The organism is Pseudonocardia terrae (assembly GCF_021343995.1).
In the GTDB taxonomy this organism is placed as follows: Bacteria; Actinomycetota; Actinomycetes; order Mycobacteriales; family Pseudonocardiaceae; genus Pseudonocardia; species Pseudonocardia terrae.
In genome coordinates, this window is the sequence record NZ_JAJTTE010000023.1 from 56,502 (window position 1) to 108,261 (window position 51,760).

Consider the following 51,760-nt stretch of genomic DNA (forward strand, 5'->3'; position numbering starts at 1 on the left):
TCCATCTCCCAGCACCCCCGCCGTGATGCCCGACCCGGGCGTAGCCGGCGACGTCGGCGAGATAGTCGATGCTCGCCCGCGCCCCGGCCAGCACCGCATCCTCCACTGCCCGCCGGTGCGCGCCCCAGGCCTGCGCCGCCTGGAAGTTGCCCGCCCTGCGGGCGTCGTTCTCGGCGCGCTCGAACGCCACCCCCAACACGGTGACCGACTTCGGGGCGGAGAAGGTGACGTCGTAGAACGCGACCGCCTGCCGCGCCGACCGCTCCGCCCGAGCGCGCAGCTGGGCCTGCTCCTCCGGCCCGGCCTCCGGATGTACGGCGAGCAGGTCCGCGTAGATCTGCTCCGCGGTGCGGTACCTGCGGTGCCCCGCCGCCAACGGGCTTGCCTCACCCCACGTGGATCGGGCGTGTGTAGCCGGGTCTCGAGGATCGAGGAGATGGCTGTAGACGGCCTCCATCAGCTCGGCATCCACCTGGCCCTGTAGGCCGAGGAGCTCGGCGCCCGCGCCGTACCAGAGCCCGGGCGGTTCACCGGTGGCTTCGGCGCCGGTGTAGTAGCCCTCGCGGCCGCCGGCGACGGCCTTGGTCAGGTAGCCGGGGTCGTGGCCGGTGGCGATGCTCAGCACAGCGGCTCCTGCCCGCCGCGGCCGGAGGCCACGGACACCTCGGGATCGTGATGCATCGGTGTGCGTCTGTTCGTGATCTTGAGTAGTTGATGTTGAAAGGAGGGCTGTGGAGGCGGCTGGTAGGTCATGGCTGGTGGCTCCGCAGGTGGAGTTGGTGTTCGTGGCGGGCTTGGGTGAGGAGGTCGTCGGTGACGGGCGGGGGTGAGCCGGTGCTGGCCCAGGAAGCGCCGATCGCGCGGAGTTGAGAGGCCAGTGGGGCAGCGTCTTGGCGCTGCGGCAGGTACTGGCCGGGGGCGTGGCGGGACAGCTCGCAGGAGCCCGCCGTGGTCTTGATCCGACGCACGACGCCGGGCCGGAGGCGGTCGTGCCAGTCCCCGACCTTCTGCCAGGAGGGCCCCGAACGCGCCACTGCGCCGGCGCCGGGCGGGGTGAGGCCGTGGGCGTCGTTGTAGGCGCCGCGCAGCCAGTGCAGTTCCTCGACGATGTCGGCGTGCCAGGCCCAGCAGGACGGCAGGAGCGCGTCAGAGTAGCGCAGGTACACCGCGGCGAGCCAGTCGGCGAGGCCCTCCAGATCGGCCACCGCAGTGTCGACATCGGGCGTTCTGAGCCAGGGCCGGACCGGGCTTGCTGGCTGCTGCGGCTGCCCGCCGGCGGGGCCGGCGGCGAGCTCGGCGAGGGTGCCTGCCAGCTCGCGCACCAGGGCGTCGAGTTCGCCGAGGCGGCGGGTGGTGCGCTCCAGCTCGCGGGAGAGTGCGACCACCCGCCGCTCGGCATCAGCCGACACCACGCACCTCCCACACCCGCCCGTTGCGCACCCGGTTCGCGGCCTCGGCAGATCGAGCCGCTGGCTCCTCGGCGGCTGCATGTGCCGGCGTGGGAGGGCCGATGGGAGGCGGCGTGGGCGACGGGAGAACCGGGTGGGAGACCTCCCGCCCGGCGGGAGACGGCACAGTCTCGGCCTCCCATTCCTCCCACGCCGCTGCCCGGCCGGCGCGGCTGTGGCTGCGGACATCACGGCGCTTCCACGCCATGCGCACCCGCCCGATCACCGGTGGCATCCCACGGCGGATGAGCAGCACCCGCCCGAACGGGAGGTTCGCCAGCTGCGCGGGGGCGATCACTGGGACCCGCCGCACGGTCCGCGACAACACCGCGCCGTGCTCGTCGGTGGTGACCACAGACTCGTCGCGCTCGCCGGCCAACGCCGACCAGTAGCCCAGGTCGTCGCGGTCGCGGGTCCCCCCGAAGACCATGACCGAGGCGGTGTTGTTCAGGATGATCGCCGCGCCTGTATCGCCCCATCGGGAGATGAGCTGGGCCCGGGACTGGAACGCGGCCACGATTGCGACTCCACGTCCACCCATGTCCGCGGTCCAGGAGTCCAGCGGTACCGGGGAGATCAGCGCCGCCTCGTCGAGCGCGAGCAGCAGCGGCGGATCCAACCGGCCCCCGGGTTTGCGGGCGGCGAGGCGCCGGGCCTCGCGGGCGATGTGCCCGGTGAGCGCGCACACCAGCGGAGCGGCCTGGGTCTCCTCGGCTCCGAGCAGATAAATGGTCGCTCGGGTGCGCAGCAGTTCCGCGACGTCGAGGGCGGACAGCCCACCGTGTCGCGACGCCACCGCCGAGGCGGCGGGGGAGGTGAGCCAGCCCAGGGCGGGCATGACGGTGGAGGTGATCGAGGAGCGGGTGCGCTCGTTGGTGGTGAGGAACTGCGTGGCGTCCTGCACGAACGAGGGCACTGGCGAGGTCCGGAGCAGCGAGGTCACCTCGTGTTCGTGTTCGTCCGGGTCGGCCACCCACGCCAGCACCGCCTGCATGGTCCGCCCGCCGAGCGCGGCGGCGTGCAGGAACGCGGCCAGGACCCGGCGGGCTTGGGCCTCCCAGTACTCCCGATCGCCACCTCGGGCGACTAAGCCGGCCGCGAGGAGGTCGGTGGCGCGCTCGGCTGCGGTGACCGGGTCCTTGCAGCCTCGGACCGGGTCGAAGCAGACGGTCGAGGCGATGCCGCCCAGCCCGACGGCGTTGAACACGTGCACCGGGCCCCGCTGGGCGCGCAGCCCGCGGGTGAGCTCGTAGAGGTCGGTGCGGTTCGAGGTCACCACCGCGGCCCCGGGCGCGTCGAGAACGCGACCGGCCAGCCAGCCGGTCTTGCCCGTGCGCGGGCCGCCGAACACACACACGACGTCCTCGAGCAGCGACCACACCCGCAGCAGCCCGACCCGGCACAGCGGCAACGCGACTTCGGTCGTGGCAGTGCTGGCCTGCTCGAGCCTGGAGCGGACCTGCAGCGACGGGCGCACCACCGTGCCTCGACGGCGGACGGCCAGCGCACTGGCGGTGCGGAGGACATCGAGGGTCGAGGCGACGCCGGCCTTTCGGCGTGCCCGCTCTCCCCAGCGGCTCACCGTCGAGGCGGACCGGGCCCGACGCTGCAGCAGCGCCGCGGCACCAAGCACAGCTACCCCGGCGATCACCGTGAGCGCAGCGAGACCGCTCTGTGGCAGCGCGGCCAGCGCCTCGAGAACGAGAAGGCCCGACAGCACCGCCAGCACCGATGCGACCATCCGACGGCGTCGTCGCCAGGCGCCCACCCCGACCCGGGCGGACAGCGCCGCTCCGGCGAGGCACAGAAGGACGCTCATGAGGTCCTCCGCTCGTGGGCGGCCGAGCCGCGGTGAGCGCGGATGAGCTGTTTGGCCACGTGCTCGGTGACTCCCAGCTCGCGCTCCAGCCGCACCCGGCCAGCGCCGCTGGCGATCAGCTCGATCGCCCGTCGCTCGGTCTCGGTGTCACGCCCGGACTGCTCCATTCCGGCGGACTCGTCGGCACCGGCATCGGGTGCGGTGCCCCACCACCCATTCGGGTCAACGACGTGCAGCGGCTCAGTCGAGTCCGTCTCGGGCTCGAAAGCTGCGTTGAGTTGCGGCGCGACCCCGATGGACGCCTCCGTCGCCTCGCTCTGGCGAGTCACCAGGATCAGCAGCTCGAACGACAGGGCGAGCGCCAGCGGAGGCCAGCCCGACACGATCCACGACAGCGGAGTCGGTGCCGCCGCGGCGACATTGGCGCCGAGCGATGCGGCCAGTCCCAGTACGAGCCCGGTCCACGGCAGCAGGCCTGCACGCAGCCCCGCTCGCCGGCGCACGAGCATCACCATTGAAGCTGCGACCAGCAGGCCGTCGACCGACAGCGGGATCAGGTGCGCGCGCCAACCTTCCCCCGCCTCGGTCGCGAGCTCGTGCATGTGAACGTAGGAGGCGACCGCAGCGACTGCGGCCACGACCGAGACCGCGGAGACGGTGACCACGCGAACCCAGCGCGGCGACGGCTTGCTCATCGCCGATCACCGCCAACGCCGGCTCGCCCTCGCTCCGCTCGACCGATTGGGGGAGCGACATGCCGCGCGTGCTCGGCAATTCGCTCCTCGGTGGCGAACACGGCTCGCGGCGGACACATCGTGCAAAGCGTCACGCAGCTGACGCCACGAGGTGTGTGAATGGTGTCGACGGAGAGCCGGCCGCTTCGGCCGCAGCTCTCGCATCGGGCTGCTCGGGGGCAGAAGACAGTTTCGTCGGCGTCTGCCGGATACGGCCTACACGATTGGCGATGCGGGTCAAGATTGCGCTCGGCGCGAGCGTCGGCGTCGGACAGGATGTGCACGGGTCAGCTCCTGGGGCTGATCAAGCTCCCGGCCGGTGTCACCAGCATCGCGCCGGGGGCGTCCTACATGGACGGTGTAGGTCCGCGTGTAGTCCGCAGAGTCCCTGAAAAGTCCGCCCCTGTACCGCCCACCGCCACCAACTGCCATCGGCTGCCGCTTAGCAAGTTCCCTGGTCGGCCGCCTACCCACCGTTTTCGCTGCAGGTAAGGACTGGGTGGTGTCGTCTACAAGTTCGAGAGCTGAGGAGGGGTTCTGACGGGCTATTCACGCAGCTCGGAGCGCTACGTCACTCGTGGCCGAGACGCTCTGCCACGGCGACGACGGATTCGCCGCCGGCCGACAGGACGCTCGCGTGGTGATGTCGAAGATCGTGAGTGGTGGTCGACGGCGGGAAGGTGGAGCCTTCTTCTCATGTCCTGGACCATCGCGAATTTCGGGGAGTCCCACTGACCCCCGAACCCGGCGCCCGGACCGAGCTGCGGCTCGTGGTGCTGACCGCGGTCTCCGCGTGCCTCGACGCGATCTGCTATCTCGGGCTGGGCCACGTCTTCCCCGCGAACATGACCGGCAACACGGTCCTGCTCGGGGTCGGCGCCACCACCGGCGATCTCGCCGCAGCGTCGCGGTCGGCCACCGCGCTCGCGACGTTCCTGCTCGCTGCCGCCGTCGTCGGCCTCGCGGTGCCGCTCCAGGCGTCGACCGCGGCGTTCCGCTCCGTGCTCGTCGTCGAGACCGTTCTGGTCGCCGCCTGGTGCGGGTGGTGGCTGGCGCTCGGCGGCGCGACACCCGGCGGGGCGGCGCGCTACGGGCTCGTCGCCCTCGCCGGCGCGGCGATGGGGGCGCAGAGCGCGCTCGTGCGCACCCTCGGCGTGCCCGTCACCACGACCTACATCACCGGGACCTGGACCTCACTGAGCGCGGGGAGCGGCGCCCGCCTGCGCGACCCGGGGGCGGCGCCGCGCGGCCGGTCGAGGCGGTTGCAGGCGCTCGTGGTCGCCGTCTACGTGGGCACGGCGTGCGCGGCCGGGTTCGCCCACTCCCGGATCGGCGCGGCGGCCGCCGCGATCCCCCTGGGCCTGCTCGTCCTCGTCACGGCGAGCCGGCCCGAAGCGCCCCCGCGGCGCAACGGCTGAGCGCCGGCGCTCCGATCACCCCGCGGGAACGGGTAACCGGGAACCGCCTGGGTATCTCCCGGGTATCGGCTGCGGTACGGCCGGTGCGGGGCCGCACGGCGGACCGCGCCGCGCGTGAAACGGCGGAGGCACACATGACTGGTACGACGTGGCGGGTGCCGCGCAGCAGGGGCGCGCTCGCGGGGCTGCTGCTCGTGCTGCTCGGCGCGTGGGGGGCCCTGATCCCCGTCGTCGGCCCGATCTTCGGGTACGGCTACACACCCGACCTGGCCTGGACCATGACACCCGGCCGGTGGTTCCTGCAGGTCCTTCCCGGGGCGGCGGTCTTCGTCGGCGGGCTGATCCTGCTGGGCGCCGGGGACCGGGTCAGTGGCACCGTCGGCGGCTGGCTCGCCGCGGCCGGCGGCGCGTGGTTCGTCGTCGGGCCGATCCTGAGCGGGCTGTGGGACCCGACCGGAGGGTTCGTGGGCCAACCGCTCGGCTCGGTTCCCGGCATGATCACCGCCAAGGCGGTGGCCGAAGAGATCGGGGTCTTCTCCGGGCTCGGGGTGGTGATCGTGTTCCTCGCCGCGGCCGCGGGCGCGCGGTTCTCGGTGCAGGGCGTGCGCGATGTGCGGGCCGCGGAGGCCGCGCGGGAACGCCGGGCCGCTCGCGCGCAGGGAGCCGTGCCGACGGGCACCGGCCCCACGCAGCAGGTGGGCGGGGAGACCGAGCGCCTCCGCCCGGCCGAGCGCCCGGACGACGATCGCCGGACCGACCGCTGAGCCGCGCTCGCCGGCCGGCCGGCGTCAGGGTCCTGCCGGGAGTGCGGCTGCGAGGGCGGCGGCCAGGCGCAGCTCACCGACCGCGGTGGGATGGAACGGGAACGGGTCGGACAGGCCCTGTAGATCCGAGCCCATGCCGTCCCGGTCCGGCGTGCAGAGTGGGGTGAGCGCAGGCTGGGCGACGGTGAAGCCGTACTTCTCGGCGCCCGTGCTGAGCACCCGGTTGAGCTGGGCGTTGTCGTCGACGAGCAGGTCCACCTTGTGCGCGTCCAGGCCGGGGACACCGGCGGGGCCGCGCATGTCCGGGCATGCCGGGTCCGGATGGGTGGGGAACGGGTCGTAGGAGGTCATGACGACGACCTGCGGCGAGCCGGGCAGGGCCGCGAGGTCCGCGAGCAGGGCGCCGTAGTCGTGGTCGAAGGCCGCCAGGCGCAGGGCTAACTCGCCGGCGCTGAGGCGGTCGTCGCAGGTGCTCATGCCGTAGCAGTAGCGCAGGAAGTCGGACCAGGCGAGGTCGTTCGGCCCGATCGCGACGACGACCCAGTCGAGGCCGCTGACCTGCTCGAGCCGGCCGACCTGCGGCGGCACCGTGACGTCGCCGTGCTTCTGGGGGCCGATCAGGCCGTCCGCGATGCTCGCCCCCGAGCAGGCGAGGTTCAGCACCCTGGTGTTCCGCAGGAGGCCCAGCTCGGCGGCGGCCGAATCCGCGCTTCGTCCGCACGCCGTGTCGACGGCGCTCGGGTTCGGTGCGGGGGGGCCGCCGACCCGGGCGACCCGGGAGTCGCCGATGACCGCACCGGTGTAGCCGACGACGGGTGGGCCGATCGGTGCCGGCGTCACGTGTGCGACCCCCACGAGATCGTTCAGGGAGTGGACGTGGGCGAGGCCGCGGGTCGTACCGCGATAGGCGGCGGCCCCGCTCGCGCCCCAGGCCCCCAGCGCCACGACGACGGCGACCACGGTCATCCGGCCGATCGTCCCCGCGTAGCGACGGGCCAGCTCGTTGATGCGGACCGGCTCCTCCCGGGCGTCCCGGCGCAGCGCCAGCAGGATCCGCAGGCAACCGGCGATGCCGCTGCCGGCGAGGGCGACGAGAACCATGCCGAGTAGGCCCCACAAGTACCAGGTCACGAAGCCGCGAACGAGGGTGTCCACGATCGAGGACCTGGTCGGCTGAGGGGAGTCCGGGCTCAGCGCCGCAGCTGCGGCCGGCCCCCGCTGGATGGGACCGAGCGCCAGACGAGGCCGCAAGGGCCCGTGCACCTGGATGTCCCGCAGGTCGAAGCGCGTGTTGCCGAGCTGGACGAGCTGGGCGGGCCCGGACAGCGACGGGTCCGGTGGCCGCGCGCTGAGCGCGATGTCCTGGCCGAACACCCGGACGTGCTGCGGCGGTGTCAGGACGACCACGAGCGGGAGCCCGACGATCAGGATCCCGGCGGCGAGCAGCAGGGTCGGGACGGAGCGGGCCTCCCGGAGCAGCGCACGGAGCCAGCCGGCCCGCGGGGTGGAGGTCGGTCGCCGGACCGCCAAGGTGCCTCCTTCGTGCTCCGACTCGTATGCAGGGGTGGACGTCTGTGCATCCCGTCGGGTCGACGCCCTTGCCCGCGGCACCGCTGGGTGATGCCCCGCCGCCGGACCCGCCCTGCACGCGCGGACGGGATCGTCAGGGGATCGTCAGACGGTCCGGACCCTCCGGCGCCCCGCCCTGGCGCGGGTATCCGGTGGACCCATGCGCACCCCGGATCTCCGCGGCTCGCTGTCCCAGCGGTCACCAGCCGGGTCGCCGAACACCTCGGCGGGCACAGTCGTCACACAATCGTCAGCCCTTTCGTGCGCCGCGACAACAATTGCGGGTACGCACACGATGAGGGGCAGCTCAGGCATACCGGCTTCCGCAGCGAGGCCGGACGGGAGGAGGAAGGACATGCTCAGCCACCGGGACAAGCAGACATGGGCGGAGATCGAGCGTCACCTCCTGGCCGACCCTGACATCGCCCGTCTGGTCCGGCAGACGAAGGCGGGCCCCGTCCCGGCGCCGGTCCGCTGGTTGCGGGACGGGAGGGGCATCCCCGTCACGCTCGTCGTGGCGCTCCTGATCATGGTGCTGTGCGCCGTGGTGGGTCTGATCCTGCCGGCACTGCTGTGTGCCGGGTTGGCGGCGCTGACCCTGGTCGTGCACGCCGCGACACATCCGACCGGGCGCCCCGGCGACCGGCCCGGCCAATGACGGCGCACGCCGGGGCGCTGGCGATCGGGACGCCGCGCCCGGACACCTACGTCATCGGGGTGACGGGCACCCTGGACCGCATCCTCGGCGCCCGGCTGCGGCGGCTCGTCGACGCCCGCCTCCTGTTCGTCACCACCGCCGGCGGCCCGACACGGCACATCCTGGTCGACCTCGCCGGAGTGGAGGAGGTGACCAGTGGTGCCGAGGCGCTGGAGCAGGCCCGGCGGGCGGCCGAGGAACATGGCGTGCACCTGCAGATCATCGGAGCTGACCCGGCCCCCGCGGGTTCGGCCCCTGCGGTGCTGTTTCCCTTCGGGCAGCCCGCGCCGGGGTGAGCCGCCGGGCCCGCCCGCGCCGGCAGCGGCGAGCCGGTGCCGAATGCGCCCCGCCGGCGAGTAAGGAAGCTTCACCTCGGTGCTGCCCTCGGCCATCGCCGGCGACGGCGAGCCCGACATACAGTGCGCCGAGGCCGGCTCGTCCCCAGGGACGGAACGAGCCGGCCAGCGCGATCCGGAGAAGGCGCCTACCGCGCTGTCGGGGTGAACCTGCGCAGCCGCAGGCTGTTGGCCACCACGAACACCGAGCTGAACGTCATTGCGGCGCCGGCGAGCATCGGGTTGAGCAGCCCGAGGGCGGCCAGGGGCAGGGCCGCGACGTTGTAGGCGAAGGCCCAGAACAGGTTGGTCTTGATCGTGCCCAGGGTGCGCCGGGACAGCCGGAGCGCGTCGGCCGTGGTGCGCAGGTCTCCACGGACCAGGGTGATGTCGGCGGCCTCGATGGCGACGTCGGTGCCGGTGCTCATGGCCAGGCCGAGGTCGGCCTGGGCGAGGGCGGCGGCGTCGTTGACCCCGTCGCCGATCATGGCGACGACCCGGCCGCGGGCCTGCAGGTCCTCGATCACGGCGAGCTTGTCGGCCGGGAGCACCTCGGCGATCACGGTGTCCGGGCCGGGGTCGATGCCGACCTCGCGGGCGACGGTGCGGACGGCGGCGCGGTTGTCGCCGGTGAGCAGGATCGGGGTGAGCCCGAGCCCGCGCAGCCGGGCGATCGCCTCGGCCGAGGTGTCCTTGACCGCGTCGGCGACCACCAGCACCGCCCGTGGCTCGCCGTCCCAGGCGACCGCGATGGCGGTGCGGCCCTGCCCCTCGGCCGCCGCCTTCACGCTCGCGAGTTCGGCGGTGAGCGGTTGGCTCCACTGCTCCAGCAGCGCCGCCCGGCCGACGAGAACCGCATGCCCGTCGACGACGCCCTGCACCCCGAGGCCTTCGACGTTGATGAGGCCGTCAATGCCAGGCAGCGCGCCGACCCGCTCCCGCGCGGCCTGGGCGACGGCCTTGGCGATCGGGTGCTCGGAGGCGTTCTCCAGCGCCCCGGCCAGCCGCAGCGCCTCCGCCTCGTCGACCCCGTCACCGGGGTGGAACTCGACCAGCCGCATCGAGCCGGTGGTGACGGTGCCGGTCTTGTCCAGTACCACGGTGTCGATCCGGCGGGTGGACTCCAGCACCTGCGGGCCCTTGATCAGGATTCCGAGCTGGGCGCCTCGGCCGGTGCCGACCAGCAGCGCGGTCGGGGTGGCCAGCCCGAGCGCGCACGGGCAGGCGATGATCAGCACGGCGACCGCGGCGGTGAACGCCGCCGCCGCACCGGATCCGGTGCCCAGCCAGAACCCGAGGGTGAGCGCGGCGAGCGCGACCAACGCCACGCGGCTGATCGTGCTGGTCGCGACCCCGTTCGCCGTCTGTGCCTCGGTCGACGCCGCCGGCGGGCAACGTCGTGAGACCGAGCACTGGGTGCTGCTGCTCGGGGCACTCGGGTCCGTCCTGATGGCCGGCGCGACCGACCTGCTGCTGTTCGCGGCGTTCCTGCTGGCCAGCAGCCCTCTCTACGCCCTCGTCGGCTGGTCGGCGACGTCGACCGGAACCGGGTCGGCACCCCGCCCACCGCGGTGTTCCTCGGCGAGCTCGCCGTCTTCACCGCCCTCGTCGACGGCGGGATGGCCTGGCTGACCGTCCTCGCCATCGTCAACACCGTGGCCAGCCTGTTCTACTACCTGCGCTGGATCGCGCCGCTGTTCACAACCCCGGCGCCCACTGCCGGTCCATCCGAGAACCATGGCCTCAGCTCAGGCGCCGCTGGGCCACCGGCGCCGCGGTGGTCGCCGCTCTCACCACATCGGAGTGGGCGCTCAAGCACTGTGGCGGCTGCTCACCAGCGTGTGCCTTGAGGAAGTTCTCTGGTCGGCCGTCTACCCGCCGATATCGCTGCAGGTGAGATCTGGGTGGTGTCGGCGACAAGTTCGAGAGCTGAGGGCCCGGGGCCGCAGGATCTGCGGACCGCCCCCGGACGGTGCACACTGCGCGCCGTGGGATGGGGCCGGTGGGTGGTTCCCTGGGCGGCCGCGCTCGGCGTCGCGGCGCACGACCTGGTCCAACGCCGGCACGCTCTGCTGCGGAACTTCCCGGTCGTCGGCCACGGCCGGTACCTGATCGAGGCGATCGGGCCGGAGCTGCGCCAGTACGTCGTGGCGGGCAACGACGAGGAGCGCCCCTTCAGCCGGGACCAGCGCCGGTGGGTCTACGCCTCCGCCAAGCGCGAGAACAACTACTTCGGGTTCGGCACCGACAACGACGTCGAGCACACCCCCGGCTACGTGATCATCAAGCACCGCACCTTCGGCCGGACCACGCCCACGCACCCGCACCCCCAGGGGGAGGAGTCGGTGTGGCTGCCGTGCGCGAAGGTCCTCGGCGCCCCCCGCGGCCGGCGCGCGGCCTTCCGGCCCGACTCGGTCGTGAACATCTCCGGGATGAGCTACGGGTCGTTGTCCGGCCACGCGATCGAGGCGCTCAACCGGGGAGCGGCGGCCGCGGGGTGCCTGCAGAACACGGGCGAGGGCGGGATCGCGGCGCAGCACCGGTGCGGCGGCGAGCTGATCTGGCAGCTCGGCACCGCCTACTTCGGCTGCCGGGACGAGCAGGGCCGGTTCGACCTGCAGCGGCTCAAGGACGGCGTCGCCGGGGCGCCGGTGCGCGCGCTGGAGATCAAGCTGAGCCAGGGTGCGAAGCCGGGTCTGGGCGGCCTGCTCCCCGGGGTGAAGGTCACGGCGGAGATCGCCGCGGTCCGCGGGATACCGGTCGGGCAGGACTGTGTGAGCCCGTCGCGGCACACGGCGTTCCGGGACGCGGACGAGCTGCTGGACTGGGTCGAGATGCTGGCCGACGAGACCGGGCTGCCGGTGGGGATCAAGTCCGCCGTCGGCGACCTGGGGTTCTGGACGGAGCTCACCGACCTGATGGCGCGGACCGGGCGCGGGGTCGACTTCGTGACTGTGGACGGGGGCGAGGGCGGGACCGGCGCGTCGCCGCTGGTGTTCACCGACTCCGTCGCGCTGCCGTTCCGGCTCGGGTTCGGCCGGGTGTACCGGGAGTTCGCGCTGCGCGGCCTGCACGAGCAGGTCGTCTTCGTCGGATCGGGGAAGCTCGGGCTGCCGGACAACGCCGTCGTCGCGTTCGCGCTCGGGGCGGACATGGTCAACGTGGCGCGCGAGGCCATGCTCGCCATCGGCTGCATCCAGGCCCAGAAGTGCCACACGGACACCTGCCCTACGGGGGTCGCCACCCAGAACCGCTGGCTCGCGCATGGCCTCGACCCGACGCTGAAGTCCGCCCGGCTGGCCAACTACGTCCTGACCCTGCGGCGAGACCTGGGCAAGGTCGCCGAGGCGGCGGGCGTCGAGCATCCCGGGCTGATCCGCACGGACGACGTCGAGATCCTCGACGGCCAGACCGTGGCCAGGCTCCTGCACGAGGTGTACGACTACCGTCCGGAGTGGGGGCTGCCGTCGCGCCGGGACCAGGAGGAGGTCGTCGCCCTGCTGCGGGAGGGCCGGCCGCACCCGGCGCGCGCCTGAGCGCGCCCTCTCGGGGTGCTCGTTCGGCCCGACGGCGAACTGCTCTCCGACCGCCGGGTCCGGCGCTACACGCGCAGCCAGGTGGAGCGGCCCTGGCGGTGAGGGACGGCGCCGAGGCGTCCATCGCGACCGCCCGCCCGCCGATCAGCCCTGACGTGTCCGCCTGAACGGACGTCCTCCCGAGGCGACCGGACCCATTTCCCTGCGATCGCGGGGACCGGGGTTGACGTCGGCGAGCTGTGGGGGATCCGGCGCCCCGACAGCACCCACCGAGGAGGAGGCGACGATGTCGTCAGCACAACCGGCCGCCGGATCCGGACCGGACCCGGCCGACTCGTCCGATCGCCTGCAGGACGCGATGATCGCGTTCAACGACGAGGTCTTCGAGACCCTGCAGAAGCTGCTCAAGGCCCAGCAGGAGCTGGTGCGCGCCGTCATCGGGGCGGCCTCGATGCCGGGTTCGGCCGAGGCGGACGAGGGTGGGCAGGACGCGGCGGGCGCGCAGGACGCCGGCACGGGCGAGACCGGCGACGGGGAACCGGAGGTCATCTTCCCGCTCGACACCGCCGCGGAGAGCCCCGAGGGCGCGGAGGTCGACTCCGGCCGGCGCGCGGACGCCGAGAACGAGGCCGACGAGGGCGCGAGCGCCGAGGTGCCCCCCGACGCGGACTGGCTGCTCGACGCCGAGGCTGCCGAAGGCGCTGAAGCAGACGAGGAGGACGACCGGGGCGCCCGCGCCGAGAGCGACGAGGCGCACGACGCGGCGGCCGCCGAGGGCGACGACACGGACACGGAGACCGGGGAGAGCGACGAGGGCGAAGTCGACGCGAGCGACGGCGCAGAGGACGAGGCACCGCCCGACGCGGACTGGGTGCTCGACGCGGGGGCCGCTGGAGCAGACGACGAGAGCGACGAGTCTGGGAGCGACGACACTGCCGAGGCTGAGTCCGGCGAAGGCGTGGAGGACGAGGTCGAGGCTGAGGTCGACGACGGCCCAGAGGACGAGGGCGATGAGGGAGCCGATGCCGAGGCCGGCGAGGAGGGGGCCGCGGAGGGTGACGACGGTGCCGAGGACGAGGTGTGCGTCGACGACGGGTCCGAAGAGGACGATGCCGGCGACGAGGACCCCGACGCCCTCTCCGACGACGATATCCGCATGGCGGCCGACGCGATGGTCGAGGCGGTGAACGCGGCTGCGGCGGAGGAGGGCTCGGGCGGCCTCGACGCCCGGGACGGCGACGAGGACGAGGAGACCGCATCCGCCGGATCCGACGACCTGACCGACGACGGAACAGGGGAGACCGCGGAGGACGACGCAGACGACGTCGAGGACGAGGCCGGGAGCTCCGCCGACAGCGGCGCCGAGGACGCAGGCTCCGCGGAGGAGCCCGCCAACGGGGGCGCTGGCTCGACCGGCGACTCCACCGGCTCGAAGAAGCGGCGGGCGGCACGCCGTAGCGGATCCCCGCACGGGAAGGTGCGCGCGGCGTCCGACGGCTGAACGCTGCGGCCGCGGGGACGGGAGCGCCGCCCCGCCCCGCGGCCCGCGCCGTCGGAGGGGCAGCAGGCCGCCCCGTCGGGACGAGCACTCGACCTGGCTGAGCCTCCCAGCTCCGCCGCACCACCATCGGCCCTCCCCGGCCCATCCGATCGGCGGGCCTGGTCACGGTGCGGGTACGGGGGAGGCACGGACCGGTAACCTGATCGCGTGCGACTGGGTGTGCTCGACGTCGGCTCCAACACCGTCCACCTGCTCGTGGTGGACGCCCGGCGGGGCGGTCACCCGACCCCCGCGACCTCGCAGAAGGCGGAGCTGCGCCTGGCCGAGCACCTGCAGCCCGACGGTTCGCTGAGCAGGTTCGGCGTCGACTCGCTGATCGCCGCCGTGCACACCGCGCGGGACTCCGCCGGCGAACTGGGCTGCGACGACCTGCTGGCCTTCGCCACCTCCGCGCTGCGCGACGCCACCAACTCGGCCGCGGTCCTGGCGAAGGTGCGCGCCGACACCGGCGTCGCGCTCGAGGTGCTGCCCGGCGAGGACGAGGCGCGCTACACCTTCCTCGCCGTCCGCCGCTGGTACGGCTGGTCGGCCGGGCGGCTGCTGTGCCTGGACATCGGCGGGGGTTCGCTGGAGCTCGCGGCGGGCCGGGACGAGCACCCCGCCGCGGCCGCGTCGTTGCCGCTGGGGGCGGGCCGGCTGACGCGCGAGTGGTTCACCGGCGACCCGCCGTCGCGCCGGGAGATCGAGGCGCTCCGGGAGAAGGTCGACGCCGACCTCGCACCGATCGCCCGCGAGCTGCGCAAGCTGGGGGAGCCCGACCTCGCCGTCGGCACGTCGAAGACCTTCCGCTCGCTGGCCCGGCTGACGGGCGCGGCGCCGTCCGGCGCGGGCATGCGGGCCCGGCGGGTACTGACCCACGCGGGGCTGCGGCAGCTCGGGTCGTTCATCAGCCGCATGTCGTCCGGGGACCTCGCGGAGCTGGAGGGCGTGAGCCCGAGCCGGGCGCACCAGCTCGTCGCGGGCGCGGTCGTCGCGGAGGGCGCGATGCGGGCGCTGAAGGTCACGGAACTCGACATCTGTCCGTGGGCGTTGCGCGAGGGAGTGATCCTCCGACGGCTCGACACCCTCGACGGGTCGACCAGGGACGACCGCTCGGCGCAGGACGCGCCCGGATCACTTGGACGCTTGACGTCGTGAGGGGCACGGTGTAGCGGATGAGTTCAGAGACCGACCAGCCGAGACAGCGCACGGTCGCCGAGCTGCTCGCCGAGAACGGCGGCACCGCGGCGTCCGGGCGGCGTCGACGGCGCCGGGAGGCCGACGACCCGGGCGCCGAGTCGGTCGGGGGTCCTCCCGCCGCGGAGGGCCCGGGCGTCCCCGGCCGGCACGGCGGGACGCCGGCGTGGCGCCCCGAGCCGACCCCCGAGGCCCCTGCCGAGTCCTGGCGCGGCGGCGCGCCGCCGTCGGCCGCTCCCTGGGAGCCCGGCGGACGCGGTGGCCCGCGCCTCGAGCGCGAGTCCGAGCAGCCCCGGGACGAGCGCGGTGCGGGTGTCGGCAGCGGTGCGTCCGGGACGGGTTCCGGGCCGGGCGGCTTCGGAGCCCGCGGCGTCGGCCGCCCGAGCGAGGACGCCGCGCAGAACGGCTTCCCCCGCAACGGCACCCCGAACGGCTTCGGCCCCGGACCGCAGGCGGGGCAGCAGCGCCCCGGCCCGAACGGCTTCGGCCCGCCCGCACCCGGGCAGGAGGGCGCGGGACCGGACGCGTTCGCCCCGAACGGGTTCGATCGGAACGGCGGCCCGAACGGCTTCGGCCAGAATGGTCAGAACGGCACCGGGCAGAACGGTCTCGCCCCGCCGCGCGCCCGGCAGAACGGCGCCCCGAACGGCGGCGCCCCGAACGGCGGCGCCCCGAACGGCGGTGCCCCGAACGGCGGCGCCCCGAACGGCGGCGCCCCGAACGGCGGCGCCCCGAACGGCGGCGCTTGGAACGGCGCCGCTCAGAACGGGGCGAGTGCCCTCCAGGACCGCCCGGGCGGGCCGGGGCAGAACGAGCCGTCCCCGGCCGGCCCGCTCGACCGCTTCCCCCACCGCCCGGAGCCGCCCGCCCAGGGCGCCCGGGCCGGCGCCGCGCCGAGCAGCCCGCCCGCGGAGGCCGGGCGCGCCGGCGCGCCGGAGCGGTCGCCGTGGGCCCCGAACGGCCGCCCCACGCGGCCGGGCGAGCCCGGCACCGAACAGCTCGGCCGCGTCCGCGCGCCGCAGGACGAGCCGCTGACCGCCCCCTTCGGGTCCCTGTACGCCGGCCCGCCGACCCAGCTCGGCGGCCGCCCCGTCGACGAGGACGACGCGGGTCCGCCGACCCAGTTCGACGTCCCGCCGCTCGACGACGAGGACGAGGACGACGCCGGTCCGCCGACCCAGCTCGGCGCGCCCGCGCTCGACGACGAGGACGACGACACCTATCAGGCCCCCGCGGGCCTCGGCCGGCGTGCGTCCGTCGACGTCGAGGAGGACGAGGACGACGAGGAGGACGAGGGCACGCCGCAGGGCTGGGCCGTCGTCATCGGCCAGTGGATCGCCGGCGCCCTGGTCGGCGCCGCGGTGTGGGTCGGCTTCCGCTACCTGTGGTTCAACCTGCCGGTGGTCGCCCTCGCCGCCGCCGTGATCATCACGGTCGGCCTCGTGCTCGGCGTCCGCGCGCTGCTGCGCAACGACGACCTCCGGACCACCGCCTTCGCCGTGGGCGTGGGCCTGCTCCTGACCGTCTCGCCCGCGATCCTGGTACTCCTGGAAAGGTGACCTCCCCGCCGGTCGCCCTGTCCACCGCCTCGGTCTACCCGGAGCCCGCCGCGGCGGCGTTCGAGCTGGCCGCCGAGCTGGGGTACGACGGCGTCGAGCTGATGGTCTGGACGGATCCGGTGTCGCAGGACGTCCGGGCCGTCGAGCGGCTCGCGGAGCGGTACGGGGTGCCGGTGCTGGCCGTGCACGCGCCCTGCCTGGCCGTCACGCAGCGGGTGTGGGGGTCGGACCCGGTCACGCGCATCCGCCGGTCCGTGGCGGCCGCGGAGCGCTTCGGGGCGCGCACCGTCGTGCTGCACCCGCCCTTCCGCTGGCAGCGCCGCTACGCCGCGGGGTTCGCCGACGAGGTGGCACGCGCGGGGGAGCGGGCCGGCGTGCGGCTGGCCGTCGAGAACATGTTCCCGGTGGCGCGGGGGCGGATCCGCACCGTGCCCTACGCGCCCGGCTTCGACCCGACGGACGTCGGCCACAGCTTCTACACGCTCGACCTCTCGCACACGGCCGCGGCCGGGTCCGACGCCCTCGCCATGCTCGACCGCATGGGCGACGGCCTGGTCCACCTGCACCTCACGGACGGGTCCGGTGCCCCGCGCGACGAGCACCTGGTCCCCGGGCGCGGCACCCAGCCCTGCGCCGAGGTGTGCGAGCGGCTGGCGACCGGCCGGTTCGCGCGCGAGGGTGTGGTGGTCCTCGAGGTCAGCACCCGGCGCTGCCGCAACCGCGAGCAGCGGACGACGCTGCTGGCCGAGGCGCTCGTCTACGCGCGCCTGCACCTGGTCGCGCCGGTCCCGCCGGTGTTGACCGTTCCCGAGCAGGCGCCGCTGCCGGAGCCCGCGCCGCAGGGTTAGGGATCACGAGCGGCACGCGTCACACCGCCGGAGTCCGCCCGGCGTGATACGACCGCTTCATGGCTCCCACCGATGTGACCGTCGATCGGCCCTTCGCGACGTCCACCGTGCTGACCGACGAGGGCGGGGGACGGTTCACCGCCGAGCTCGGCACGCTCTTCTCGATCGGCGGCAAGGCCCACGGCGGCCTGCTGATGGTCCTGCTGACCAAGGCGGCGCTGGCCCGGCTCACCACGGAGCACGGCGGGGACACCGAGCTCGATCCCGTGGTCGTCGGCACGGAGTTCCTGCGCGCCCCCGAGCTGGGCACCGTGGAGCTCGAGACGGACGTGCTGAAGCTGGGCCGGCAGGCGTCGGTCGCCGCGGCCCGGATGATCCAGAGCGGGAAGCTGCTGCTCTCCGCCACGGTCACCGCCGGGGCGCTGCCCGACGCCGACCCGAGTTGGCTGTCCGAGTCCCCGATGCCGCTGGAGCCGCCGGCGGACGCGATCGACTTCGTGCCCGACGTCCGCACCCCCGGCGAGGGGCTCGCGGCCGCCACCGAGGCGCGGTACGACCCGGCCACGATGGCGTTCCTGCGCAAGGAGATCGCGGACCCGGTGGTGCGGGGCTGGATGCGGCCGCGCGGGGAGGCCCCGGACCCGTTGTTCGCGCTGCTCGCCGGCGACGCGCTGCCACCGACCGTGTTCAACCGCGGCGGCGGGCGCGGCTGGGCGCCGACCGTGCAGCTCACCGCGCTGCTGCGGGCCCGGCCCGCGCCGGGGTGGCTGGCGCTGGAGTCCCGCTCGCACATGGTCGCCGGGACCTGGTTCGACGAGGACTGCACCGTCCGCGACTCGACGGGGCGGGTGGTCTGCCAGGCCCGCCAGCTCGCGCTGTCCCCGCTCCCGCGGACGTAGCCGCACACCCTCCCCGACCTGCCCGGATTCCGGCGGTTACCGTCGATCCATGACACGTATCGCGGTTCTGGGCGCCGGCAAGATCGGCGAGGCGCTCCTCTCGGGGCTGCTCGCGGCGGGCCGGCCCGCGGCGGACCTGGTGTTCACGGAGCGGCACCCGGAGCGGGCCGCCGAGCTGTCCGGGCGCCTCGGGGTGGAGTCGGCCGACGTCGCGGGCGCCGCGGCGAAGGCGGACGTCGTGGTGGTCGCGGTCAAGCCACAGGACATCGCCCCGGTCCTCACCGAGCTGAAGGCGGCGCTGACCCCGGGGACGCTCGTGGTCTCGCTGTGCGCCGGCCTGCCCACGGCCCTCTTCGAGGGCGGCCTGCCGGAGGGGACTCCGGTCGTGCGGGTCATGCCGAACACCCCGATGGTCGTCGGCGAGGCGATGAGTGCGGTGTCCGGCGGCAGCCACGCCACCGCCGAGCACCTCGCGCTGGCCGAGGAGCTGCTCGGCTCCGTGGGTCGGGTGGTGCGTGTCCCGGAGACCCAGCAGGACGCCGTCACGGCGCTCTCCGGCTCCGGCCCGGCCTACTTCTTCTACCTGGTCGAGGCCATGATCGACGCCGGGATCCTGCTCGGCCTGCCGCGTGCCGTCGCCGCCGACCTGATCGTCCAGTCCGCCTTCGGCGCGGCCACCATGCTGCGCGAGTCCGACGACCACCCGGTGCTGCTCCGGGAGGCCGTCACCTCCCCGGCGGGCACCACCATCGCCGCGATCCGCGAGCTCGAGCGGCACGGCGTGCGGGCGGCCCTGATCGACGCGATCGAGGCCGCGCGGGACCGGTCGGAGGAGCTGGGACGCTCGGTGCAGAACCGTTGACCCGAACGAAGGATCACGTCTCACCCTGACGCGCGGCTGAATTCCCCGCCCGTGTGGAAGGTGTGTCGAAGGCGTCACACCGGCACCGCTATCCTCACGGGGAACACGCCGCCCGGGGGACGAGGACCCCGGGCGGGACCGTGGGACTTCTCCAGGGAAGGCGGTGTCCGGATGGCCACGCAGCAGCCAGGGCATTCAGGGCAGCCCGAACGCATCGACAACATCGCCGCGGTGCAGTTCCTGACCGTGGCTGAGGTCGCCGCCATGATGCGGGTCTCCAAGATGACCGTGTACCGGCTGGTGCACGGTGGGGAGCTCCCCGCCGCCCGGGTGGGTCGTTCGTTCCGCGTCCCGAAGCGCGCCGTCGAGGACTACCTGCGGCACGCGTACTTCGACGCGGGCTGAGCGGAGTTCGCGGAGCGAACATGCGCTCCGAGCGGAGCTCGCGGAGCGAACATCCGCTCCGGGCGAAGCTCGCGGAGCGCGCATCGACCCGCTTTCCCCAGCAGTCCACGACCCCGCCCTGACGGGTCGGCCCGACCGGCGCCGGGTAGGATCGGCGACCGGTCATCGTCTCGCCGTGTGCACCCGCGTGCGCGCGACCGCCGCGCGGCGGGGACACACCCTCTCGGGCCGGCTCCCGGCCGCGAGCGAAGCAGTGAGCACAGGAGGTACCGACGCATGGGCTCGGTCATCAAGAAGCGTCGCAAGCGCATGTCCAAGAAGAAGCACCGCAAGCTGCTCCGCAAGACCCGCGTGCAGCGTCGCAAGCTCGGCAAGTGAGGTGTGACCCCGCCCGTCCCCGTCCGGGACGGGCCGGGGTCCACCGGCCCGGGTCGCACCCGGGATCCCTGGTCGCACGACGAACGAGGTCGGGTCCGTGACGCGCACGGGATCTCCCCACGACGCCGATCGCAGCAGCGACGGCGCCGCTCCCTCCGTCGTGCTGGTGACAGGTGTCAGCCGCTTCCTCGGCGGCAACCTCGCCGCACGGCTCGCCGCGAACCCCGCGATCGAGCGGGTGCTCGGCGTGGACACCGTCCCCCCGTCCCGGGAGATGTTGCGCCGCATGGGCCGCGCGGAGTTCGTCCGCGCCGACATCCGCAACCCGCTCATCGCCAAGGTCATCTCCGGCGCCGGCGTCGACACCGTGGTGCACGCCGCCCTCTCCGCCGGCCCCGGCTCGTCCGGCGGCCGCACGGCGATGAAGGAGATGAACGTCATCGGGACGATGCAGCTCCTCGCCGCCTGTCAGAAGTCCGAGCGGATCCGGCGCGTCGTCCTGAAGTCGACCACGGCCGTCTACGGCTCAGGCTCGCGCGACCCCGCGCTGTTCGACGAGTCGATGACGCCGAAGGACCTCCCGTCCGGGGGCTACGCCAAGGACGCCGCGGAGATCGAGGGCTACCTGCGCGGCTTCGCCCGCCGCCGGCCGGACGTCACGACCACGGTCCTGCGCTTCTGCAACTACGTCGGCCCGCGCATCGAGACGGTGCTGACCCGCTACTTCGCGCTGCCGGTCGTCCCGACGATCCTCGGCTTCGACCCCCGGCTGCAGTTCCTGCACGAGGAGGACGCGCTCGCCGTGCTCGAGCGGGCCGCCGTGGAGGAGCACCCCGGGGTCTACAACGTCGCGGCCGACGGCGTGCTCATGCTCTCCCAGGCCGTCCGGCGGGCCGGCCGCGTGCAGGCCGCGGTGCCGGCGCCGCTGGTCGGGCCGGTCGGCCGGTTCCTGCGCGGCGCCCGCGTCGTCGACTACTCGCCGGAGCAGATGCGCTTCCTCAACTTCGGCCGGGTGGTGGACACGACGAGGTTGAAGGAACGCTTCGGCTTCCACCCTCGTTGGACCACCGTCCAGGCCTTCGACGACTACGTTCGCGGCCGCGCGCTCCGGCCGGTCCTCGGGGCCGAGCGGATCGAGGCGGCGGAGCGGACCGTCCTGCAGGCCGCTCGGATGTTGCACTAGCGGGCCGCGGGGCCCTGGGGAAGCATGGGGCGGCGGTCGGGGAAGTCGGACAACGGCACGGGTTCGGAGGGGGTTCGGGTGCCGGAAGCGCGCGTCATCCCGTTGCGGGCGGACGAGACCGGGGGTCGTACCCGGTGGCGGCTCGGGGAGGGCCGTGACCGCGGGAGCCGCGGGAGCGGGCGTGCCCGGCCGGGCACGGAGGCGCGCGAGACGGGACGCGAGGCAGGGCGCGAGAGCGCGCGCACCCGCCGTCCCGCTTCGAGCACGCCACGCCCCCGCCCCTCGCTCGACGACGACCAGGTCGGCACCGAGGGCGGCGCGGTACCGCCGGTGGCCGCCGTGCCGGATCCGGAACCCCCGGCCTGGGAGGCCGGCCTGGAGGACGTGCTGCGCTTCCTGCGCCGCCGCCTCTCCGGCGACTACACCGTCGACGAGTTCGGCTACGACGCCGACCTCGCCGACTCGGTGCTGGCGCCCGCGCTGCGCCCGCTCTACGAGCGCTGGTTCCGTGTGGAGACCCTGGGGCTGCGGCACGTCCCGGACACCGGCGGCGCGCTCGTCGTCGCCAACCACTCGGGAACCCTGCCGCTCGACGCGCTGATGACCATCCAGGCGCTGCACGACGAGCACCCCGCCGGCCGGCGGCTGCGGCTGCTCGGCGCCGACCTGATGTTCCGGCTCCCGGTGGTCGGCGAGCTGGCCCGCAAGAACGGCGCCACCCTGGCCTGCAACGCCGACGCGGAGCGCCTGATGTCCTCCGGTGAGCTCGTCGGGGTGTTCCCCGAGGGCTTCAAGGGCATCGGCAAGCCGTTCAAGGACCGGTACAAGCTGCAGCGCTTCGGCCGCGGCGGGTTCGTCTCCGCCGCCCTGCGCACCGGCGTGCCGATCATCCCGTGCTCGATCGTCGGTGCCGAGGAGACCTACCCCAAGATCGGCGACATCGCGCCCCTCGCCCGGCTGCTCGGCGCGCCGTACTTCCCGATCACGCCGACCTTCCCGCTGCTCGGGCCGCTGGGTCTCGTCCCGCTGCCGTCGAAGTGGTACATCGAGTTCGGCGAGCCGATCTCGCTCGACGCCTACACCCCCGCCGACGCCGAGGACCCCATGCTCGTGTTCAACCTGACCGACCAGGTGCGCGAGACGATCCAGCACACCCTCTACCGGCTGCTCAGCCAGCGGCGAAACGTGTTCCTGGGCTGACCGGGGCCGACGTGGTCGGCCCCGGTTCCCGGCGACCGGTTCGCAGCGTCCGGTTCGCAGAGCCCGGTCCTCAGCGCCGCCGGTACGCCACTCCGGCGGCGACCGCCCCGGCCAGCGCGCCGGCGCCGAGCACGGAGGGCACGCCGATCCGGGCGGCCTTGCGCCCGGTGCGGAAGTCGCGGATCTGCCAGCCGCGCTCCTTGGCGACGTCGCGCAGCTCCGAGTCCGGGTTGACGGCGACGGCGGTGCCGACCGCGGACAGCATCGGCACGTCGTTGACCGAGTCCGAGTAGGCGGTGCAGCGGCGCAGGTCCAGGCCCTCGGTGGCCGCCAGCGCGCGCACCGCGTGGGCCTTCGCCGGGCCGTGCAGGATCTCGCCGACCAGCCGCCCGGTGTAGTGCCCGTCGACGCTCTCGGCGACCGTTCCCAGGGCACCGGTCAGGCCGAGCCGCCGGGCGATGATCAGGGCCAGCTCGACGGGCGTCGCGGTGACCAGCCAGACCCGCTGCCCGGCGTCGAGGTGCATCTGGGCGAGCGCGCGGGTGCCGGCCCAGATCCGGTCGGCCATCAGCTCGTCGTAGATCTCCTCGCCCAGCGCCACGACCTCCTCGACGGGCCGGCCCGCGACGAACGACAGCGCGGTGTCCCGGTGCCCGGCGATGCCGTTGCGGTCCTCGCGCCCGCCGAGCCGGAACTTGATCTGCTGCCAGGCGAAGCCGGCGAGGTCGGAGGTGGTGAAGAACTTGCGGGCGGCGAGCCCGCGGGCGAAGTGGAAGATCGAGGCGCCGACCATCATCGTGTTGTCGACGTCGAAGAAGGCGGCCGCGGTCAGGTCCCGGTCCGCCGCCTCGGACGGCGGCGTCCCGCCGGCGGCCACGGCGGCCGCCGCCGCGGCCTCACCGGCGCGCTGCGCGCGGTCGACCGCGGTGGCGTCCTCGATCACGTCGGTCGTCTCGGTGACGCCCGCCACCTCGCCATGGGCACCGTTCCGGAGCGGGTCCGCGGCACCGTTCCTGTCCTGCGCGTCCGCGCCCTGCGGCTCACCGTGCTCCACAACCACCTCGGGTCCTACCACCTGGGGGCTTCCCGGCCCGCGCTGCTCGCGCCGGGCCACCCGCCGTGCCGATCCGTCCACCGCCCCGGCCGGTCCGTGACCACCCGGGCACCGCCCGTCCAGCCTACTGGGCGACCCCGCCCGGACCGACGCGAAACGGCCGCGGACGCGGAACGGGGCCGCACGGTGTGTCACCGCGCGGCCCCGTTCCGTGGCGGCCCGGCCGCCCGAGCCGTCCGTTCAGCCGATGGTGATCGGTCCGAGGCCGGGCAGCAGCGGCGGCAGCTGGATCGGCGGCAGGAGGCCGCCCCCGCCGCCGCTCGGCGGGTTGGACGAGCTCTGCTTCGTGCTGCTGGACTTCTCCGAGCCGCTGGTCGTGGTGCTCGTCGCGCCGGCGTCGCCGGTGCTCGGGAGGACGCCCTCCGGGAGCAGCCCGTTCCGGGACGTGCCCGGGCCGGTCGACGGCTGCGGCCCGGTGCTGTCCGACGGCGCGGCCGGGCTGGTGCGCGCGGACTGCGGGCTGCCGTTCGGGATCTGCTCGTCGACCGTGCCGCCACCCTGGCCGGCGTTCGAGGCGACCGGCACGCAGGTGCCGGTGGCCGGGATCGGGCCGAGGTCGTCGACGCCGTCGCTGACCTCGCTGCAGCCCATCCGGGCCCGCAGGGCCGCGGCCCGCTCCGACATGCGCTCCAGCAGGCGCGCCGACCGGTCGGCACCGGGGACGTCGCCGCCCGAGGTCCGCAGGGCCTCGACGGCCTTCGCCTGCTTCTGGGCCCACGCGTCGAGGTCGCCGAGCCCGGTGTCGGTCGGCGGCTGTGCGCCGGACAGCATCATCCGCGAACCCTCGCTGGCCGCGTCGTCGAACGCGGTGAGCGCGGCCTCGTAGGTGGTCGCGTCGGGCGTGCGGCCGGCCTGCTGCAGCGCCCGCACCTCGTCGAGCCGGGTCGCGGCCAGGTCGAGCTGGCGCCGGGCCTTGGCCCCGTCGCCGAAGGTGAAGGCGGTGCCGGTGGACTCCGTGGCGAGCTTGACCGCGTAGAGGCTGTCGCCCGGCAGCGCGTCGCGGCTCATCATCGCGGTGCCGCCGGCGAGCGCCACCAGCGCGAGCGCCGCGGCGCCGCCGACCAGGGCGACCCGCTTCCGCAGGCTCGGTCGCCGCCCGCCCGGACCGCGGGAGCCGCCGGCGCGGCCCGGGTTGTCCGGGTGATCGGCGGGGAGCACGTGCCGCGCGCCCCGCTTCGACCGCCGGGAGCCGGCACCGGCCGTGCCGTTCGCCGCCGCGACCGTGCGCTCACCGGAGGAGCCGGAGCGGGTCGCGCCCTCGGGACCCTCCGGCCGCAGCGCGGCGGTGAGGTCGGTGGTCTGCTCCAGCGCGTCGGCCCGGACCGGCTCGATCCGGGTGGTCCGCTCGGTGGCGGACTCCTCCGGGGCGCCCCACTCCTTCTCCAGTGCGGCGAAGAAGTCGGCGCGCATGCGCGCCGCGGTCTCGTCGTCCGGGCTCAGGTCGGTACGGCTGCGATCGAGCGCGGCCGCGAGGGCCACCTCGTGCTCCAGGTCGTCGTCCGGCGCGAAACGGGGGTCGAGATGTTCCTCGTCCCACCACTCGTCGTCCGAGCCCCATCGTCCCGCGGGCATGTTCGCCGTCCTCACTGCATCCCTGCACTGTTCGTCAGCGTCCGGCCCGATCGGGGCCTCGCGCTCTGCCGACGTTCACCCACACAACGAGACGGGCGGTCGTCGGTTACGGCACAAGGACCGTTCACCGATTGGTGTGGCTCACTCGTCGCATCCGTAACGACAAGCATGTAGTTCGCGATATAGGCGCCGTTCACCGCAACCCCTCGGGGAGGAGCTGCGCCAGGCGGCGGACGGCACGGTGCTGCAGCGCCTTGACCGCGCCCTCGGCCCGGTTCATCCGCTGCGCGGTCTCGGCGACCGACAGGCCCTGCAGGAACCGCATGCGGATGCAGTCCTGCTGGTCGGGGTTGAGCTTCTCGATCGCCTTGAGCAGCTCGGAGTTCGTGGCGTTCTCGATGACCTGCTGCTCGGGCCCGTGCGTGCTCGGGGAGTGCTCGACCATGTCGGCCGTCGTCGACTCGAGCCGGTACCGGCTGGACTTGACGTGGTCGAAGATCAGGTTGCGGGCGATCGTGACGAACCAGGCGCCGATGTCGCGGCCCTGGTAGCTCACCGAGCCGATCCGGCGCAGCGCGCGCAGGAACGTCTCCTGGGTGAGGTCCTCGGCCAGCGTGCGGTCGCCGAGCCGGAACAGCACATACCGGAAGACGACCTCGTGGTAGCGCGCGTACAGCTCCTTGAAGGCGTTCTGGTCGCCCGCCTGGCAGGCCTTGACCAGGGTCCAGGAGCCGCCGCCGTCGGCCTCGGCGTCCGGGCGGGGCTCGGCCCCCGCCGGGCCGGGCCCGGGCTCGGGCGACCGGGGCGGCGGGCCCGCGGGTGGACCCGACGGCGGCGGACCCGCCGGCGGCGGGACGGCGTGGGGACGGGCGACGGGGGGAGCTGTCACGGGCGCCTGCTGTCGGGTCGGCCGGCCGGCCGTGGTCCGGCCGTCGGCCGGGGCGGTCGGGTCGGGCGCGGACGGGGGAGCGGCGGCGGGTGCCGGTCGGTGGGTCGTCGAGCCGCCGGACCGGGCCTGTCGGGGCAGGTCGGACCAGGAGGACGGGGTCGTGCCCGCACCGTTCGGGTGCGACGGCGCGAACCGCTCCGTGGGGAGCAGCCCGTCGGGACGCATCGAGGAGGTCATGAAGCCCGGTGCACCCGGTGTCGGACAGGGCAGCGCGGAAGGACCCGCGGTGCGCTGGCAACAGGCTGCATGCCACTCCCTTGGGTGAGAACTCGTGCCGAACCCGACGGTCCGGCGTTGGCAGGTTGTGGGGGCGGACTCTAGGGCAGCCGTCCGGCGCCCAGACGGGTGCCACCGCTCGCCGAATGCCTTATCCGGTGAGCGGACGATCACGCGCGGTCAACGTGGTCGTGGCGCAGCGTGTTCGGTCGACGCGCCGTATGGCGGCGTGTCGCCCTGCCGTCGGGCGCACGGGGGTTGCGCTCGGCCGGAGTTCACGTCACGCGCGGGTGTGTGTCCCCGGTCTGCCAGACTCGGCGCGTGCAGCCCTCTCCCAGCCAGAGCCCCGGCACCGGGTCCGACGCGGTCGCGCACCTGGGTGAGCTGGTCCGGCGGGCGGCGCGCCGCGAGCCCGGTCAGCCCGCGGTCGTCGACGTCACCGCCGGCCGCACGCTGACCTGGGCGGAGCTCGACACCGCCGCCGACGCGGAGGCCGCCCGGCTCGCCGCGGCCGGGATCGCCGCCGGCGACCGGGTCGTGCTGGTGCTGCCCAACGGCGCGGGCTTCTGCGTCGCCCTGTTCGGCGTGCTGCGCGCCGGGGCGATCGCCGTCCCCGTCGGCCAGCGGTCGGTGACCCGCGAGGTCGCCGTGATCCTCGAGGACGCCCGGCCCGCCGCCGTCGTCACCGACGCGGGGGTCGCCGCCGACGCCGCGCGCGCGGCCGGCGTGCCGGTCCTGGCCCCGCCCCCCGCCGAGCCGGAGCCCGCCGGTCCGCCGCCCGAGGCGCCGGGCGGCGAGGCGCTCGCGCTGCTCATCTACACGTCCGGCACCACGGGCCGCCCGCGCGGCGTCCAGCTCTCGCACCGCGCGCTGCTGGCCAACCGCGCGCAGACCGCCGCGCTGCGCCCCGCGCCGGTCACCCCGGCCGACCGGGTCCTGCTCGCGCTGCCGCTCTTCCACAGCTTCGGCCTGGCCGCGGGCCTGCTGCAGGTCTGCTGGGCCGGCGCGACCGCCGTGCTCACCGCGCGGTTCGACGCCGCGGCCACACCCGGCATCCTGCGCGACCACCGGGTCAGCGCGCTGGCCGGCGTCCCGTCGCTCTACCGGGCCCTGCTCGACGTCCCGGCCGAGGACCTGCGCGGCGCCCTGGAGGGTGTGCGGATCTGCACCGCCGGCGGCGCCCCGCTGCCCCCGGCCTGGCACACCGCGTTCCGGGAGGCCACCGGGATGGAGGTGCTGGAGGGCTACGGGCTGTCCGAGGCGGGTCCCGTCGTCACCTGCAACGTGCCCGGGCGCAGCAAGCCGGGTTCGGTCGGCCGGCCGATCCCGGGCGTCGAGCTGCGGCTGGTCGACGCCGAGGGCGAGCCGCTCGCCGGGCGCACCGCCGAGGAGGGCGAGGAGGGGGACGCGGCCGACGTCTTCTCCGACCCTGAGGAGGACACCGGGATGGTCGCGCTGCGCGGCCCCAACCTCTTCTCCGGCTACTGGCCCAGCGGCGAGGGCGGGCCCGACGCCGAGGGCTGGTTCCGCACCGCCGACGTCGGGTTCCTCGACGCGGACGGCGACCTGCACCTGGTGGACCGGTCGACGGACCTCGTGATCGTCAACGGGTTCAACGTCTACCCCCGCGAGGTCGAGGAGGTCCTCGCGGGGATGGCGGAGGTGGCCGAGGTGGCGGTCGTGGGAGTGCCGGACGACCGGACGGGCGCCGCGGTCAAGGCCGTGATCGTGCCCGCGCCCGGCACCGGTCCGGACGCCGACGCGGTCCGGGAGTACTGCGCGACCCGGCTGGCCCGCTTCAAGCAGCCGACCGTGATCGCGTTCGTCGACGAGCTGCCGCGCACGCCGACCGGCAAGATCGCCCGGCGGGTGCTGGCGGAGACGGGGACGGCATGAGCCGGACGGTCACCCTGCTGAGCAGGGCCAACTGCCACCTGTGCGAGGTCGCGGAGGCGGACGTCGCGCGGATCTGCGGCGAGCTGGGCGTGGCCTGGCGCACCGAGGACGTCGACGCCGACCCGGAGCTGCGCGCCGAGTACGGCGACATGGTCCCGGTGATCCTCATCGACGGGAAGCAGCACGGCTACTACCGGGTCGAGGAGGAGCGGTTCCGCAGGGCCCTCGCCGGCTGATCTCGGCCGCGTCCGCAGCGAGCATCCACAATGCGTCCAGGAGCTGCTCCCGGGCGCGGTATGGCTCCATAACGCGTTGAGGAGCTGCTCCCTGGCGCGGTATGGCTCCATAACGCGTCCAGGAGCTGCTCCCCGGCGCGGTATGGCTCCATAGCGCGTCCAGGAGCCGCTTCCTGACACGTCATGGATCCGTAACGCCTTCGGCAGCAGCTCTCGGGAGCAGTATGGATCCATGATGCGGGCGAACCTCCGGGGCTCCGGGGGCGAACCATGGACGTGAGCCGCACCTTCGCCCGTCCCGCCGCCCCGGTCCTGTCGCGTCCCGTCGCCGCCGCGGTCGCGGTGCTCGCCGTCGGCGCGGCGCTCGGGGCGGGGCAGCTCGTCGCCGGGCTGCTGTCGCCCACGTCGTCGCCCTACCTCGCCGTCGGGGACGCCGTGATCCGCGTGGCGCCGCCGCCCCTCGTCGAGTTCGCCAAATCGGCGTTCGGCACCGCGGACAAGCCGGTCCTGCTCGCCGGGATGGGCGTGGTGCTGCTGCTGGTCGCGGCGGCGGCCGGGCTCGCGTCGCGCCGCTCCTCGGTGCCGGCGCAGGTCGTCGTCGGGGTGCTGGGGGTGGCGGGGATCGCCGCCGTCGTCCTCGGCCCGGCGTTCACCGCCACCGACCTGCTCGCGCCGGTCGTCGCGGCCGGCGTGGGCCTGTGGGTGGTCCGCGCCCTGCACCGGCTCGCCCTCGCCGCGGCGGCCGCGCCCGAGGCGCCGGGCGTTCGTGGCCTGCCGCGGCGGACCGTGCTGCTCGGCGCGACGGCGGCGGTCGGGGTCGGGGCGCTGGCGGCCGGCGGGATCGGCGTGGCGGTCGGACGCGGGACCATCGACTCGCGGGCCCGACTCACCCAGCGACTCACCGCGGCGACCGTCACCCGCGAGGCCCCGCTGCCGGCCGGCACGGACTTCGCCGCCGAGCTCGGCACCACCCGGTTCCTCACGCCGAACCCGGAGTTCTACCGGATCGACACCGCCCTGCGGGTGCCGCAGCTGCGCGCCGAGGACTGGCGCCTGCGCGTGCACGGGCGGGTGGCGCGCGAACTGAGCCTGACCGTCGACGACCTCCTCGCCCGCCCGCTCGTCGAGCGGACGATCACGATGACCTGTGTGTCCAACGAGGTCGGCGGCGACCTCATCTCCACCGCGCGCTTCGTCGGCGTCGAGCTGGCCGACGTGATCCGCGAGGCGGGCCCGCAGCCCGGCGCCGACCAGGTCTTCTCCACCAGCACGGACGGCTGGACGGCCGGCACCCCCACGGACGTGATCCTGGAGCCGGGGCGCGGCGCGCTGCTGGCGCTCGGCATGAACGGCGAGGCGCTGCCCGCCGAGCACGGCTTCCCGGTGCGGATGGTCGTGCCCGGGCTCTACGGCTACGTCTCGGCCACCAAGTGGGTCACCGACCTCGAGCTCGCCTCGTTCTCCGCCCGCGACTCGTACTGGGTGCAGCGCGGCTGGGGCGAGCGGGGGCCGATCAAGACCGAGTGCCGCATCGACCTGCCCCGCGGGTTCTCCCGGGTGCCGGCCGGGCGCGTCACCGTCGCCGGCATCGCGTGGTCGCAGCCGCGCGGGATCTCGCGGGTCGAGATCAGCGTCGACGGCGGTCCGTGGGCCCCGGCGGAGCTGGCCGCGGAGGTCGGCGGGGACACCTGGCGGATGTGGCGGGGCACCGTCGACGTCGGGCCGGGCAGCCACACCGTGCGCGCCCGGGCGACCGACGGGCTGGGCAACCTGCAGACCGAGGAACGGGCCGACGTGCTGCCGGACGGCGCCACGGGCTGGCCGGCGATGATCTTCTCCGCGACCTGACCGGGCGGCCGAGACCTGATCGTGATCTCGCCGGACGGGCGCGCCGGCGGCGGACACGTTAGGCATGGGCAGGACCCGGGAAGGAGAGATGTCGTGCGCAGCATCCAGCGTCTGGTCACCCTCGGAGCGGCCGTGGCCGCCGTCGTCGCCCTGGGGGCGTGTTCCAGGCCCGCCCAGGAACCGTCCACCGCGACGGACATTCCGCCGGTGCCCACCGTGGCCGCGAGCGGTCCGATGACCCCGCCGCCCGCGCCGGGCAGCACCACCGCCGCCGACGTCTTCGGCCCGGACTGCTCGGGGCTGCCCGGCGGCGACGACCCCGGCTCGCTCTCCAGCATGTCGCTCGCCCCGATCGCGGGCGCGATCGAGTCGAACCCGCAGCTCACCACCATGGCCGCGCTGATCGGGCGGGCGAACCTCACCGAGACGCTCAACGCCGCGCCCGGGATCACGCTCTTCGCGCCGACCAACAACGCCTTCGACAAGCTCCCGCCGGACCAGCTCGCCGCGCTGCAGGCCGACCCGGCCAAGCTCGCGACCGTGATGCAGTACCACGCCTCCGGCACCCGACAGACGGCCGACGAGCTGCGGAGGGCCGGTTCGTCGACCGAGCTCGCGGGCGGCACGGTGCAGATCGGCGGGTCGGGCGACCAGATGACCGTCTCCGGTGGCTCCGGCACGTCGGCGAACGTCCTGTGCGGGAACATCCCGACCGGCAACGGGACCCTCTTCATGATCGACTCGGTGCTCCTGCCGCAGAGCTGATCCGTTCCCCGGGCCGTCACCTCCCCGGACGTGTCGTCCGACACGTGCGAGGAGGCGGGGCACGGTGAACGGCCGGTCCCGGACGACCACCGGTCCGCGCGCAGCGAGCGCGCCCGGAGCACGTCCCGGACCAAGATCGCAACTTTGTGCACGCGTTCACGAGCGACTACCGTGGACGGGCGTCGCCACCGAACGACCCGATCGGCCCCCGTCCGATCGGGCAGCGCCGGTCGCGCAGGCCGCCGCCGTCCCGGCCGCGGCCCCATCACGACGAGTACGACGCCCGAGGAGCCGCCGCGTGACGTTGCCGCCGCAGGCCGACTCCTCGACCGCCGAGACCCCTGCGACCCCCGAGACGCCGGACACCCCCGAGAACTCGTCGGGCCGCGCGCTGAAGGCCATCCCGGAGGCGACGGTCACACGGCTCGCGGTCTACCTGCGGGTGCTCGGTCAGCTCGCCGAGGGCGGCGCCGAGACGGTCTCCAGCGAGGAGCTCGCGTCCGTCGCCGGCGTCAACTCGGCGAAGCTGCGCAAGGACCTCAGCCACATCGGGACCTACGGCATCCGGGGCGTCGGGTACGACGTGGCGTCGCTGCAGCACGAGCTCGAGCGGGTGCTGGGGCTCGACCACCCGCAGGCCGTGGCGCTGGTCGGCGTCGGCAACCTCGGTCATGCGCTGGCCGGCTACAGCGGCTTCGGCGGCCGCGGGTTCCCCGTGACCGCGCTGTTCGACGTCGACCCCGACCTGGTCGGCATCGCGATCAACGGGATCGTCGTCAAGCACGTGCGCGACATCCCCACGGAGTGCCCTGCCGCGGGCGTCACGATCGGCATGATCGCGACCCCGGCGCAGGCCGCGCAGGGCGTCTGCGACCAGCTGGTCGGCGCGGGCGTGCGCTCCATCCTCAACTTCGCCCCCACGGTCCTGCAGGTGCCCGACGAGGTGGAGGTCCGCAAGGTGGACCTCGCGGTCGAGCTGCAGGTGCTGGCCTTCCACGTCGCCGGACGTGGGAACGCCGGCACGGCGGGTATCAGCCCAGACGTCCCGGCCGTCGCCCGGGTCGTGAACGGTCGCAACGGATCGGCGGTGCCGCTCTCATGAGTGTTCTCGTCGTGGGCCTCTCGCACCGGAGTGCGCCCGTCGACGTCCTGGAGAAGGTCGCGGTGTCCGCGGACGACGTGCCCAAGCTCCTCGACGAGATGGTGGGGTGCCCGCACGTGAGCGAGGTGACCCTGCTCTCGACCTGCAACCGGGTCGAGGTCTACGCGGTGGTCGACGCCTTCCACGGCGGGCTCGCGGACGTCTCCGAGGTGCTGGGCCGGCACTCCGGCCTGCCGCTGCAGGACCTCACCGAGCACTTCTTCGTGCACTACGCGGGCTCGGCCGTGCAGCACCTGTTCTCCGTCGCGGCCGGTCTGGACTCGATGGTCGTCGGCGAGTCGCAGATCCTCGGCCAGCTGCGCCAGGCCTACGCGACGGCCGACGAGGCCGGCACGGTCGGCCGCGTCCTGCACGAGCTCGCCCAGCAGGCGCTGCGCGTCGGCAAGCGGGTGCACGCCAGCACCGGCATCGACGCGGCCGGCGCCTCCGTGGTGTCCGAGGCGCTGCGCGACGCGTCCGCCGTGCTCGGGCACACCGACGGCGAGCTCACCGGCGCCCGCGCCGTCATCGTCGGCGCCGGGGCGATGGGCGCGCTGGCCGCGGCCCACCTCCGCCGCGCCGGCGCCACCGCGATCACCGTGCTCAACCGCTCCCTCGAGCGCGCCGAGCGGCTCGCGGAGAAGAGCGCCGAGCAGGGCGTCCCGGCCCGGCCCGGGACGCTCGACGAGCTGCCCGCCGCCCTCGCCGACGCCGACCTGATGATCGCCTGCACCGGCGCGATCGGCACGGTCGTCGAGCGCGCCGCGGTCGAGGCCGGGACGGCCGGCCGTACCCGCCCGCTCGTGGTGTGCGACCTCGGCCTCCCCCGTGACGTCGACCCGGCCGTCGCGGAGATCGAGGGCGTGACCGTCGTCGACCTCATCGCGCTGCAGCGCCGGCTCGTCCGCGAGGACCGGGCCGGGGCCGCCGACGCGGTGAGCGCGGCCCGCGAGCTGGTGGCCGAGGAGGCCCAGCACTACCTGGCCGCGCAGCGGTCCGCGGAGGTCACGCCGACCGTCACCGCCCTGCGCCGCCGCGCGTCCGAGGTGGTCGACGCCGAACTGCTGCGGCTGTCGTCGCGGCTGCCCGAGCTGTCCGACGACGTCCGCGACGAGTTCACCCGGACCGTCCGGCGGGTGGTCGACAAGCTGCTGCACACCCCGACCGTGCAGGTCAAGAAGCTGGCCGAGGGGCCCGACGGGGACAGCTACGCCGCCGCGCTGCGCACGCTGTTCGAGCTCGACCCGCAGAAGCCCGCCGCCGTCGCGGGCACGGTCGAGCAGCCGATCAGCGGGCACGACGTCGCCGCCGCCCTCGAGGCGCCGCTGCGCCCGGTGGGCGCCGACGGCGCCGAGGGCGGTCCGATCGCCGAGGGGGACCGGTGACCGCCGTGTCCGACCGCACCGCCGGCCGCACGCTCCGCGTCGGGACCCGGCCGAGCCGGCTCGCCGTGGCCCAGTCCGGCCAGGTCGCCGACCTGATCCGGGCCGCCGGGCGGCCCGCCGAGCTGGTCGACGTGCACACCACGGGCGACCGCTCGTCGGCGCCGATCGCGCAGCTCGGCGTGGGCGTGTTCGTCTCCCAGCTGCGGGAGGCGCTGGCCGCCGGTGAGGTCGACGTCGCGGTGCACTCCTACAAGGACCTGCCGACCACGCCCGACCCGCGGCTGACCTTGGCCGCGGTGCCGGCGCGGGAGGACCCGCGCGACGCGCTGGTGGCCCGGGACGGCCGGGTGCTCGGCGAGCTGGCCGTCGGGTCGCGCATCGGCACCGGTTCGCCGCGGCGCGCGGTGCAGCTGCACGCGCTCGGGCTCGGGTTGGAGGTCGTCCCGATCCGGGGCAACGTGGACACCCGGATCGGCAAGGTGACCTCGGGCGAGCTCGACGGCGTCGTGGTCGCCGCGGCGGGGTTGCGCAGGCTCGGTCGGGTGGCGGAGGCGAGCGAGCTGCTCGACCCGCTGCAGATGTTGCCCGCCCCGGCGCAGGGCGCGTTGGCGATCGAGTGCCGGGCGGACGACGAGGAGCTGGTCCGCTTCCTCGCCGCGACGCTCGACGACGCGGGCGTGCGCGCGGCGGTCACTGCCGAACGTGCGGTGCTCGCCACGCTGGAGGCCGGCTGCAGCGCGCCGGTGGCCGCGCACGCGGACGTCGTCGAGGACCTCGACGACGCCGGCCGCGTGGTGGAGCGGCTGTCGCTGCGCGCGGTCGTGGGGATCGGAGAGGTGGGCGAGGGCGCGCTGCTGCGCGCCTCGGCCACCGGAGACATGGACAACGCCGAGAAGCTCGGGGCGGCCCTCGCGCACGAGCTGCTCGACATGGGCGCCGACGACCTGCCGCGGCCGGCAGCGGACGGCGCCTCGGGACACGCTGGATCGGGAGCTGGAGAATGACTCGCACACCGCCGACCGCCGGTCGGATCGCCTTCGTGGGCAGCGGCCCGGGTGATCCCGGCCTGCTGACCGTGCGCGCGAAGGAGGTGCTCGCCTCCGCGCCGCTGGTCGTCAACGACCCGGACGTGCCCGAGGCCGTCCTCGCGCTGGTCGCCGACGGCGCCGAGGTCCGGCCGGCCGTCGGGCAGCCCGCCGACGTCGCGGGCGACCTGCTCGCCGAGGCCCGCGCCGGGCGACCGGTCGTGCGTCTCGTCGCCGGCGACCCGCTGACCCTCGACGCCGTGGTGGCCGAGGCGCGCGCCGTGGCCGCGGAGGGCGTGGCGTTCGACGTCGTGCCCGGTGTCGCGGCCGGCACCGCCGTCCCCGCCTACGCCGGCGTCCCGCTCGGGTCCGCGCACGTCGAGGCCGACGTCCGTGCGGGCGTCGACTGGGCGGGGCTGGCCGGCGCCCCCGGCACACTCGTGCTGCAGGCCGCCGCCGCGCACCTCGCCGAGATCGCTACCGCGCTCACCGCCCAGGGCCGCGCGGCCGAGACGCCCGTCGCGGTCACCGCGCACGGCACGGAGTCCACGCAGAAGACCGTCACCACGACGATCGGCGCGATGGCGTCCGACGCTGCCGAGCTGGAGGGCTCGCTGGTCCTCACGATCGGCGCCGAGGTCGCCTCCCGGGCGGACCTGTCCTGGTGGGAGTCCCGCGCGCTGTACGGCTGGCGGGTGCTGGTGCCACGCACCAAGGACCAGGCCGGGGTGATGAGCGACCGGCTGCAGATGCACGGGGCCATCCCCGAGGAGGTCCCGACCATCGCCGTCGAGCCGCCGCGCTCGCCCACGCAGATGGAGCGCGCGGTCAAGGGCCTGGTCGACGGCCGCTACGCCTGGGTCGTGTTCACCTCGACCAACGCGGTGCGTGCCATCTGGGAGAAGTTCGCCGAGTTCGGGCTCGACGCCCGCGCCTTCTCGGGGGTGAAGATCGCCTGCGTCGGTACGGCAACCGCCGAGAAGGTGCGCGAGTTCGGCATCGTGCCCGAGCTGGTGCCCGACGTGAACGAGGCCCAGAGCTCCACCTCCGAGGGCCTGCTCGAGCTGTTCCCGCCGCACGACGACATCCTCGACCCGGTGGACCGCGTCCTGCTGCCGCGGGCCGACATCGCCACCGAGACCCTCGCCGCCGGGCTGACCGAGCGCGGCTGGGAGATCGACGACGTCACGGCCTACCGGACCGTGCGCGCCGCCCCGCCGCCCGCGCCGATCCGCGAGGCCATCAAGACCGGCGGGTTCGACGCGGTGTGCTTCACCTCGTCGTCGACCGTCCGGAACCTGGTGGGCATCGCGGGCAAGCCGCACGCGCGCACGCTGGTCGCCTGCATCGGGCCGGCCACCGCGGAGACGGCCCGGGAGTTCGGCCTGCGCGTCGACGTCCAGCCGGAGGAGGCGCGGGTGCCCGCCCTGGTCGACGCCCTGGCCGCGCACGCCGCCAAGCTCCGCGCCGAGGGCGCGCTGCCGCCGCCGAAGAAGGTGAAGGCGCGCCGCCGCTGATCGGTCGCCGGAGGGCCGCACCCGAGTCGGGGTGCGGCCCTTCGCCGTTCTCAGCCCCCGTGCACGCGGTTGTCGGTCTCTCCCTCGCACGCGCGGTGGTCGCGCACCGGCCGTCGTTCGCAGCCCCGCCGCCGTTCGCACACAGGGTCGAGCTCTCGCACACACGTTCCGCGATGGGTGCGAGGGGCCGACGGTGTGTGCGACGGGCGGGACCGTGGGCCGGTGGTGATACCGGAGGTGTGGCGTGACGAGGTGGCGGGACGGTCGGTGCGGCCCTCCCGCAGCCGTCGCGACTCATGATCGTTCCGAGTGGAACGTGAGCGCTGTGGCGACGACTCTCGGGTGGCGCTCGGATGGATCAGCTCGGTCGAGAGGTGCGGGAGCGTTGTGCGGGCAGCGTTCCTGTGACCCTCGGATGGATCATGCGACGGTCGGTGTGGCCCGCTCGCGATCGTCCGGCTCATGGTCGTTCCGTGGGAAACGGGAGTGCTGTAGCGCCACTCCCGGGTGACGCTCGGATGGATCACGCGCAAGGAGGGTCGGTGTGGCCCACTTGCCGTCGTCGGCGGCTCATGATCGTTCCGAGGGGGACGCGAGTGTTGTGGCGGCGACCCTCGGGTGGCGCTCGGATCGATCAGCTCGATCCAGAGCTACGGGAGCGTTGTCCGGGCAGCGCTCCTGTGACTTTCGGATGGATCATGGGCCGGAACCGTCGGTGTGCGTCGCCCGCGGTCGTCCCGCTGCCCATGATCATTGCGAGGGGGACGCGAGTGCTGTGGCGGCGACTACCGGGTGACGCTCGGATGGATCAGCGCGGTCGAGAGGAACGGGGGCGTCGTGCCGGCAGCGCTCCTGTGACCCTCGGATGGATCATGCGCGACAGCCCACCGGTAGCCGCAGAGACCGCGGTGTGGCGGGCCGGGACGCCGCGGTGCGGCCGGCCGGGACGCGGCCGCGGGCGGGTCGATCTGCCCGCCCGCGAGCGGACGTCAGGAGCCGACGGTGGCGGGCTTGCGGAAGCGGTCCCACCAGCGGCGACGCTCCGCAGCGGCCGCGCGGTCGGCTTCCGCCAGGCGCTGGGCGGTGATGACGGGGATGGCCTCGGTGGGGGCGTCGTCGACCGGCAGGCCGTCGGCCGGCGCGTTGCCGGCAGGGACGCCGCCGGCCGCCGCGCTGCCGGCCGGGGTGTTACTGGTCGGCGCGCTGCCGACCAGCGCGTTGTCGACAGGGGCGTTTCCGGCCGGGGCGCTGTCGATCGGCGCACTGTGGAGCGGGGCACTGCCGGTCGCCGCCCGGACCTCAGAGCTCTCGGGGGCGGTGTGGAAGTCCGGCGGGTAGGCCGCCCACCGCTCCTCCTGCGAGATCCCGGCGACGGGCTCCCACGGGCCGGCTGTCCGGGCGCGGCCGATGTAGGCCGACGCGGCGGTGATCGCAGCGCGCACGCAGTCGCCCCGCGGCGCCACGCCCAGCGACCGGTGACCGGCACCCCACGGCGCGAGCCCGGCGTGCTCGGCGATCGTGACCGTGACGATCTCCCAGGCGTAGTCCCGCTCCTGCGCGGCGACCAGGTCGCGCAGCTCGTCGGGGCCCCAGGTGCTGCTGCCCTCGTCGGCACCGGCGGTCACGACCAGCACGAACACCCGATCGGGGCGCTCCTCCTCCGGCATGCCGGCGAGCGACCGGCCGAGGCCGCTGACGAGCGCGCCGAGCGAGTCGCGGACCGCCTCGGTGCGGCGGCCGCGGAGCTTCGGGACGGCCGCGTCGGCGGCCGGGACGCCCCCGCGGAGCTTCCCGGCACGACGCCCGGTGGTGGTCGGGTAGACCTCGACCTCACCGGGCAGCCCGGCCTGGTGCGCGAGGAGGTCGGCGGTCGCGGCACGCACCTCGTCGCGGAGCGGGCCGAGCGAGCTGGATCGATCGAGAAGGAGGGCGATGACGCTGCGTCCCGGTTTGGTCACGGGCGCAGAATGCCGTATCGGGTGACACTCTCCGTCACCGGCCCCACCTTCGCGGAGAGCCCGCCCCGCCCGCTGCTCCGCCCGGCTCTCTCCCGGCTGGACCTGCGGCAACAGTCGATCTTCCACCGGTTGCCGGGGCTCGGCCCGGCGGAGCGTCCGGGCGCGACGGCCGCCCGCTGCGACCACGATGGATCGCCGCCGGACGGCCGCCGGACCGCCGGATCGCCGCCGGACGGCCGCCGGACCGCCGGATCGCCGCCGGACCGCCGCCGGACCGCCGGATCGCCGCCGGACCGCCGCCGGACCGCCGGATCGGCGCCGGACCGCTGCCGGCCGCCGATCGCGGCCGGCTGCCGGATCGCCGCCGGCTGCCGGATCGCCGCCGGACCGCCGGATCGGCGCCAGACCGCCGGGCCGCCGCCGGATCGCCGGATTGCGGCCGCTTCGCCGCCAGACCGCCGGATCGCCGCCAGATCGCCGGACCGCCGCCGGACTGTCTCCGGATCGCCGGATTGCGGCCGCTTCGGCGCCGGAACACTGCCGGACGGTCGCCGGATGCCGCCGGATCCGCGCCCGGGTCCACGACCGCCCGTACCCGGCCGGTCGTACCCTGGCCGCATGGCCTATCCCGCCCAGCGTCCCCGCCGGCTGCGTTCCACCCCGGCACTGCGCAGGCTCGTGGCCGAGACCGAGCTGCGGCCCCGGCACCTGGTCCTGCCGATGTTCGTCAAGGAGGGCGCCGCGGAGCCGGTGCCGATCTCGTCGATGCCGGGGGTCGTCCAGCACACCCGCGACTCCCTTCGGAAGGCGGCCGCGGAGGCAGTGCAGGCGGGCGTCGGCGGGATCATGCTGTTCGGTGTGCCCGAGCGGCACGACGCCCTCGGGTCCGGGGCGACCGACCCCGAGGGGATCCTGAACGTCGCGCTCAAGGACCTGCGCGCCGAGCTGGGCGACTCCACGGTGATCATGTCGGACCTCTGCCTGGACGAGTTCACCGACCACGGGCACTGCGGGGTGCTCGACGAGCAGGGGTGCGTCGACAACGACCGCACGCTCGAGGTCTACGCCCGGATGGGCGTGGTGCAGGCCGAGTCCGGGGCCCACGTCGTCGCGCCCAGCGGGATGATGGACGGCCAGGTCGGCGTGATCCGCGAGGCGCTCGACGAGGCCGGCTTCGCCGACACCGGCATCCTCGCCTACACCGCCAAGTACGCCAGCGCGTTCTACGGGCCGTTCCGCGAGGCCGTGGAGAGCCAGCTGAAGGGCGACCGCAAGACCTACCAGCAGGACGGCGCGAACCTCCGGGAGGCGTTGCGCGAGCTCGCGCTCGACCTCGACGAGGGCGCCGACATGGTGATGGTCAAGCCGGCGCTGCCCTACCTCGACGTGCTGCGGACCGTGGCCGACACCGCCGACGTCCCGGTCGCCGCGTACCAGGTCTCCGGCGAGTACGCGATGATCGAGGCCGCCGCCGCGCAGGGCTGGCTGGAGCGCGAGCGGACGATCGTCGAGACGCTGACCTCGCTGCGCCGCGCCGGCGCGGACGTGGTGCTGACCTACTGGGCGACCGAGGTCGCGGGTCTGCTGGACTGACGCCGTGCGGACACACCAGGAGCCCGGCGTCCTCGGCGCCCTCACCGACCTGAACTTCGAGCGGTTCGCGACGCCGTCGGTCGTCAAGTTCGTCTACGTCGTCGGCATCGTGTTGACCGCGCTGGGTTACGTCGCGGGCGTCATCGGGTTCTTCGTCCGGGGCTTCGGGCTCGGTGTCGCGGCGCTCGTGGCCGGTGGCGTCGTCGCGGTGTTCGCGCTGCTCCTGCTGCGGGTGACCCTCGAGTTCGTGGCGGCGGTGGTCCGTCTGTCGGAGGACGTCCACCGCCGCGGCTGACCGGTACCGTGGTGACCGTGAGCACCGGCAGCCAGGGTGACGAGGGGCCCCGTTACTACCCGAGCGGGCCCTCGACGGGGCAGTACCCGCAGTACCCGCAGAACCCCTACCCCCAGGGGACGTCGCCGGCCGGTGCGCCGCAGGGTGATCAGCATCCCGCCGGCCAGTACACCGGCGGTCAGTACGCCTACAGCCCGTACGCCCAGGCGCCCACGCCCTCGGCCGACGAACCGCGGCGGGCCCGCCGCCCGGCCACCATGGCCGGTGCGCTGGTGCTCCTGGTGCTGAGCGCGCTGCCGTTCCTGGTGTTCGGCGTGCTCGGGCTGTTCGTGCCGATCAGCCAGGACATGTTCCCGCCGGAGCTCGGGCTCGACGCGATGCTCACCCAGTACAACGTGTCCTTCGACCAGTTCCTGCAGGCCGTGCGGCTGCTGCTCGCGCTGGTCGCGGTGCTCGCGCTGGTCTACATCGGCCTCGCGGTCGCCGCCTTCGCCGGCAAGGCGTGGGGGCGGGTCGCCGTCACCGTGCTCACCGTCCTGTTCTGCGGTTTCCTGCTGCTCAACCTCGGTGGCGGTGCGTCCTCCCTGATCATCCTCGCGCCGGTGGTGCTCGCCGTGGCCGGTGTGGTGCTGATGTTCGTGCGGCCGTCGGCGGCCTGGTTCGCCGGCCTGCGCTGACCGGAGCGCCGACCCCACGGGCCGGGTCGCCGCGCGGATGTGAGACTGGACGCCGTGAGTGCCCCCTTCACCCCGATGACGCCCGAGGTCTCCGCGGGCCTGTTCGCCCGCGCCGCCGAGGTGATCCCCGGCGGCGTCAACTCGCCGGTCCGCGCGTTCAACTCGGTCGGCGGCACACCGCGCTTCATGGTCTCCGCGCAGGGCCCCTGGCTGACCGACGCCGACGGCCTCCGCTACGTCGACCTGGTCTCCTCGTGGGGCCCGATGATCCTCGGGCACGCGCACCCCGCCGTCGTCGACGCCGTGCGGTCCGCGGCCGGGTCCGGCCTCTCCTTCGGCGCGCCGACACCGGCCGAGATCGAGCTGGCCGAGGCGATCATCGACCGGGTCGCGCCGGTGGAGCAGGTGCGGCTGGTGAACTCGGGCACCGAGGCGGTGATGAGCGCGATCCGGCTGGCCCGCGGGATCACCGGACGCACGGTCGTCGTGAAGTTCGCCGGCTGCTACCACGGGCACGTCGACGCCCTGCTCGCCCAGGCGGGTTCGGGCGTCGCGACCCTGGGCCTTCCCACGAGCCCGGGCGTCACGGGGGCGCAGGCCGGTGACACGGTCGTCGTGCCGTACAACGACCTGGATGCCGTCCGGCAGGTCTTCGCCGAGCGGGGCAGCGAGATCGCCTGCGTGATCACCGAGGCCGCGGCGGGCAACATGGGTGCGGTCGCGCCGCGGCCGGGGTTCAACCAGGGCCTGCGTGACATCACGCGCGAGCACGGTGCCCTGCTGGTGATCGACGAGGTGATGACGGGCTTCCGCGTCTCGCCCGCCGGGTGGTTCGGGCTCGAGGGCGTGGCCGGCGACCTCTACACCTTCGGCAAGGTCATGTCCGGCGGGCTGCCGGCCGCGGCCTTCGGCGGCCCCGCGACGCACATGTCCTACCTCGCGCCGGCCGGGCCGGTCTACCAGGCGGGCACGCTGTCCGGGAACCCCGTGGCCGTCGCGGCCGGGCTGGCCACCCTGCGGCAGGCCGACAAGGCCGTCTACGACGCGCTCGACGCCAACGCCGAGCGTCTGGTCGGCATGTTCGGCGGGGCGCTGCGCGAGGCCGGGGTGCCGCACCGGGTGCAGACGGCCGGGAACATGTTCTCGATCTTCTTCACGGAGGAGGAGGTCGTGGACTACGACACCGCGAAGGCGGCGCAGACCTGGCGCTTCCCGCCGTTCTTCCACGCCCTGCTGGAGCGCGGCGTCTACGCGCCGCCCAGCAACTTCGAGGCCTGGTTCGTCTCGGCCGCGCTCGACGACGACGCCTTCGCCGTGATCGAGAAGGCGCTGCCCGACGCGGCGCGGGCGGCGGCCGCCGCGGTGCACCCGGCATGAGCACCGAGCCCTACCCCGGCGGGGACCGCACCTCGCCCGAGCCCATCGGGGCCCGGACCGTCGTCCACCTGCTGCGGCACGGGACGGTGCACAACCCCGACGGCATCCTCTACGGGCGCATCCCCGGCTTCCGGTTGTCCGACGACGGCCGCGCGCAGGCCGAGCTGGTCGCCGAGGCCCTGGCGGACGACGACATCGCCGCGGTGGTCGCCTCGCCCCTGCAGCGTGCGCAGGAGACGGCGACGCCGATCGCGAAGTCGCACGGCCTGGACATCGTGACCGAGGACGGCCTGATCGAGTCCGGCAACCTGTTCGAGGGGCAGCGGTTCGGGGTCGGCGACGGGGCGCTGCGCCGGCCGGCGAACTGGCGGCTGATGCGTGACCCGTTCACCCCGTCCTGGGGCGAGCCGTACCTCAACATCGCCCACCGGATGTTCGGCGCCGTGCATCGCGCCCGCGCGCTCGCGGAGGGGCACGAGGCCGTGTGCGTGTCCCACCAGCTGCCGATCTGGACGTTGCGCCGCTACCTGCTGGGCCAGCGGCTCTGGCACGACCCGCGCTCGCGGCAGTGCGCGCTGGCCTCGCTGACCAGCGTCGAGTTCACCGGGACCACCGTGACCGGGCTGCGCTACAGCGAGCCGGCCGGGTCGAGCGATCCGACGGCGACCGGCGCATGAGGCGGATCCTGCCGCTGCTGCTGGGGCTGCTCGTGCTGGCGGGCTGCTCCACCAGCAAGGACGCCGTGTCGAGCAGCCAGCAGGAGTTCACGTTCGTCGCGCCCAACGGCCAGACGACGATCATGTACGACCCGCCGTCGTCCCGCGGCGTCGTCCCCGAGCTGTCGGGGGACTCGCTGCTGCACGACGGGCGGACGGTCGGGCTCCAGGACTTCGCCGGCCAGGTCGTGGTGCTCAACATCTGGGGCTCGTGGTGCGGGCCGTGTCGGAGCGAGGCGCCCGACCTGGAGTTCGTGGCCCAGCAGTCCAAGGCGGCCGGTGTCGCGATGCTCGGCATCGACGTGCGCGACGACCGGGACGCGGCCCGCGACTTCGTCCGCGACCGTGACCTGACCTACGACTCGATCTTCGACCAGCCCGGCCGGGTGCTCGCCGCGCTGTCCGGCTACCCGCGCAACGTGGTGCCGTCGACGATCGTGCTGGACCGGCAGCACCGGGTCGCCGCGGTCTACCTCACGCAGATCCGCCCGTCGGAGCTGCTGGCCACGGTCCAGCGGATCGCCGGGGAGGAGCCGGCGCCCTCGACGCCCGGCTCCTGACCGGAGTATGGATCCATAACGCTGTCCCGGCAGCGCCGTGAGCGCAGTATGGATCCATAACGCTGTCCTGGCAGCGCCGTGAGCGCAGTACGGTTCCATAACGCGTCGCGACGGCCTGCCTGGGTGCGTTATGGATCCATAACGCGTCCCGCGGGGCATTGTCAGCGCGTTGTGGAGCCATAACGCGTTCGGAGGGACGTATGGGCGCGTTGTGGGGCCGGAGTGCGCGGTGAGCGGTTCCACTACGACTTGTAGAACCCGCCGCCCACGTGCCCGGGGCCAGCACATACCCTGTCCGTGATGGATGCCTCGACCACTCTCGCGGTCAGCGGCCCGCTGCTCGTCGCAGCGGTGGTCGCCGTTCTCGCGGGGGCGGTCAGCTTCGCGTCCCCCTGCGTGGTCCCGCTGGTCCCCGGCTACCTCGCCTACCTGGCCGGCCTCGTCGGCGCCGACGTCCCGCCCGTCACCCGCGACCAGGCGCGCGAGGGGCGCGAGGGCCGCTTCCGGGTGGCCGGTGCCGCGGCGTTGTTCGTCGCCGGGTTCACCGTCGTGTTCGGGGCGATCCTGGTCGGCGTCGTCTGGCTGGCCGACGTCCTGGTGCGCAACGAGGCGGTGCTCCAGCGGGTCGGCGGGATCGTCATGATCGTGATGGGGCTGGCGTTCGTCGGCCTGATCCCCGTCCTGCAGAACGAGCGGCGGGTCCACTGGGTCCCGAAGCTCGGGCTCTGGGGGGCGCCGCTGCTGGGCGCCGTGTTCGGCCTCGGCTGGGTGCCCTGCATCGGTCCGACGCTGGCCGGCGTGGTGGCCGTGGCCGCCGGTACCGGTGGCGGATCGTTGCGCGGGGTCGTCCTCACGCTGGCCTACTGCGCCGGGCTCGGCCTGCCGTTCGTCGTCATCGCGCTCGGCGCCTCCCGCGCGGTGTCCGCGCTCGGCTGGCTGCGCCGGCACACCCGCACGATCCAGATCGCCGGCGGGGTGCTGATGGTCGCCGTGGGCGCCCTGCTGGTCAGCGGGCTGTGGGGGAGCCTGCTCGCCCAGCTCCAGGTCGCCTTCGCCGGATTCACCCCCGCCCTGTGAGCCGCCGCATGAATGACTGCCGATGAGCAGCCCGCCCACCGCGCCCCCCGCCCCGCCGGAGGCGCCGCCCCAGCCGCCCCGCCGGCCGCGTGGCGCCCGCGCCGTCCTCGCCCTGCTCCGCAACGCCTGGCGCGGCCTCACCAGCATGCGCACCGCCCTGGTGCTGCTGTTCCTGCTGGCCCTGGCCTCGCTGCCGGGCGCGCTGCTGCCGCAGCGGTCGCTCAACCAGCAGCTCGTCGACAAGTACTTCGCCGACTACCCGCGGCTCGCCCCGCTGCTGGACAAGGTCGGCGCCTTCGAGATCTTCGCGACGCCCTGGTTCGCCGCGATCTACCTGCTGCTGATGATCTCGCTCATCGGCTGCCTCACCCCGCGGTCGCTGGAGTACCTGCGCGCGATGCGGCAGAAGCCGGTCGCCACCCCGCGCAACCTCGCCCGCATGCCGCACCACGCCGAGGCCGTCGTCGACGGCACGCCCGACGAGGTCGTGGAGCGGGTCCGCGGGCGGCTGAAGGGCTGGCGGCGGGTCGAGCGGGAGGAGGGCGAGGCCCGGAGCGTGTCGGCCGAGCGCGGCTTCCTGCGCGAGACGGGCAACCTCGTCTTCCACATGAGCCTGGTCGGGCTACTCATCGGCATCGCCGTGGGGAAGCTGTTCGGCTACGAGGGCCAGGTCATCGTGCTGGCGAACGGCAGCCAGTTCTGCAACACGTCGATCCTGGGCTACGACTCGTTCAACCCCGGCCTGCGCGTCGACGGCACCCAGCTCGCGCCGTTCTGCATCAAGGTGGACTCGTTCGCCGCCGAGTACCTGCCCAACGGCCAGCCGAAGCAGTACACCGCGCAGATGGGCTACCAGACCGCCGACGACGTCCGGGCCGGCGACACCGCGACCTGGCGCCCCGACACGCTGTCGGTGAACCACCCGCTGCGCCTCGACGGCGACCGCGTCTACCTGCTCAACCACGGCTACGCGCCGCGCTTCACGGTGACCTGGCCCGACGGGCAGCAGCGCACCGGCGAGATCCAGTGGCAGCCGGTGGACACCTCGACCTACCTGTCCCAGGGCGCGACCAAGTTCGAGCGGCCGGGGATCGCGGACGACGCCACCCGGCAGAAGAGCTCGATCGCGATCACCGGCCTGTTCGCGCCGACGAGCTCCGGCGGGCAGGTCGTCACCTCGACCTACCCCGACCTGCTCGCGCCCGAGGCGGCGGTCGACGTCATGCGCGGCGACCTGGGCCTCGACGACGGCCGCGGCCAGTCGATCTTCTCGGTGGACCAGTCGAAGGTCGACTCCGGCCAGCTGGTCCGGGTCGCGCGCCAGAACATGGTCCCGGGCCAGGAGATCACGCTCGACGACGGCACCCGGGTCCGGTTCGACGACGTCGACCAGTGGGTGGCGCTGCAGGTCAGCCACGACCCGGGCCAGGTGACGGTGCTCGTGTTCGCGATCCTGATCCTGGTCGGGCTGGGGCTGTCGCTGTCGATCAAGCGGCGACGGTTCTGGGTCCGTGTGGTGGCGGCGGAGCCGGGTACGGACGGCCGGACGCGCAGCGTGGTCGAGCTGGGCGGACTGGCCCGGACCGACCGGGCGGGGTACGGCGAGGAGTTCGACCGCCTGCGGGCGGACCTGCTGGAGCCGGCGACTGCGTCGACTGCGGCGACGACGAGGAACGGTGGAGACTGATGCCGGTCGATCCGATGCTCTCCCAGTACAGCGACCTGCTGTTCAAGGGGGCGCTCACGGTCTACGTGCTCGCGATGGCCTTCTACGCCGTCGAGTACGTCACGAGCCGGGCCCGCGAACGCGCGGTGGCCGCCGAGGCCGCCCCCGAGCCCGCCGCGGTCGCCGCGGTCTCCGCGACGGGCGGCACGGGCACCGCCGACCTCGGCACGGTCAGCGAGGAGAACGCCGACGTCCCGCCGCCCCCGGTGAAGGCGCCGAAGCCCTTCCGCTCCCGAGCGGACCGCTTCGGTCGGATGGGCGTCTCGCTGACGATCCTGGCCGTGCTGCTGCACCTCGGTTCGATCGCGCTGCGCGGGCTCGCGGCCGGCCGCTGGCCGCTGGGCAACATGTACGAGTTCACCTCGGCCGTCTGCTTCGCCGCGATGGTGGCGTGGCTGGTCGCGCTGCAGCGGACCTCGAAGCGCACCCGCGGCCTGCGCAAGCTCGGCGTGTTCGTGCTGGTCCCGGTCCTGATCCTGATGTTCCTGGCCGGCACCGTGCTCTACGCCCAGGCCGCCCCGGTCGTCCCGGCCCTGCAGTCCTACTGGCTGGCGGTGCACGTCACCACGGTCACCCTGGCGTCGGGCCTGTTCTTCGTGCCGGGCGTGGCGAGCATCCTGTACCTGATGAAGCGGTCCGGGAAGCCGGCCGGGTTCGTCGCGAAGCTGCCCGACGCCGACGTCCTGGACCGGCTCGCGTACCGGGTCACCGTCGTCGCGTTCCCGATGTACACCTTCGCGGTGATCGCCGGCGCGATCTGGGCCGAGGCCGCCTGGGGCCGGTTCTGGGGCTGGGACCCGAAGGAGACGGTCGCGTTCGTCGCGTGGGTCATCTACGCGGCCTACCTGCACGCCCGGGCCACGGCCGGCTGGCGGCACGTCGGCGCGGCGTGGATCAACATCCTCGGCCTCGCTGCGATCATCTTCAACCTGTTCTTCATCAACATGGTGGTCGCGGGCCTGCACTCGTACGCCGGCCTGGGGTGAACCGGGGAGCTGTGCTGATCCGGGGCCTCGCCCGCCCTACCGGGTGGACCGGGGAGCTGCGCTGATCCGGGGCCTCGCCCGCACTACCGGGCGAGCCGGACCGCATCACCTCGACCGACGCGGTTCGCGCGACTACCGTCGGCAACCGTGAGTCAGAACGGGCCCGACGAGTACCCCGACGGTTCCGTGGGCCGCTACGTGCGGGAGCGGTGGGCGCAGAACGCCGAGCGCTCGCAGCGGCAGGCCCCCGACGAGCGGCGCGACCAGCGCCGGGAGGAGCAACAGGGCGGGGCGCACGCGGAGCATCCCGGGCTCGGCGCCCGGCGGGACGAGACGTGGGGCGTGGTGCCCGACGACGCCGGCTGGGGCTCCGACCTGCTCGAGCTCGAGGGCGAGCTGGACGAGGTCGAGCCGTACCCCGCCGGCGGGCCGGCGGGCCGGCACGTCGAGCCGGAGCAGCGGCGGGAAGAGCGTCCCGACCGGCCTGCCGACCGCCGCCCCGGGCCCCGGCACACCGAGCCGCCTGCCCAGCGCACGGGATCGGACCAGCGTCCCGCGCCGGGGGCGTCGCAGGTCGCGAACGGCGCGACGACCCACGGCGCGGCTCCTCACGATCCGGCTCCTCACGATCCGGCCCCTCACGGCGCACCGCCCGACGGGACTCCTCCGAACGGAACGGCCCCGATCGGCACGCCCCCGATCGGCACGCCCCCGATCGGCACGGCCCCGAACGGCGCGGCCGACGGCACGCAACCGAGTAACACCGCAGCGAACAGCACGGCACAGGGCGGCACCGCTCCGAACGGCACACCTCCGAACGGCTCGCCCCCGAACGGGACGGTTCCGAACGGCGTCCGCCGCGGCGCGGCGCCGCACACCGCGGAGCCCCGGTCCCGGGAGACCGGCCGGGCCGAGCCGCCGCCCCCGCCGCCGGCCTCGCCGCCACCGGCGGCGCAGTGGCGCACCGCCGGGCAGCGCTCCGCCCAGGAGCGCCGCATCGTGCCCCAGGAGGGCCGCACGCCCCCGCGCGGGATGCCGCTCGGCCCGCCCACCGGCCCGAACCGGCCGATCCGGGACGTCGGCCGGTGGACCGACCCCGGCGCCGTCGCCGCCCAGGAGGCCCAGCAGGCGCGGGCCGACTCGAACGCGGACGTGGCCGACCTCTCCACCGCGCGGCTGCTCAAGCCCAGCAAGCGGCGCCCGCCGCGGACCGGCTGGCGGCGCTTCCTCTACCTGCTCACGGGGCGGCTCATCAACCCGGGGGAGAGCCCGCAGGACATCCGCGAGCGCGAGCTGACCACGCGGATCAACCAACCGCTGCTCGGCTGCCACAAGATCGCGACGCTGAGCCTCAAGGGCGGCGTGGGCAAGACGACGATCACCGCCACGCTCGGGGCGACGTTCGCCTCACTGCGGGGCGACCGGGTCGTGGCGGTCGACGCCAACCCCGACCGCGGGACGCTCAGCCAGAAGATCCCGCTGGAGACCAGTGCGACGGTGCGGCACCTGCTGCGCGATGCCCAGCGGATCCGCCGGTACACCGACGTCCGGGCCTACACGTCCCAGGGGCCGTCGCGGCTGGAGGTGCTGGCGAGCGAGCAGGACCCGGCGGTCTCGGAGGCGTTCAGCGAGGACGACTACCGCCGCACGGTCACGCTGCTCGAGCACTTCTACAACATCGTGCTCACCGACTGCGGCACCGGCCTGATGCACTCGGCGATGTACGGGGTGCTGGGCGTGGCCGATCAGCTGATCATCGTGTCGTCGGGCTCGATCGACGGCGCCCGCAGCGCCTCGGCCACGATGGACTGGCTGGAGGCCCACGACCACGGCGACCTGGTGCGCAACGCCGTCGCGGTGATCAACAACGTGCACCGGCAGGCGGGGGCGGTGGACCTGGAGCGGGTGGCGCAGCACTTCGCGGGCCGCTGCCGGGCCGTGGTGCAGATCCCGTTCGACCCGCACCTCGAGGAGGGGGCGGAGGTCGACCTGGAGCGCCTGTCGCCGCCGACGCGGCTGGCGCTGCTGGAGCTCGCGGCCTCGGTGGCCGACGGCTTTCCGAGCTGAGCCCGGCGAGACACGCCGCTACCGCGAGGTCAGTCCTTGCCGTCCTGCCCGGACGGCGGGTCCTCGTCGCGGCGCATCGACTCGTCGAGGCTCCGAAGGAAGTCGGGGTCGTCGTCCGGCCCGGTGTGCCGGGTCCGGCGCGGCGGGGCCGCGGGACGCGACGTGCCGGTGCCGCGCGGGACGTCCGCCCGGTCGGCGCTCATCGCCCGCCACAGCAGCAGTGCGATGACGGCCGCGACGGCGAACGCGATGAGGTACAACATCACCAACCACCTCCGGTGCCGAGCGTACCGGCGCGCGAGGTGATGCCCAGGCAGAGCCCACTCGACGGGGGAGTGGACGGTCGTGCGCCCGGGGCGCGGATCCGGGTGGACGGGAGGCCGCCCGGATCCGCGGACCCGGAGCCGCCGGCGGGTGCCGGCGGTGCGGTCACGTCAGTGGCGCTGGGCGCCGATCGTGGCCTCGCTCGTGAGGTCCGCGAGCATTCCGCGCACCTCGGACTCCCGGAAGCGGCGGTGGCCGCCAGGGGTCCGGATCGAGCCGATCCGGCCGGCCGAGGCCCAGCGGGTCACGGTCTTGGGGTCGACACGGAACAGGGCGGCCACCTCACCGGGGGTGAGCAGGCGCTCGTTCGAGTTCTGGGTCGGAGCAGACATCCGAAGCCTCCGCATCGTCGATTACCGGGCCATCGTGACACCGGGGACCCCGGGTACTCGAACGGTTGGGCGGAGGTAAAGGGCTCTTAAAGGGCAAAACGGTCAGAGGGGTTCATCCCGGTCGGCGCCTCGGAGGCAGTCTGAGAGGTACCTGAGCGTGGGATGAAAACGCGCTGAGCAGGGCTTTCGCGCGACCGCGTGCTCGGTGGCCACTCTCCACACTGCCACCGCGGGCGTGACGACGGCGTGTGGCGGGCGCGGTCCGGGGACCGTCGGTCGGGCCGGAGCGGCGAACGGTGAAGCCGGGCGCGGTCGTACCCTCGACACCATGGCGACAGGCCCCCGCACCGACAGCGACAGCGACACGGACACCGGCACGCCCCCGGCCGCGCCGGGCTCGCGGCCGGCGCCCGGTCTGGCGGCCACCATCGCGCTCTACACGGCCGCCCGGCTCGGGCTGGTCGCGGTCCTCGGGGCCCTGCTCGCCCTCGCGGGGGTGCCGGTGCTGCTGGCCCTCCTCCTCGCGCTGGTGGTGGCCCTGCCGTTGTCCCTCGTGGTGTTCCGCGGGCTGCGGGCCCGGCTGGACCGCGCGCTGGCCGAGTCCGGCCGGCGGCGAGGCGCCCAGCGCGAGGCGCTGCGGGCGCGCCTGCGTGGCGACGAGGCGGGCGAGACGGTCGACGACGTCGCGGAGCCGGCTTCGGCCGCCGGGGAGAAGCTCTCCGCGCAGCAGCCCGGCGCCGCGAAGCAGGCCGCCGCCGAGCAGCCCGGCGTTACGGACAGGCCCACCGCGGAGGAGCCCGCCGCGGAGAAGCCCGGCGCAGCGGAGAAGCCCGGCGGCGACGAGACGCGCGACGCCGCGGAGGCGCCGGGCGTCGCACCCTCAGACCAGCCAGCCGAGGGCGAGGCCCACCCCGGTCCCCGCTGACCAGGCCAGCAGCAGCAGGCCGGTGTCGCGCAGCACGCGGATGAGCTTGCGGCCCTCGGCGCCGGCCATGACCCGGCGGACCGGGCCGATGGCGAGCGGCAGGGCGGGCAGGGCGAGCAGTACCGGCCAGCTGCGGACGGCCATGCCGAGCGTGAGGACGAAGGGCAGCAGCACCAGGGCTGCGTAGAACCAGCGGGTGTCGCGGTCGCCCAGCACGACGGCCAGCGTGCGCTTGCCCACCACCTCGTCGCCGGCGATGTCCCGCAGGTTGTTCGCGACGAGCACGGCGCAGCTCAGCAGCCCGACGCCCACCGCGCCCACGATCGCGAGCGCCCCGGGCGGCCCGCTCTGGGTCACGACGGTGCCGAGCACCCCGACCAGCCCGAAGAAGACGAAGACGGCGACCTCGCCCAGCCCCGCGTAGCCGTAGGGCCTCTTGCCGCCGGTGTAGAACCAGGCGCCGGCGATGCACACGGCGCCCACGGCGATCAACCACCAGGTCCGGCTCAGCGAGACCAGGGTCAGCCCCGCCAGCGCGGCGATCGAGAAGCACACGAGCGCCGCGTTGCGCACCGCGACCGGGCTCGCGAGCCTGGAGCCGACGAGCCGCAGCGGCCCGACGCGCTCGTCGTCCGTGCCGCGGATCCCGTCGGAGTAGTCGTTGGCGAAGTTCACCCCGATCACCAGCGCGACCGAGACGAGCAGCGCGAGGACCGCGCGGCCGATCTCGACGGTCCCGGAGCCGAGGGCGGCCCCGGTGCCCACCAGGACGGGGGAGACGGCGGTCGGGAGGGTCCGCGGCCGAGCACCCTCGACCCACTGCGCGAGCGTGGCCACGCGTCGAATCTAGTCGCCGCCTCCGGCCGCGTGGCGAGGCGCCTCGGAGCCCGCGGCGGCCTGGGTGGACGGGGGCGCCGCCCCGGGTGCGGCGGTGGAGGGCGTCGCCGGGCCGCCGGTGGACGCGGAGGTGGCGCTGGGCGCTGCGGTCGCGGGGGCAGCGGGAGCTGCGGAGGCAGCGGGAGCTGCGGAGGCAGCGGGAGTTGCGGAGGCAGCGGGAGTTGCGGAGGCAGCGGGAGTTGCGGAGGCAGCGGG

47 protein-coding genes and 1 pseudogene (1 of these 48 running past the window's edge) are annotated in these 51,760 nt (G+C 74.5%); 35 read left to right on the plus strand and 13 right to left on the minus strand.

The genetic code is table 11. The annotated features are described in order from the left end of the window. The 4 genes from mobF to LWC33_RS17125 form a co-directional block, all read right to left on the minus strand. Nucleotides 1-625 carry the start of a MobF family relaxase gene (mobF, locus tag LWC33_RS35200; protein ID WP_308190958.1) on the minus strand. Its footprint begins 3,569 nt before the window's first position, so the window shows 625 of its 4,194 coding nt (coding positions 1-625); it begins with the start codon at nt 623-625; its stop codon lies beyond the left edge, outside the window. A gap of 124 nt (nt 626-749) precedes the next feature. Then, entirely contained in the window at nt 750-1,409 is a 660-nt protein-coding gene (locus LWC33_RS17115; RefSeq protein ID WP_233305391.1) for a hypothetical protein, read from the minus strand. Beyond that, entirely contained in the window at nt 1,399-3,267 is a 1,869-nt protein-coding gene (locus tag LWC33_RS17120; protein ID WP_233305392.1) for a type IV secretory system conjugative DNA transfer family protein, read from the minus strand. Before LWC33_RS17120 ends, LWC33_RS17115 begins: the two co-directional genes overlap by 11 nt. Next, nucleotides 3,264-3,962 carry a DUF2637 domain-containing protein gene (locus LWC33_RS17125; RefSeq protein WP_233305393.1) on the minus strand — a complete coding sequence of 233 codons (699 nt, stop codon included), beginning with the start codon at nt 3,960-3,962 and terminating at the stop codon, nt 3,264-3,266. Before LWC33_RS17125 ends, LWC33_RS17120 begins: the two co-directional genes overlap by 4 nt. Before the next feature lie 698 nt (nt 3,963-4,660). Between LWC33_RS17125 and LWC33_RS17130 the strand changes: the two genes are divergently transcribed. Together LWC33_RS17130 and LWC33_RS17135 are read left to right on the plus strand one after the other, a co-directional pair. Beyond that, nucleotides 4,661-5,419, plus strand: coding sequence for a YoaK family protein (locus LWC33_RS17130; protein WP_233305394.1), 759 nt, complete (start codon nt 4,661-4,663; stop codon nt 5,417-5,419). Nucleotides 5,420-5,553: 134 nt separating this feature from the next. Further along, nucleotides 5,554-6,183, plus strand: a complete 630-nt coding sequence (locus tag LWC33_RS17135; RefSeq protein ID WP_233305395.1) for a hypothetical protein — start codon at nt 5,554-5,556, stop codon at nt 6,181-6,183. Nucleotides 6,184-6,207: 24 nt separating this feature from the next. Here the strand turns inward: LWC33_RS17135 and LWC33_RS17140 are convergent, their stop codons facing one another. Then, nucleotides 6,208-7,713 carry a GDSL-type esterase/lipase family protein gene (locus tag LWC33_RS17140; RefSeq protein ID WP_233305396.1) on the minus strand — a complete coding sequence of 502 codons (1,506 nt, stop codon included), beginning with the start codon at nt 7,711-7,713 and terminating at the stop codon, nt 6,208-6,210. Between the two features lie 394 nt (nt 7,714-8,107). Between LWC33_RS17140 and LWC33_RS17145 the strand changes: the two genes are divergently transcribed. Beyond that, on the plus strand, nt 8,108-8,410 hold the full coding sequence (locus tag LWC33_RS17145; protein ID WP_233305397.1) for a DUF3040 domain-containing protein: 303 nt from the start codon (nt 8,108-8,110) through the stop codon (nt 8,408-8,410). Next, complete coding sequence (locus LWC33_RS17150; RefSeq protein WP_233305398.1) at nt 8,407-8,745, plus strand: STAS domain-containing protein; 339 nt, start codon at nt 8,407-8,409, stop codon at nt 8,743-8,745. The genes LWC33_RS17145 and LWC33_RS17150 overlap by 4 nt, the downstream gene beginning before the upstream one ends. Before the next feature lie 188 nt (nt 8,746-8,933). Here LWC33_RS17150 and LWC33_RS17155 read toward each other — a convergent pair. Further along, nucleotides 8,934-10,103, minus strand: a pseudogene (locus LWC33_RS17155) (heavy metal translocating P-type ATPase); the annotation flags it as partial. Here LWC33_RS17155 and LWC33_RS17160 point away from each other — a divergent pair. The 12 genes from LWC33_RS17160 to LWC33_RS17215 all read left to right on the plus strand — a co-directional run bounded on the left by LWC33_RS17160 (nt 10,084) and on the right by LWC33_RS17215 (nt 22,391). Continuing rightward, nucleotides 10,084-10,416, plus strand: a complete 333-nt coding sequence (locus LWC33_RS17160) for a hypothetical protein (protein ID WP_233305399.1) — start codon at nt 10,084-10,086, stop codon at nt 10,414-10,416. The pseudogene LWC33_RS17155 and the gene LWC33_RS17160 overlap by 20 nt on opposite strands. Before the next feature lie 356 nt (nt 10,417-10,772). Next, on the plus strand, nt 10,773-12,320 hold the full coding sequence (locus LWC33_RS17165) for an FMN-binding glutamate synthase family protein (RefSeq protein ID WP_233305400.1): 1,548 nt from the start codon (nt 10,773-10,775) through the stop codon (nt 12,318-12,320). A 286-nt stretch (nt 12,321-12,606) separates the two neighbouring features. Beyond that, on the plus strand, nt 12,607-13,821 hold the full coding sequence (locus LWC33_RS17170; RefSeq protein ID WP_233305401.1) for a putative sodium/potassium/calcium exchanger: 1,215 nt from the start codon (nt 12,607-12,609) through the stop codon (nt 13,819-13,821). Nucleotides 13,822-14,028: 207 nt separating this feature from the next. Next, entirely contained in the window at nt 14,029-15,018 is a 990-nt protein-coding gene (locus LWC33_RS17175) for a Ppx/GppA family phosphatase (protein WP_233305402.1), read from the plus strand. A 17-nt stretch (nt 15,019-15,035) separates the two neighbouring features. Next, entirely contained in the window at nt 15,036-16,616 is a 1,581-nt protein-coding gene (locus LWC33_RS17180; RefSeq protein WP_233305403.1) for a Yip1 family protein, read from the plus strand. Further along, nucleotides 16,613-17,464: a sugar phosphate isomerase/epimerase family protein gene (locus LWC33_RS17185; RefSeq protein ID WP_233305404.1), complete on the plus strand. Its 852-nt coding sequence runs from the start codon at nt 16,613-16,615 to the stop codon at nt 17,462-17,464. Before LWC33_RS17180 ends, LWC33_RS17185 begins: the two co-directional genes overlap by 4 nt. Before the next feature lie 59 nt (nt 17,465-17,523). Beyond that, the gene (locus LWC33_RS17190; protein ID WP_233305405.1) at nt 17,524-18,363 is read left to right on the plus strand and encodes a thioesterase family protein; all 840 of its coding nucleotides are present in this window, start codon (nt 17,524-17,526) and stop codon (nt 18,361-18,363) included. Between the two features lie 49 nt (nt 18,364-18,412). Beyond that, nucleotides 18,413-19,225, plus strand: a complete 813-nt coding sequence (proC, locus tag LWC33_RS17195; RefSeq protein WP_233305406.1) for a pyrroline-5-carboxylate reductase — start codon at nt 18,413-18,415, stop codon at nt 19,223-19,225. 171 nt (nt 19,226-19,396) lie between these two features. Further along, nucleotides 19,397-19,630: a helix-turn-helix domain-containing protein gene (locus LWC33_RS17200; RefSeq protein WP_037052988.1), complete on the plus strand. Its 234-nt coding sequence runs from the start codon at nt 19,397-19,399 to the stop codon at nt 19,628-19,630. Between the two features lie 276 nt (nt 19,631-19,906). Next, nucleotides 19,907-20,008 carry a 30S ribosomal protein bS22 gene (locus LWC33_RS17205; protein WP_010241351.1) on the plus strand — a complete coding sequence of 34 codons (102 nt, stop codon included), beginning with the start codon at nt 19,907-19,909 and terminating at the stop codon, nt 20,006-20,008. 166 nt (nt 20,009-20,174) lie between these two features. Next, nucleotides 20,175-21,191, plus strand: coding sequence for an NAD-dependent epimerase/dehydratase family protein (locus LWC33_RS17210; RefSeq protein ID WP_233305407.1), 1,017 nt, complete (start codon nt 20,175-20,177; stop codon nt 21,189-21,191). Nucleotides 21,192-21,269: 78 nt separating this feature from the next. Next, nucleotides 21,270-22,391 (plus strand): lysophospholipid acyltransferase family protein, encoded by a 1,122-nt coding sequence (locus LWC33_RS17215; protein ID WP_372476619.1) that lies wholly within the window; start codon nt 21,270-21,272, stop codon nt 22,389-22,391. A gap of 70 nt (nt 22,392-22,461) precedes the next feature. Here the strand turns inward: LWC33_RS17215 and LWC33_RS17220 are convergent, their stop codons facing one another. The 3 genes from LWC33_RS17220 to LWC33_RS17230 form a co-directional block, all read right to left on the minus strand. Next, nucleotides 22,462-23,334 (minus strand): HAD family hydrolase, encoded by an 873-nt coding sequence (locus LWC33_RS17220; RefSeq protein ID WP_372476621.1) that lies wholly within the window; start codon nt 23,332-23,334, stop codon nt 22,462-22,464. Nucleotides 23,335-23,685: 351 nt separating this feature from the next. After that, nucleotides 23,686-25,077 (minus strand): DUF5667 domain-containing protein, encoded by a 1,392-nt coding sequence (locus tag LWC33_RS17225; protein WP_233305408.1) that lies wholly within the window; start codon nt 25,075-25,077, stop codon nt 23,686-23,688. 193 nt (nt 25,078-25,270) lie between these two features. Then, nucleotides 25,271-25,966 (minus strand): sigma-70 family RNA polymerase sigma factor, encoded by a 696-nt coding sequence (locus LWC33_RS17230; protein WP_372476620.1) that lies wholly within the window; start codon nt 25,964-25,966, stop codon nt 25,271-25,273. A gap of 597 nt (nt 25,967-26,563) precedes the next feature. On the opposite strand from LWC33_RS17230, the gene LWC33_RS17235 reads away from it, so the two are divergent. The 8 genes from LWC33_RS17235 to LWC33_RS17270 all read left to right on the plus strand — a co-directional run bounded on the left by LWC33_RS17235 (nt 26,564) and on the right by LWC33_RS17270 (nt 36,055). Further along, nucleotides 26,564-28,138, plus strand: a complete 1,575-nt coding sequence (locus LWC33_RS17235) for a class I adenylate-forming enzyme family protein (protein ID WP_233305409.1) — start codon at nt 26,564-26,566, stop codon at nt 28,136-28,138. Then, nucleotides 28,135-28,374: a glutaredoxin family protein gene (locus LWC33_RS17240; protein WP_233305410.1), complete on the plus strand. Its 240-nt coding sequence runs from the start codon at nt 28,135-28,137 to the stop codon at nt 28,372-28,374. The genes LWC33_RS17235 and LWC33_RS17240 overlap by 4 nt, the downstream gene beginning before the upstream one ends. A gap of 270 nt (nt 28,375-28,644) precedes the next feature. After that, nucleotides 28,645-30,222, plus strand: coding sequence for a molybdopterin-dependent oxidoreductase (locus LWC33_RS17245; RefSeq protein ID WP_233305411.1), 1,578 nt, complete (start codon nt 28,645-28,647; stop codon nt 30,220-30,222). A 93-nt stretch (nt 30,223-30,315) separates the two neighbouring features. Further along, a complete protein-coding gene (locus LWC33_RS36085) occupies nt 30,316-30,987 on the plus strand; it encodes a fasciclin domain-containing protein (protein ID WP_233305412.1) in 672 nt (223 codons plus the stop codon). Nucleotides 30,988-31,285: 298 nt separating this feature from the next. Continuing rightward, nucleotides 31,286-32,089 (plus strand): redox-sensing transcriptional repressor Rex, encoded by an 804-nt coding sequence (locus LWC33_RS17255; RefSeq protein WP_233305413.1) that lies wholly within the window; start codon nt 31,286-31,288, stop codon nt 32,087-32,089. Beyond that, nucleotides 32,086-33,513 (plus strand): glutamyl-tRNA reductase, encoded by a 1,428-nt coding sequence (locus LWC33_RS17260; protein WP_233305414.1) that lies wholly within the window; start codon nt 32,086-32,088, stop codon nt 33,511-33,513. The genes LWC33_RS17255 and LWC33_RS17260 overlap by 4 nt, the downstream gene beginning before the upstream one ends. Next, entirely contained in the window at nt 33,510-34,517 is a 1,008-nt protein-coding gene (hemC, locus tag LWC33_RS17265; RefSeq protein ID WP_233305415.1) for a hydroxymethylbilane synthase, read from the plus strand. Before LWC33_RS17260 ends, hemC begins: the two co-directional genes overlap by 4 nt. After that, a complete protein-coding gene (locus LWC33_RS17270; protein WP_233305416.1) occupies nt 34,514-36,055 on the plus strand; it encodes a bifunctional uroporphyrinogen-III C-methyltransferase/uroporphyrinogen-III synthase in 1,542 nt (513 codons plus the stop codon). The genes hemC and LWC33_RS17270 overlap by 4 nt, the downstream gene beginning before the upstream one ends. 989 nt (nt 36,056-37,044) lie before the next feature. On the opposite strand, the gene LWC33_RS17275 is transcribed toward LWC33_RS17270, so the two are convergent. Continuing rightward, nucleotides 37,045-38,013 carry a hypothetical protein gene (locus tag LWC33_RS17275; RefSeq protein WP_233305417.1) on the minus strand — a complete coding sequence of 323 codons (969 nt, stop codon included), beginning with the start codon at nt 38,011-38,013 and terminating at the stop codon, nt 37,045-37,047. A gap of 618 nt (nt 38,014-38,631) precedes the next feature. Between LWC33_RS17275 and hemB the strand changes: the two genes are divergently transcribed. The 10 genes from hemB to LWC33_RS17325 all read left to right on the plus strand — a co-directional run bounded on the left by hemB (nt 38,632) and on the right by LWC33_RS17325 (nt 49,087). After that, complete coding sequence (gene hemB / locus LWC33_RS17280) at nt 38,632-39,606, plus strand: porphobilinogen synthase (protein ID WP_233305418.1); 975 nt, start codon at nt 38,632-38,634, stop codon at nt 39,604-39,606. Between the two features lie 4 nt (nt 39,607-39,610). Then, a complete protein-coding gene (locus tag LWC33_RS17285; protein ID WP_233305419.1) occupies nt 39,611-39,901 on the plus strand; it encodes a DUF4282 domain-containing protein in 291 nt (96 codons plus the stop codon). Nucleotides 39,902-39,918: 17 nt separating this feature from the next. After that, nucleotides 39,919-40,578, plus strand: a complete 660-nt coding sequence (locus LWC33_RS17290) for a hypothetical protein (RefSeq protein ID WP_233305420.1) — start codon at nt 39,919-39,921, stop codon at nt 40,576-40,578. 75 nt (nt 40,579-40,653) lie between these two features. Then, nucleotides 40,654-41,955 carry a glutamate-1-semialdehyde 2,1-aminomutase gene (gene hemL, locus LWC33_RS17295; RefSeq protein WP_233305435.1) on the plus strand — a complete coding sequence of 434 codons (1,302 nt, stop codon included), beginning with the start codon at nt 40,654-40,656 and terminating at the stop codon, nt 41,953-41,955. Beyond that, complete coding sequence (locus LWC33_RS17300; RefSeq protein ID WP_233305421.1) at nt 41,952-42,632, plus strand: histidine phosphatase family protein; 681 nt, start codon at nt 41,952-41,954, stop codon at nt 42,630-42,632. Before hemL ends, LWC33_RS17300 begins: the two co-directional genes overlap by 4 nt. Beyond that, complete coding sequence (locus LWC33_RS17305; RefSeq protein WP_233305422.1) at nt 42,629-43,231, plus strand: TlpA family protein disulfide reductase; 603 nt, start codon at nt 42,629-42,631, stop codon at nt 43,229-43,231. Before LWC33_RS17300 ends, LWC33_RS17305 begins: the two co-directional genes overlap by 4 nt. A gap of 300 nt (nt 43,232-43,531) precedes the next feature. Then, the gene (locus LWC33_RS17310) at nt 43,532-44,308 is read left to right on the plus strand and encodes a cytochrome c biogenesis CcdA family protein (protein WP_233305423.1); all 777 of its coding nucleotides are present in this window, start codon (nt 43,532-43,534) and stop codon (nt 44,306-44,308) included. A gap of 22 nt (nt 44,309-44,330) precedes the next feature. Then, nucleotides 44,331-45,995: a cytochrome c biogenesis protein ResB gene (resB, locus tag LWC33_RS17315; RefSeq protein WP_233305424.1), complete on the plus strand. Its 1,665-nt coding sequence runs from the start codon at nt 44,331-44,333 to the stop codon at nt 45,993-45,995. Next, entirely contained in the window at nt 45,995-47,020 is a 1,026-nt protein-coding gene (gene ccsB, locus LWC33_RS17320) for a c-type cytochrome biogenesis protein CcsB (RefSeq protein WP_233305425.1), read from the plus strand. The genes resB and ccsB overlap by 1 nt, the downstream gene beginning before the upstream one ends. Nucleotides 47,021-47,167: 147 nt before the next feature. Beyond that, nucleotides 47,168-49,087 (plus strand): MinD/ParA family ATP-binding protein, encoded by a 1,920-nt coding sequence (locus LWC33_RS17325; RefSeq protein ID WP_443719763.1) that lies wholly within the window; start codon nt 47,168-47,170, stop codon nt 49,085-49,087. Nucleotides 49,088-49,116: 29 nt separating this feature from the next. Here the strand turns inward: LWC33_RS17325 and LWC33_RS17330 are convergent, their stop codons facing one another. Then, complete coding sequence (locus tag LWC33_RS17330) at nt 49,117-49,350, minus strand: hypothetical protein (RefSeq protein ID WP_233305426.1); 234 nt, start codon at nt 49,348-49,350, stop codon at nt 49,117-49,119. 171 nt (nt 49,351-49,521) lie between these two features. After that, nucleotides 49,522-49,743: a BldC family transcriptional regulator gene (locus LWC33_RS17335; RefSeq protein WP_037053018.1), complete on the minus strand. Its 222-nt coding sequence runs from the start codon at nt 49,741-49,743 to the stop codon at nt 49,522-49,524. A 328-nt stretch (nt 49,744-50,071) separates the two neighbouring features. Here LWC33_RS17335 and LWC33_RS17340 point away from each other — a divergent pair, with 328 nt between their 5' ends. Next, complete coding sequence (locus LWC33_RS17340; RefSeq protein ID WP_233305427.1) at nt 50,072-50,668, plus strand: DUF4229 domain-containing protein; 597 nt, start codon at nt 50,072-50,074, stop codon at nt 50,666-50,668. Here LWC33_RS17340 and LWC33_RS17345 read toward each other — a convergent pair. Then, nucleotides 50,624-51,505 carry a 1,4-dihydroxy-2-naphthoate polyprenyltransferase gene (locus LWC33_RS17345; protein WP_233305428.1) on the minus strand — a complete coding sequence of 294 codons (882 nt, stop codon included), beginning with the start codon at nt 51,503-51,505 and terminating at the stop codon, nt 50,624-50,626. The genes LWC33_RS17340 and LWC33_RS17345 overlap by 45 nt on opposite strands. Nucleotides 51,506-51,760: the final 255 nt, after the last annotated feature.

What these genes read in the sequence shown, in the direction of transcription:
- LWC33_RS17120 (WP_233305392.1), bottom strand. Translation starts at nt 3,267, where the DNA reads ATGAGCGTCCTTCTGTGCCTCGCCGGAGCGGCGCTGTCCGCCCGGGTC.
- LWC33_RS17125 (WP_233305393.1), bottom strand. Translation starts at nt 3,962, where the DNA reads ATGAGCAAGCCGTCGCCGCGCTGGGTTCGCGTGGTCACCGTCTCCGCG.
- LWC33_RS17330 (WP_233305426.1), bottom strand. Translation starts at nt 49,350, where the DNA reads ATGTTGTACCTCATCGCGTTCGCCGTCGCGGCCGTCATCGCACTGCTG.
- ccsB (WP_233305425.1), top strand. Translation starts at nt 45,995, where the DNA reads ATGCCGGTCGATCCGATGCTCTCCCAGTACAGCGACCTGCTGTTCAAG.
- resB (WP_233305424.1), top strand. Translation starts at nt 44,331, where the DNA reads ATGAGCAGCCCGCCCACCGCGCCCCCCGCCCCGCCGGAGGCGCCGCCC.
- LWC33_RS17150 (WP_233305398.1), top strand. Translation starts at nt 8,407, where the DNA reads ATGACGGCGCACGCCGGGGCGCTGGCGATCGGGACGCCGCGCCCGGAC.
- LWC33_RS17240 (WP_233305410.1), top strand. Translation starts at nt 28,135, where the DNA reads ATGAGCCGGACGGTCACCCTGCTGAGCAGGGCCAACTGCCACCTGTGC.
- LWC33_RS17190 (WP_233305405.1), top strand. Translation starts at nt 17,524, where the DNA reads ATGGCTCCCACCGATGTGACCGTCGATCGGCCCTTCGCGACGTCCACC.
- LWC33_RS17180 (WP_233305403.1), top strand. Translation starts at nt 15,036, where the DNA reads ATGAGTTCAGAGACCGACCAGCCGAGACAGCGCACGGTCGCCGAGCTG.
- LWC33_RS17270 (WP_233305416.1), top strand. Translation starts at nt 34,514, where the DNA reads ATGACTCGCACACCGCCGACCGCCGGTCGGATCGCCTTCGTGGGCAGC.
- LWC33_RS17205 (WP_010241351.1), top strand. Translation starts at nt 19,907, where the DNA reads ATGGGCTCGGTCATCAAGAAGCGTCGCAAGCGCATGTCCAAGAAGAAG.
- LWC33_RS17135 (WP_233305395.1), top strand. Translation starts at nt 5,554, where the DNA reads ATGACTGGTACGACGTGGCGGGTGCCGCGCAGCAGGGGCGCGCTCGCG.
- LWC33_RS17170 (WP_233305401.1), top strand. Translation starts at nt 12,607, where the DNA reads ATGTCGTCAGCACAACCGGCCGCCGGATCCGGACCGGACCCGGCCGAC.
- LWC33_RS17225 (WP_233305408.1), bottom strand. Translation starts at nt 25,077, where the DNA reads ATGCCCGCGGGACGATGGGGCTCGGACGACGAGTGGTGGGACGAGGAA.
- LWC33_RS17300 (WP_233305421.1), top strand. Translation starts at nt 41,952, where the DNA reads ATGAGCACCGAGCCCTACCCCGGCGGGGACCGCACCTCGCCCGAGCCC.
- LWC33_RS17335 (WP_037053018.1), bottom strand. Translation starts at nt 49,743, where the DNA reads ATGTCTGCTCCGACCCAGAACTCGAACGAGCGCCTGCTCACCCCCGGT.
- hemL (WP_233305435.1), top strand. Translation starts at nt 40,654, where the DNA reads ATGACGCCCGAGGTCTCCGCGGGCCTGTTCGCCCGCGCCGCCGAGGTG.
- proC (WP_233305406.1), top strand. Translation starts at nt 18,413, where the DNA reads ATGACACGTATCGCGGTTCTGGGCGCCGGCAAGATCGGCGAGGCGCTC.
- LWC33_RS17310 (WP_233305423.1), top strand. Translation starts at nt 43,532, where the DNA reads ATGGATGCCTCGACCACTCTCGCGGTCAGCGGCCCGCTGCTCGTCGCA.
- LWC33_RS17245 (WP_233305411.1), top strand. Translation starts at nt 28,645, where the DNA reads ATGGACGTGAGCCGCACCTTCGCCCGTCCCGCCGCCCCGGTCCTGTCG.
- LWC33_RS17200 (WP_037052988.1), top strand. Translation starts at nt 19,397, where the DNA reads ATGGCCACGCAGCAGCCAGGGCATTCAGGGCAGCCCGAACGCATCGAC.
- LWC33_RS17260 (WP_233305414.1), top strand. Translation starts at nt 32,086, where the DNA reads ATGAGTGTTCTCGTCGTGGGCCTCTCGCACCGGAGTGCGCCCGTCGAC.
- LWC33_RS17145 (WP_233305397.1), top strand. Translation starts at nt 8,108, where the DNA reads ATGCTCAGCCACCGGGACAAGCAGACATGGGCGGAGATCGAGCGTCAC.
- LWC33_RS17340 (WP_233305427.1), top strand. Translation starts at nt 50,072, where the DNA reads ATGGCGACAGGCCCCCGCACCGACAGCGACAGCGACACGGACACCGGC.
- LWC33_RS17305 (WP_233305422.1), top strand. Translation starts at nt 42,629, where the DNA reads ATGAGGCGGATCCTGCCGCTGCTGCTGGGGCTGCTCGTGCTGGCGGGC.
- hemB (WP_233305418.1), top strand. Translation starts at nt 38,632, where the DNA reads ATGGCCTATCCCGCCCAGCGTCCCCGCCGGCTGCGTTCCACCCCGGCA.